Below are 57,671 nucleotides of genomic sequence, written 5' to 3' on the forward strand. Positions count from 1 at the left end.
GGGCAAGTTCCTCGCGGGCTTCCGCCTTGAGCGCCTCGACCTTGTTGGTGATTTCCACCGACCCGTCGAAGATGTCGGCGTAGTCCAGAAGATCGGTTTCATAGGCCATGATCTGCTGCATTCTGAGCGACCATTGCTGGTCGAACGGCCGCGGCAGTCCGAGCGCCTCGTTCCAGGCAGGAAGCTGTACCGCCCGTGCGCGCGCATTCTTGGACAGCACCACGGCGAGCATTTCCACCAGGATGCGATAAACGTTGTTTTCCGGCTGCTGTTCGGTGAGCCCGAGAGAGTTGACCTGAACGCCATAGCGGAACCGCCGGTATTTCTCGTCCTCGACACCATAGCGGTCTCTGCAGATTTCGTCCCAGAGTTCGGTGAAGGCGCGCATCTTGCACATTTCGGTGACAAAGCGCATCCCGGCATTCACGAAAAACGAGATCCGCCCGACGGCCTTGGGAAAATCCTCTTCAGGGATCGCCCCGCTTGCCTTCATGGAATCCAGAATCGCAACCGCGGTGGCGAGCGCGAACGACAGTTCCTGGACCGGCGTAGCGCCTGCTTCCTGCAGGTGATAGGAGCAGACGTTCATCGGGTTCCATTTGGGCATGTTGGAATAGGTCCAGGCGATGACGTCCGTCGTCAGTTTCAGCGACGGTGCCGGCGGGAAAACGTAGGTGCCCCTGGAGAGATATTCCTTGATGATGTCGTTCTGGGTCGTGCCGGAGAGGAGTTTCCGGTCGGCGCCTTGCCCGTCCGCTGCCGCAATATAGAGCGACAGCAGCCAGGGCGCGGTCGCGTTGATCGTCATGGACGTGTTCATGCGCTCGAGCGGGATCTCGTCAAACAGGGTTCGCATGTCGCCGAGATGCGTGACCGGCACACCGACCTTGCCAACCTCGCCCCGCGCCAGCATGTCGTCCGGATCGTAGCCGGTCTGCGTCGGCAGATCGAAGGCAACGGACAATCCGGTCTGACCCTTGGCCAGGTTTCCGCGGTAGAGCTTGTTCGATTCCGCCGCCGTGGAATGGCCTGCATAGGTCCGGAAAATCCACGGGCGGTCCCGCTCTTTGCCTGTTTCACCGGTCTGGCTCATGCCGATAGTCCTCCTAAGACGTTCTTCTGACAGCCTTATTCTTCTTTCCTAATCCCCATTTTATCCGGATCTCCCGGTCCGGTGGAGCGTGCCTGACATTACGCGCATGCGAAATCTGTCTGTGCAATGCAAAATATGCTTGGCATCAAAACGCAAGTTAAGCAATAGTCGTATAGATCGACGCGCGATTTTGAACAATAGTTGCGCAAAATAGGAATTTGAGCCAAACATGCCTTGTGCAGTTGCGAAATCGCGAGCCAAGCAAAGCCCTGGGAGGGGATGAATGACTGCAACCGCTGAAGCCAATGACAACCGAACATTTGAGGATGCTCCGGTGAAAGACCTTTACGAAATCGGTGAAATTCCGCCGCTCGGTCACGTCCCGAAGAACATGTATGCCTGGGCGATCCGGCGTGAGCGCCACGGCGCGCCCGAGGACGCGATGCAGCTCGAGGTCGTGCCGACCTGGGAACTCGACAGCCACGAGGTGCTGGTCCTGGTGATGGCCGCAGGCGTCAACTACAACGGCATCTGGGCCGGCCTCGGCGAACCGATCAGCCCGTTTGACGGGCACGGAGCCCCCTATCACATCGCCGGATCCGACGCGTCCGGGATCGTCTGGGCCGTCGGCGACAAGGTGAAACGCTGGAAAGTCGGCGACGAGGTCGTCATTCACTGTAACCAGGACGACGGCGACGACGAGGAATGCAACGGCGGCGACCCGATGTTCTCCAACACGCAGCGCATCTGGGGTTATGAAACGCCGGATGGCTCCTTCGCGCAGTTCACCCGGGCCCAGGCGCAGCAGCTGATGCCACGGCCCAAGCACCTGACCTGGGAAGAGGCCGCGTGCTACACACTGACGCTCGCCACCGCCTACCGCATGCTGTTCGGACACCATCCGCATGAACTCAAGCCCGGCCAGAACGTGCTCGTCTGGGGCGCCTCCGGCGGTCTGGGGTCTTATGCGATCCAGCTGATCACGGCGGCAGGCGCCAATGCGATCGGCGTGATTTCGGACGAGGACAAGCGCCAGTTCGTCATGGATCTCGGCGCGAAGGGCGTCATCAACCGCAAGGACTTCAACTGCTGGGGCCAGCTGCCGACGGTCGGCTCGCCCGAATATGGCGAGTGGTTCAAGGAAGCCCGCAAGTTCGGCAAGGCGATCTGGGAATTCACCGGCAAGGGCAACAATGTCGATATCGTCTTCGAGCACCCGGGCGAAGCGACATTCCCGATCTCGACCTTCGTTTGCAAGAAAGGCGGCATGGTCGTCATCTGCGCGGGTACGTCGGGCTTCAACTGCACCTTCGATGTCCGCTACATGTGGATGCACCAGAAGCGTCTGCAGGGCTCGCATTTCGCCCATCTGAAACAGGCCGCAGCAGCCAACAAGCTGATGATCGAACGGCGCATCGACCCGTACATGTCCGAAGTGTTCCCCTGGGACCAGATCCCGAGCGCACACACCAAGATGTGGAAGAATCAGCACGCCCCCGGCAACATGTCGGTGCTGGTCTGCGCTCCGACAACCGGGCTCAGGACGTTCGAGGACGTTCTGGATGCCGGAAAACGCTGACAAAGAGCTCCCTGAAAGGCTTGGGCAACAGACCCTGACAAGCCTGATGCAGCCTGACCGGCCCGTGTTTCACGGGCCGGTTTTTTGTTCGGTGCCGATAGACCCGTCATTCCGCAAGGGCTTTACCGAGCATCAGACGCTGAATTGACCACACTCAAATCAGCCGTCCTTGCCAGACTTGCTTCCCCTGATTTGTCGTCCCGGTTTGCCGCAACGGCGGCAAGACCGGGAACCAGTACGCCCGGTGGCCCGAGATTTTAAGAAGAAGGAGAAACGGGGGGTACTGGGTTCCGGCCTTCCGCTACGCTTCAGCCGGAATGACAAGTTCAGTAACTGCGCACCGCCGCACGAGATCAGTTCCGGGTTAAACCGGACAGCAATGGACTCGATCTGGCAATCCAAGCCGTAATGCCAGCGGACGTCTGGGCTTGGAAAGACAGCTATTGGAGCGGAAACGGTCTTGCCGCCGCGACTGTTACCTCTCCCACTGGGAGAGGTCGGCCTGAAGGGCCGGGTGAGGGGACAGGTGTTGGCGTGTCTTTCCGATAAATGCCCCCTCACCCCGGCCCTCTCCCATTGGGAGAGGTGGAAAGCTCCGCTAGTTTTAGCTGCTCAAACAAGGTGGCTTCGACGGAGGCCCTTGGCCGTCCTTAGAATCGGGAGGACGATTGGAATGGCCTCCGGACGAGGTGCGGAACGCTGGCAGCAAATGCGCCAATGCCACCATCGTCACCCCGGGCGAACGACGTGAGACCCGGGGCCGGGGAGCCCGGGCGCATGTAAACGGCCACCGCGAGATCCGACACCTCAGTGCCTCTCCGATCCCGGCACGCGCTGCGTTTGACCGGGATGACGACAGGAAGAGTGCGAGCGCTGTCTCGACAGGCGGAACCTGGGTATTTAATCGAACCCGCGAGATCATACTTGCACCATCGCGCGTCATTGCCAGACGTGATCTGGCAATCCATGCCATTGCCTCTCGCCGATGACAGATATCGTAACCGGAAGCGGAGCGGCATGGATGCCATGGTCAAGCCATGGCATGACCGCTGAATACGGAAACCCGTCATTGACATAGAGAAAGCGGCAAACATCCCGTCCGACTCCAAATCGGGATACAGACTTGCTTCCCCTGATTTGTCGCCCCGGTTTGCCGCACAAGCGGCAAGACCGGGAACCAGTACGCCCGGTGGCCCGAGATTTTAAGAAGAAGGAGAAACGGTGGGTACTGGGTTCCGGCCTTCCGCTACGCTTCAGCCGGAATGACAAGTTCAGTAACTGCGCACCGCCGCACGAGATCAGTTCCGGGTTAAACCGGACAGCAATGGACTCGATCTGGCAATCCAAGCCGTAATGCCAGCGGACGTCTGGGCTTGGAAAGACAGCTATTGGAGCGGAAACTGTCTTGCCGCCGCGACTGTTACCTCTCCCACTGGGAGAGGTCGGCCTGAAGGGCCGGGTGAGGGGACAGGTGTTGGCGTGTCTTTCCGATAAATGCCCCCTCACCCCGGCCCTCTCCCATTGGGAGAGGGAGAAAACTCCGCTAGTTTTAGCTGCTCAAACAAGGTTGCTTCGACGGAGGCCCTTGGCCGTCCTTAGAATCGGGAGGGCGATTGGAATGGCCTCCGGACGAGGTGCGGAACGCTGGCAGCAAATGCGCCAATGCCACCATCGTCACCCCGGGCGAACGACGTGAGACCCGGGGCCGGGGAGCCCGGGCGCATGTAAACGGCCACCGCGAGATCCAAGGTCATTGCCTCTCCGATCCCGTCGCGCGCTGCGCTTGGCCGGGATGACCTTCACTTGCCCCCAACTGATTTTTACCCCGCCGTAATTCTGCTGTGATGTCCTCTTTTGCTAACTGCCGTTCGAATCAGGTCATTTCCGGAGCCGCATCAGGTGATCCAGACAAAATCATGTATCACGTCCGCCAGGCTTGCTGTCGCCGCGCTGGCGGTTCTCGTCCTGGCAAGCTGTCAGAGCGAACGCTTTCAGACACCGCCCTTCTACAAGGACCTGGCGCGCGCCGACGGCGAGGTCTACGCGGCGACCGCCGCGCAGATGATTTCGCAGTACCGGATCAACAACGGCCTGTCGGCCGTCACACCGGACGCCAAGCTCACCGGTATTGCAAAATCGCAGGCCGAGGCAATGGCCAGGGCGGGCAGCGTCCAGGCCTCGCTTGCACCGGACCAGCAACTGGCAACCCGTCTGTCGTCCATCGGCGAGCCGAAAACGGCGGCGGCCGAGAATGTCAGCGCCGGCTACCGGACCTTTGCGGAAGCCTTTTCGGGCTGGCGCGAATCGCCCAAGCACAACCAGGTGCTGCTGACACCGGATGCGACTCGCCTGGGCATCGCGACCGCCTATTCCCAGACGGCGAAACACAAGGTTTTCTGGTCGCTCGTGCTAGCTGCACCGAGGCCGGGCAGCTGACACCGCGGGCTCAGTAGCGCCTGGGATATCTCGGATAGATCGGCTGGACCGGCCGCACGACCGGCGGCGGACGCCGGTAGATGGGGTAGTTGCTGCCGTAACGCGGCACGCCGATATAGACCCCCGCACTCGGGATCGGCCGGCCGTAGTAAGACCCCTGGACACCGTAACTCAGGTACTTGCCCGAAACCCAGCCCTTCACATTGGCAAAGGCGGCATCGCACCAGGAGAAGTTTGCCGTACAACCGAAGACGGTAACGCCGCCGCCCTGCGGCACGGTTGCAAGAACCGGGTATTTGGTTCCCGGACCCGCACGCATGTTCAGGTTGGCGGTCGTGTAGGCAATCGCGGGACCTCCCGACTGCGCCAGCGCCGGCATTGTCATCATGGCCACGGCGCACAGGGCCAGCGGCAAGCGGATCAGCATCTTGTTATTCTCCATTTTATCTCGCTCCCGGGCGATTTCCGCCCGGACCGAATGCCCACACACGGCGAAGATGTGGGAAGACATCATGGCAAAAGTATAGCGCGGCAAGCGTGACGCGGCCGTGATGGCGCCCGCAAACCACTTTGTGCTTGCCCAGCCGCCGCCCGATCGGCTTCACTGTGCGAAGAATTCCAAGGGGGGGAACAAGCCAGGATGAAACGGTTTCAGGAACTTGCAGCGGCGTCCATTGTCTCGGCGGCCTTGCTGCTGGCCTCGCAATCGGCCGCGATCGCCTTCGATGCCCACGCCGGCTACTACTACCCCGAGCCCCAGACCAACGAGGTCTACATATCGGAGCTGCCGGTTGCCAATGACGCCCAGAAACGCTCCAGGGCGGCCTTTGTCATCGGCCTTGCCGCGCAGCATTCAAAGCAGAACCACGCGGCGGGATACCATCTCTTCGCCAAGGGCGGCGACCTTGAGAAACTGATCATCGTCGCAACCGGCGACGGCCAGTACGACACGCTCTACCGGCTGCGCGCGCTGCTCGCCGCGCTGACGTCACTGGCCCGCTCGACCGAGCTTTTCGCGCGGTCCAATCATCCGCACGAGCTGAACTTTCTCGATTTCTGCAAGCTGATCGGCTTCAAGCAGGTCACCATCACCAACGGCAAGGACATCGCCCACCAGATCAAGATCCGGTAAGCGTTCCAGACCGCAATTGGAGCTGTTGACCTGCCCGCGTCAGCGCCGCAGCTTGCCGTTGAGCCAGGCGCGGTACTGGGACTTCGTTCCGAAGAAGACGTTCCTGTCGACATCCCCCTTGATGCCCGGAATCCGGCCTTCCGCGGTATACTGCCAGAACACCCAGTCATCGCGCTGGTCGTAGATGTTCTTCGGATGGGTAGCCACGGAGCGCAGCCAGAATTGTTCGCCCTTCAGGGCACCGACCAGCCTGTCGCGGTGAAAGTCCACGGAGGAATAGATCACAGGGCGCTTGCCGTAATACCGCTCCATCTCGTCGAGGAATTTCTTCATTTCGCTCAGGATCTTTGTGCGCGCAGGGCGTTTTTGGCAGGTCTTGGAGTGTGCGTTCCATTCCATGTCCAGAACGAGCGGGATCGCTTCGGGATCCTTCGGCACGACTTCCTTCACCCAGGAAATCTGTTCCTCGACCGGGCGGCAGAAATAGTAGAAATGGTAAGCGCCTCTGGGTACGCCCGCCTTGCGCGCCGCGATCCAGTTCTGCGCAAAGCGCGGGTCCACGTGGTCACCGCCCTCCGTCGCCTTGATCCAGGCGAATTGAACGCCGGAGCGTTTGACCTCGTCCCAGTCGATTTCGCCCTGCCAGCGGGAGATGTCGATCCCGTGGACGGCATAATCTTCCGGTGTCGGGTCCGGAAAGTCATAGGCCGAGCAGGCAGCCAGCAGGAAAACCAATCCGATGATCGAAGCAAAGACACTAATACGCGGCAACACGGCACCCTCGACAGGTTAACAAACACTTTCTGTCATTGACCAAAATGCGCGGAATTTCCTAACGGAGCGTGGATGTTTCTTCGCTTTTTCCGCAAAAGTGATCGGCAATTGGCAACAAAACCGCCGTGCCGGACACTTTCGGCGAAACAGGGGCGAAGGCGCGCTTTCAAGAAAATCTGCGTCGATATTCACAGAATTGGAGCAGTGGCGGAGCAAGTCAATGTTATTGAGACTAACATTACGCCAAAGCCTTGCCGTCGAACAGTTTTCAGCAAATTTGTCAATGCAATCTCTTGCGTTACAACCAGTAATACGTACGATCCGCCCCGGAAAACATCCGCCAAGACACATAAAATCTGGCAGTCTCCAGAAAAACACACCGCATTAATTGTCCCTCATATGGACTCAACTGCCCGCGGACACTAAAAAGTGAAAAAACAAAAAAATACCGGGGGCATGAATGAACGAGCGTGAAACAAAGATTGTTGAGACAGCTCTTCAACTTTTTTCTCATTATGGCGTCAAGAAAACAACGATGAGCGAAATCGCGACGGCTGCCGGTGTCGCCCGGCAGACGCTCTACAACGCCTATGACTGCAAGGAACAACTGATCTACGACGCGGTTGAGCACCATGTGCGCAAGTCGGCGAATCTGATCTCGGAAGAATGCACCGACGTCGAGGATCTCGGTGCGCGGCTGGACATCGCGTTCATGCACCTCAGCGCGAAACCGTGCGAGATGATGTTGCAGATGCCCCATGGCGAGGAAATTCTTCAGATCCTGGAAGGCATCGACAAGACCAAGAAAAAGAACATCATGCGCATCTGCAACGAGGCCATCGGCACGGCGCTTGAACCTTTCAGGGACAGGCTGTCACTCGGGCAGGTTGATTTCGAGGACCTGTGCGAATTCGTCAGGATGTCCTTCGATCAGATCAGGACCAGGACCGAGGAAAAAGAGCAGATCTGCCGCTCGTATGCGCCGCTCAGAAAGCTTCTTGAAAACAGCGTCGTCGCCTGACACCAGAGTGCATGCCCCGTCGTGACGGCTTGAGCCGGCGCCCGCTTTCGTTCCGAAAGGGGGGCCCGGCAGTTTGGAGTCTGCCGGGCCTGTTGACTGAGAGGAGGTCAATCTTTCTCAGCCAGATTCTAATCCTGGGATTAGAACGTACGCTGCATACGAACACCGAAGAGGAGTTCGTCGAGGTCGTCAACGTTTTCGCCGGTGATGTCGGCGCTGGTGTTGGCGTAACCTACGTCGGCACCGAGGACGAAACCGGAGACCGGCTCCCACTGTACGGAACCGTCGATTGCCCAACGGTCGATATCCGCATCGGTGTTGCCGATGAAGTCTTCCTGGTCGACGTGAGCGTAGGAACCATCAAGTGCCACGCCGATGGTCGGCGTTGCCTGGATGTACACACCTGCGGACAGGGAGTAACCCGTGCTCTTGTCGCCGTTTCCGCCGTAGTCGGAGACGGAACCGAGTGTCGTGCCCGCGTTGTTGACCACGGAAACGCCCGTGATGCCGTTACCGATGTAGGACAGTGCGCCGTCAGCGTAGAAGCCCTGGAAGTAGATGTTGGAACCGGAGTTCGCGAACGGCAGGTTCACGACCGCACCGGCACCGATTGCCCAACCGAGGCTGTCTTCATCGCCCGAAGTGTTCGTGCTGTTGAAGGCTGCGTCCGGGTAGACCTGGTGCAGAGCACCGGACAGCTGTGCAGAACCCCATCCCTGGGAGACGCCGAGAGCAGCGACAACGTCGGGCATGCGCGTTCCGCCGTAATCGCCGACTTCACGGTCAGACCGGTCTTCCAGAGCCAGCGTTGCGGAGAAGCCGTTGCCGAAGGCAGCGGTGTAGGCAAGCTGGTTCGTGGTCACGTCCGACCAGTCACGGGTGACGACACCGATGAAGGCCTGACCGGTGTAGATGTTGAAGTTGGAGCCGAGGTAACCGGCTGTCAGGCCGCCCCACTGGATGTAACCGGCGTCCAGCTTGAAGCCGTTTTCGCCGTTTTCCACCTGCATGCGCAGCGCAACATAGGCACGCAGGGTGCCGAACTCAGTCGCGTTGCGGGCATCAAGGTAAGCGTAACCGCGTGTCAGCCAGTCGTAACCGTCCTGATCACGGTTTTCCCAGTTGCCGTCTTCCAGAACGTTGTTGACGACGAACTGCGTACGCAGACGGCCACCAACGCGCAGGCAGGTTTCGGTGCCCGGGATGTAATAGAAGCGGGAGCCGTAAGCGTCACAGACGCGAACGTAGTCGACCGGCTCCGGAGCAACCGGAAGATCGGCCGCCTGAGCGGTGGTAGCGGTGGCAGCAGCTGCCACGCCGAGCATCAAGCCCTTAAGTTTCATAGTAATCTCCAAGTTTTTTCGATCACAAGCAAACACATCAAAGTGAAAACCCCAAATTTCTTTCACATCTCAGCTTATTGACAGTGCTCATTGAGCCTTGGTTCAATAAATTGCCTGCTCGACACAACTGAAATCATTTTTCTCGATTCACCTCAAGAGCATTTTCGACCTCAGCTTCAGATTGAAAAACAGAGTCACTTTTTTGCAACATATTGAAATTACAGGATAATTAACAACAAAATTAGCTCCGCCGCCGCTTCACCCGACTCGGAGTTTTACTTTGTTACTATTATTTGGCGCTTGGCTATTATTAGCATGTTTTTGGAGAACCACCTTCCGGGGGCCTCTGGGAGAGCATCATCTCGCAAGTGCAAAATGGACTCAAATAACAATTTTGTCAAATTGTCTTTTTGTCCATTTGTCTAGAAAACTAGACGAGGCAGCGTCAAAATCGCGGAATTCCGTGGCTGGCCAGGTGAGCGGCGCGACCAAACCGGCAACATCAGTTTGTGAGGACACGGAGCCGTGAGACGGCATATTGCGCTTGCCGCCCGAATCCGTATGACTGTGCGGACTTCAACTGCTGCGGATACCTGACGATGAAAGATCGGCTCAAGCTCGTAACCTGGAACATCAATTCCGTGCGCTTGCGCATGCCGATCGTCGAAAAGCTGATCGACGAGATCGCACCCGACGTCATCTGCCTTCAGGAGACCAAGTGCCCGGATGCGAACTTCCCGGAAAACGCCATCCGCAAGGCCGGCTACGAGCATATCGCCATCAACGGGCAGAAGGGCTATCACGGTGTGGCAACACTCTCCCGCCGTCCGCTCAGCAACGTCGAGAAGCGGGACTTCTGCAATGTCGGAGACAGCAGGCACGTCGCGGTCGATATTCCCTTCAACGGCGCAAGCCTGCGCCTGCATAATTTCTATGTACCGGCGGGCGGCGACGAACCGGACCGCAAGATCAACCCGAAATTCGGCCACAAGCTCGACTTCATGGACGAAATGAAGGGCTGGCTGAAGGGACCCGAAACGGATCGGCCGGCCGTGCTCGTGGGCGATCTGAACGTTGCGCCCTATGAACATGACGTCTGGTCGCACAAGCAACTTCTGAAGGTGGTGTCACATACGCCGGTCGAAACGGACCTTTTCGAGAAAGTGCGCGAGGCAGGCGGCTGGCTCGACGCCATGCGCCGGTTCACGCCGCTGGAAGAAAAGCTTTACACCTGGTGGAGTTACCGGGCGAAAGACTGGTCGAAAGCCGACAAGGGACGCAGGCTCGATCATGTATGGGTCTCCGGCCCGCTCGCATCACATGTCAAGTCAACATCGGTGATGCGCGAAGCCCGGGGCTGGGAAAAGCCGTCCGACCACGCACCGGTCATCGCGGTGTTCGAAGCTTAGTCTGAACCCGGTCACTCGGACCGATAGTCAATTTCGGTGCGGTATTGCGGGCTGTTGGCCCAGTCAAAATACCTTTCCCTGATCGACAGGGTCACTTCACCCGGCGATCCGTTCGAAAACAGGCGGTCATCGATTTTCGTGACCGGCGCAACCCCCCCGCCGGATGTCGAGATCAGGACCTCGTCGCTCTGAAGCAATTCTTGGAGCGGAAGCGTCCTCGTCTGCGTCACCAATCCCAATTCAGCGCCGATTTCCAGCACCGTCCGCCGGCTGATGCCTTCCAGGACACCATCGTCAGGCGTCAGCAGGCAATTGTCCTTGATCGAAAAGACATTGAAACCGGGGCCCTCCGTGACATTCCCTTCCCCGTCGAGCAGCAACACGGTCTCCGCACCGGCGTCCTTTGCCTCGAAGAGCCCTTTCGTGAAGTCGCCCCAGTGATAGTTCTTCACCCTGGGATCGACACTGGACGCAGGGATGCGGGTTACCGTCCTGGCCACATGAACATAGGCGCCGGACGCCGCGATATCCGGCCGGATGACATGAATATAAGGCACGCACCAGGCAAAGAAGTGGTTCCTGCAATCCCTTGGATCGCGCGATCCCGGGACGGTATTGACCCCGCGGGAGGTCACCATCGCGACATAGGCCCGTTTCAGCCCGGTCGCGGACACAAGATCATGCAGCACGGTTTTGACATCGGTTTCGCTCAGTCCCGGATCCAGGCGGAGACTTTCCATCGACCGGAAAAACCGCTCGACGTAGAGCCCGAGCCGGAAGAACGCGCCCTCCCAGACAGGCACGACATCATAGGTGATGTCGGAATGGATGAGACCCCAGTCGTTGAGCGGGATCGACGCCTCGGCGATCGGCATGATCCTGCCGCGCATCCAGGCAGCACCGGACTGAAGATCTGTAGGACCGCGGTCGGCCTGTTGTTCGCTCGAGACTGTGGTCATGGCAGCGTCCAGTCCTTGTTCGGGTCCCCGGTCAGGTGACACGAGGCTTCAGGATCACCTTGCCGCGTACCTTGCGTGCGGCAATCTCGTCCAGCGCGACGGCGATCTCCTCCAGGGGATAGACCGCGTGGACATGAGGCTTCAAACGCCCCTCTTGCACCCAGTCAAGCAGGCGCGTCATGTTGTTCCGGTGGCCTTCCGGGTCGCGTTCAACGGCGGCGCCCCAGAAGACCCCGAGCACATCCACACCTTTCAGCATGACAATGTTGAGCGGTATCTTCGGAATGTCTCCGGCGGCGAAGCCGATCACCAGGAACCGGCCTTCCCAGGCGGTCGCCCTGAGCGCCTGTTCGGAATGGGTTCCGCCGACGGGATCATAAACCACATCGGCCCCCGTGCCTCCGGTGAACTCCTTGAGCCGTTCTTTCAGCGGTTCTTTCGAATAGTCGATGGTCAGGTCCGCACCGAGTGAACGGGCAAAGGCGAGCTTGTCTTCCGACGAAGCGCAGGCAATGACCTTCGCCCCCATCACGGAGGCGATTTCAACCGCGGCCTGACCGACACCGCCGGAAGCGCCCAGGACAGCCACGGTCTCGCCCGGCTGAAGATCGGCCCGATCTTTGTAGGCATGAAGCGTCGTCCCGTAGGTCACTGCGAGCCCCGCGGCGACCTCGAACGAAACGCCGTCCGGAATCCGGATCACGTCCGCAGATCGCACCAGCACCTTTTCGCGCGCTGCGCCCCATTTCATGTATCCCATCACCCGTTCACCGGCCGCGACGTCCGTGACGCCCGGACCGACGGCATCGACAATGCCGGCGAACTCCGCACTCGGCGAAAACGGGAACTCGGGTTTGAACTGGTACCTGCCCTGGATGATCAGCGTGTCGAAAAAGTTGAGCGCACACGCCTCCACCCTGACCACGACCTCGCCCGGACCGGCAACCGGCTCGTCGATTTGCTCGATCACCAGGCTGGACGCCGGACCGAAGGATTTGCAAAGACAGGCTTTCAAGGGAACCTCTGGACAACACGAGCGGATACGGGTGCGGCATTGCCGCCCGGGTGCAACGTTAGCAAGTCCTGACGAGAGGACCTATAGGCATTCCGGCTAAGCAGGCGGTTCAAAACCGGCCTGCTTTCCGGTATGAGGCTCGCACGAGGACAAACGGGACGAAGAGATGCGCGGATATTTTGCAATTGGAGCGGAAGGTCTTTCAAAACGCATGAATCTGGGCACGTTGATGAGATCGGCTCACGCCTTCGGCGCGAACTTCTTTTTCACCGTCGACGCGGATCAGAAAATCCGGTCCGCGCCTCCGTCGGATACCTCCAAGAGCCCCGGGCACCTGCCGGTGTTCACCTGGGACAACGTCGACACGATGGACCTGCCGCGCGGCTGTCAGCTGGTGGGGATCGAACTGACCGACGAGTCCATTGACCTGCCGAGTTTCGGACACCCCCTTCAGGCGGCCTATGTCCTTGGGCCGGAGCGGGGATCCCTGTCGCCCGAGATGCTGGAACGCTGCGACCACGTGGTCCGGATCCCGACAAAATTCTGCGTGAACGTTGCCATGGCCGGAGCGATTGTCATGTATGACCGCCACCGGGCACTCGGGCGCTACGCGGAACGCCCGGTGTCGTCCGGGGCCCCCACGAGCCAGCGCGCAAAACACGTGAGCGGCGGCCCGGTCATGCGCAAGGGCCGCAAGGTTCCAGGCACCTGACCAGCCGCCCGGGCACCAGCCGCGAATGGACCGGAACCGGAGCCTATGCACCGTGTTCCTTCAGTTTCGTGAGGAGCGAACGGCTCGCAACCCAGGCGAGGACCGCCATCAGCGCAAATGTCAGGAACAGCCACGCGGCGGAGTTCGCCGTCGCTGCGATGTCGTTGCGGGTATTGAAACCCGTTTGATTGGCAACCAGGCCGGCGACCGCCGTTCCGAACGACACGGCGAACATCTGGATCGTCGACAGGGCGGAGGCCGCGTTCTCCTTTTCCGTGACGTCGGTATATTGAAGGGCGAATGTGTTCAGGTGCGGCCAGCTCAGGCCGATGCCGGCCCCCACCACGATGAGCGCGAGCGACAGCACCCCCGCCAGCCCCGCCCCGCTGACATCATGGGCCGGGGTCGCGGCCGCCAGAACCAGCGTGCCCGCAAGCAGCACGGCCGGCCCCGCGAACACCACCCTGTGCATGGCCTTTCCGGTGAAGCGCGCGGAATAGACCTCCGCACATGACCAGCCGATGGAGATCAGGGCCGCGATGTAACCGGCCAGCAGGGGAGACAGGCCGTGCAGGCGCTGCAGATAGAACGGCATGAAAAACTCTGCATTCACGCAGAAAATCAGCAGCGACATCGCCGCGAATGACAGGAACAGCGGGGTTCCGTGCAACATCGCACCCCTCGGGAACAGGCGGATATCGGACGCGTTTTCACGGCGCATAAGCACCAGGACCAGAACGATCGAGACGGCAACGCCGACAGCCGCACCGGCGAACGACTCGGCGAGCGATCCCGCCGACACCGCCAGCACGGCACCCGCAAGCAGCGCCAGTTGGCCGAAGGCGATCGGTCCAGCCGGCGGCAACGTGTCCCCGACTGTCGGAAGGAGCCGCCAGGCAATCAGCGAGTAGACCGCCGTGACCGGGATCAGCGCGGCAAAGCCGCCGCGCCAGATGTCATACTCGGCAAACATGCCACCGACGGCAGGCCCGAACAGCATGGCGATGCCCCAGGTGCCTGAGAGCAGCGCCACGGCGCGAGACCACAGGCGTTCCGGGTAGGCGAAAACAATCATCGCGTAGCACAGCGTGAACATCATGCCGCCCCCAGCGCCCTGCACCGAACGTCCGGCAAGCATCACCGGCATGTCCGGAGCCAGCGCGGTGATCAGGCTGCCCAGCGCGAACACGGCGCCGGACAGGGCAAACGACCGTTTCACGTCCATGCGGTTCAGAATCTTTCCGGTGACCGCCGCGCTCAGGATCGCGGCAAGCGTGAACAAGGTGGCATTCCAGGCGTAAAGGCTCTGGCCACCGATCTCCGCGACGATCGTCGGCAGCATGGTGGCCGAAATATTGATGTTGACCGCATGCAGAATGATACCGCCCGCCAGAACCGCGGAAACGGGTGCATGCGCTCCCCAAAGGACATCGCTCCACCGGGCTTCCCCGGGTTGCTCGAATGTGGCTGTCATGAGTGGTTTATCTCTTTTTGAGAACAGGACTTCGGTCAATGCCGCCCCTACCTAGGGGCTCAACCTAAGTTGAGGTCAAGAGCTCTTTTTGAGCATCAGTCTCGGGCCGCCGGATGCGGGATCTTGCATTTCGCGGCAACGGGCGGTTTTCTTGAAGGGATTGCCGGGGGAAGATCGATGATTGTTCGTTTCAAATATCTCGTGTCGATACTGTGTGTTCTGCTCTTTACCCTGCCGCCCGGCGCGGCCGCGGCGTCGTCCGAAAGAGTTGCGCTTGTCATCGGAAACGGCGCTTACCGGACGATGTCGGCACTGCGCAACCCGCCGAACGACGCCAATCTGATGAGCCGCAAGCTCTCGGGCCTGGGCTTCGACGTGGTTCGCCTCATTGACGGGAACAAGGTCGCCTTTGCCGCGGCCCTCACCGAGTTCGGGCGCAAGGCCCAGGGCGCGGATGTGGCCATCGTCTACTACGCCGGGCACGGTGTTCAGGTGAACGGACGCAACTGGCTGCTTCCGGTCGACGCCGACATCATCGCCTCCACGGATCTCCCCGGCCAGGCGATCAAGGCAAACGACCTGCTGGAGATCATGGAGATTTCCGGCGCACGGCTGAAGCTTGTTTTCTTCGATGCCTGCCGGAACAATCCGCTGCCCCGGTCTCTCTCCAGGGGCACCTCCAACGGGCTCGCGCGTCTGGAAGCCAATGCCGCGGGCATGATGATCGCCTTTGCGACGGCACCGGGAGACGTGGCGCTGGACGGTACCGGAAACAACAGCCCGTTCACCGAGGCGCTCGCCCGCCTGATCGATACGCCCGACCTCGAAGTGCGCCACCTGATGGGCAAGGTGCGCGAGAGCGTCTATGTTTCAACGGGTCAGCGCCAGCTCCCCTGGCTCAACGAGGCCCTGATCGGCGAGTTCTACTTCGGCGGAAAATCGGAACAGGACGCGGCACCGACCACGCCTCCGAAGACCGCGGCGCTTGCGCTCAATCCCCCGCAGACGGCCCACGCGCCGCTGCCCAGATTTGCCGGCAGGCACTGCGCTTCAGCGTCCGGTTCCGGCGGCGCTTTCGATGTCTGCGCGAGCTCCATGCTGGACCCGCAGCTTGGCAACCGCTACGGCCCCAACAATCTGTTCGACGGCAAATTGGCAACCGCGTGGGTGGAAGGCGTGTCGGGAAACGGAGCGGGCGAGCGGATCCTGCTTTCTTTTGACCGGCCCCGGCAACTCGCCGGGTTTGAGATCGTCAACGGCTATGCGAAAAACCGCGACATCTTTAGCAAGAATGCGCGGGTCCGCACGGTCCGGGTGACTCTTTCCAGCGGAGACACCCAGGTCATTTCACTGCCCGACACGATGCGGGCAAGCAGCTTCAGCTTTGCGCAGCCGGTAGAGACCACCTGGCTGGAGCTGCAGATCGAAACCGTTTTTCCCGGATCGAAATACACAGATACCGCCGTTTCGGAATTTGTTCCCCTGTTCGCCGACTGACATGCGGGCAGGGTCATCTGCGATCGATGGCGAAATCGAACGAGCGGCGGGGAAAGGGTTCGTTTGCGAGCGTGAAGTGCCACCATTCACCCGGATAATTTCGAAACCCGCCCTTGCGCATGAGCGCCACGAGATCGCGGCGGTAGGCTTGTGCCGTTTTGGAAACAGCAGCGGAGTCGGTTCGGCTTGCCGGGTCGAAACAATCGAACGGCGTTCCGAAATCGACTGTGCTGCGGTCTGTTCGGGCGCAGACAGTGGCCCTGTCTTCAGCCGGTTGACCGGAGGACAGGTGTTCAAGACCCACATCGACTGTCGAACCGCGCGCATGACTGCTCTTGGCACCGATATATCCTTGCCGAATCAGTTGTGATCTCGAGACATTCGGGAAATAGGCCGGGTCCGTTCCCTTGCCCGATCCGACCCAGGCAACCATCGCGTCCACAGCGCTTTGCGGACGGTAGCAGTCGAAGACCACCAGGGAATATCCCTTGCCGACGGCTGCGTTCTGCACCTTGCCGAGCGCCTTGGCCGCCGCTTCGGTCAGGACACATTCGCCGGCATTGTATCCCGGCAGCCGCTTGCGCATGAAATTGTCCCGGCCCGCGTACCGGATTTCCTGGCGGATATCGGGAACATGGTCCTTCAGATAGACAAACCCGTCCGGAAGCGCACCGGCCTGGCCCGGGGAAACGAGAAGCAGCGAGACGGTCGCAGCCGCGCACGACGGCCTGGGGAACAGCTTCATAAATGACGTCAATTTGGTTAGCATCGTGTTGACCAGCTGCGAGAAGCGAAAGCGCAGGAAATGTGGTTCATTTTCAAGCCTTTCGCGACGTGGCAAATGGCCGAAACGGCCAAATCCGAAGGACGCCAAATCGGCTTCATTTATGCGTCCGTGTCCTAATCCACATCGACCGCTTCGTCGGCTTCGATCAGCTGACGCAGCCGGCCGAAGGCCAGCCGGATACGCGACTTGACGGTGCCGAGCGGCAAGCCGGTTGTCTCCGAAATCTCGCTGTGGGACTGGCCGAGGAAAAACGCGAGCCGGACGACTTCCATCTGCTCTTCCGGCAGCTTGGTGATTGCGGCACGCACCCGTTCTTCCCGCAGCCGCGCATCCATTTCCTCCGAAACATCGGGAAGGGGTGCCGGCTGGAGCGCAGGTTCTTCCGGATCCAGGTCCGCGGTTTTTTGCCGCCGCAGCCGGTCGATGCGGCGATTGCGCGCAACACGGAACAGCCAGGTGCTCGCCGACGACTTTCTGGGATCGAACAGATCGGCCTTGCGCCAGAGCGTGACCATAACGTCTTGCGCGATTTCTTCCGCCACCGCTGCATCCGCGCCTTGTTTCATCAGGTAGCCCTTCAGCCGCGGGGCAAAGTGATCAAACAATTCAACAAATGCGGTCTTGTCGCGGTCAGCCGCGACCTTGACGATCAGATCTGAAAAATACTGCGCTTGCACCAAAAGCTGTCGTGCTCCCTTTCCGACCCTATTCTTTAGCAGGTTCGAAACTTTTCGAAAGAGGGTTCAGCTGTTTCTGCCACACTGTTGCCGCGATTAACCGCAAGAGCCAATAGGGGAAACAGAAATAATAGAGATCAATCGGCAGGAACGTCAAAAACCCGCAATTGCCCGGCCAAGGCTTCAACCCTTTCGTAACCAGCTTTAAGTTATCATTAAAGCTAGGTTTATAAGAACGACGGCAATTGCATCAAATTTGACGAAAACTCATAGCCAGATGGTGTGGAGATGATGAAAGCAAAATCGCTGGTACTGGCCCTCGCAGGCCTGGCCGTTTCAAGTGCAGCAGCTTTCGCGCAGACCCCGACGCTTTTGAAGCAACACAAGGACTGGGCGGCGTACACGACGCCAAGCGGTGGCGGCAAGGTTTGCTACGCGCTGACGAAGCCGACCACAATGCTGCCGGGCGACCGCAATCACGGAGAGGTCTTTTTCTTCGTGACGTCGCGTCCCGCAGAAGGTGTCTCGTCGGAGCCCAGCCTCGTTGTCGGTTACCCGTTCAAGGACAAGTCTTCCGTTTCCGTCGACGTTGACGGCAAGGGATTTACGCTTTTCACCAACAATGACGGAGCCTGGGTCGAAAACGCAGCGACCGAGGCCCAGCTTGTTGCCGCGATGAAAGCGGGCCGTGAAATGACGGTCAACGGCGAATCGAGCCGCGGAACCCGGACGACCTACAAATTTTCGCTGTCCGGCGTGACTGCGGCCATCGACACGGCGGCGCAGGCCTGCCGCTAGCGCAGCTTTCGCCCGCTGTGCGGGACATCCCGGTCGGAACCGTCTGACCGGGAGCGGCATATCCGTGCGGCCGGAAAAGCCCGGCACCTTGATTTTTCGGCTCATCTGTGGTTTTGGAAACGCTTGACAAAGGGCCTGCCGATGCAGGCGCTCCGGGCGCCGCGGCTGCGTGAACCAACGCATCGCAGAGCGCTGGACACGACACGGATCACATCATGGCAATGACGCTCGACATCGCGCGGGACAATCCGAACGCGCCTACGGTGACTGCGGCAGCGGCGCAATCCCTGTCCGGTGAGGAAAAGCCGACGCTCGTGGGTCTTTCGCGCGAGGAACTCGGTGAAGCCCTCGGCACGATCGGCGTACCGCAAAAGCAATGGCGCATGCGCGCCTCCCAACTCTGGCACTGGCTCTATGTCCGCGGCGTCTCCGATTTTGGTGAGATGACGAACATAGCCAAGGATCTGCGCAGACAGCTGGACGAGGCCTTCACGATCGCCCGCCCCGAGATCGTCTCCGAACAGATTTCGGTCGACGGGACCCGCAAGTGGCTGTTTCGCTTTCCGCCGCGCGGCGCTGGCCGCCCCGTTGAAGTCGAGACCGTCTACATCCCGGAAGAAGGCCGCGGCACGCTCTGCGTTTCCTCCCAGGTCGGCTGCACGCTGACCTGCACGTTCTGCCATACGGGCACGCAGAAGCTGGTACGCAATCTCACCGCTGAGGAAATTCTCTCCCAGGTGCTGATGGCACGTGACCGCCTCGGCGACTTTCCCGATGCCGATACGCCACAGGGGGCCATCGTCCCGAGCGAGGGCCGTCTGGTGTCTAACATCGTCATGATGGGCATGGGTGAACCGCTCTACAATTTCGACAACGTCAAGAAGGCGCTGCTGATCGCCTCCGATGGCGATGGCCTGTCGCTGTCCAAACGCCGCATCACCTTGTCGACATCGGGCGTCGTGCCGGAGATTTTCCGCACCGGCGACGAGATCGGCTGCATGCTTGCAATCTCGCTCCATGCCGTGCGCGACGACCTGCGCGACATTCTGGTACCGATCAACAAGAAGTGGAACATCGACGCCCTTCTGGACGCCTGCCGCAACTATCCGGGTCTTTCGAATGCCAAGAGGGTCACGTTCGAATACGTGATGCTGAAAGGCGTCAACGACAGCAACCAGGATGCACTGGACCTTGTGCGCCTGCTCAAGGGCATCCCAGCGAAGATCAACCTCATCCCGTTCAATCCCTGGCCGGGCTCCGAGTACGAATGCTCTGACTGGGAACGGATCGAGGAATTCGCGGACATCGTCAATCGCGCCGGATATGCGTCCCCCATCCGCACACCGCGCGGCCGCGACATTTTCGCAGCCTGCGGCCAGCTCAAGTCGGCATCCGAACGCATGCGCAAGAAGGAACGTGAAGCGCTGACCGCTTCCTGAACATCGCGAAACCTGTTTGTCGTTCAAGGTTGAGCAGCGTTATGGCTCCGCGAGCCGCATCGTCTGCTGATCCTGCGTAGTTTTGCCGACGGCTCCCCGGCCGGGGAGGCAGATCGGCAGCATCCGGCCTGCCTCAATCATGCCGGACACGCGCCCCGACCCGGTAAACACCGCACACAAGGCGGTGAAACCTCTCATTTCTTTCAAGTCTTTGCAGGAAGCTTGTATTACCATGATCGGCAACCACTTCACCTGCACGGGCCTCTGCCGCCGATTTTGCGAAGGAAGTGCATTATGAGCAAAACCGTTTTGATTTTTCTGGCCCTGCTGATTTTGTCTGCAGTACTCGTGGACGCGCTGGCGCAGTCGGAATCGTCCGACAGCCACATCGCGATCGAGGACCCGGCCGAGTTGACCAAAGACGAAGCCCGCGAGATCTACGATAGCCTGAAGGCCCGCATGGCGGGGCTCTACGCCGGATCGGAGCTGGATGAAATCCGGAACTACCAGTCCTGGGAAATCTTCAACGACGCCCCCTTTGTCTCCGCGACACACGGACAGCGCTACGTCAACAACTACGCCAACGCCATCGCGGTCAATTACGCGATCCTGAAGGAAGGTGAAAAACTGCCTGTCGGCTCCGTCCTTGCCAAGGACAGCGTCACCGTCACCGGTGATGGCCGTGTTTTCCCCGGCGCGATGTTCGGGATGGAAAAACTCCCCGAGGGCACAAATCCCGAAACCGCCGACTGGCGCTACTTCATGGTTATCCCGGACGGGTCGATCTTCGGTGACACGACCGGCGACAATCCGCACCTCATGACCTATTGCCATGATTGTCATCTCGGTGTGGCCGAGCGCGATTTCACCTTCTTCGTTCCCGAGGAATTCAGGATCGGTCAATAGACCCTGCACCCCTCAAACGGAAAAAGGCCGCCCTCCAGCGGCCTTTCGTTTCTTGATCGCTTCACGCGGGCGGTCAGACCAGACCGGCTTTCGTCAGCGGCAGGTTGGTGACCCAGTCGCCTTTCCCGGCGGCAATCGCGTTGGCAACCGCCGGTCCGATCGGCGGCGTGCCCGGCTCACCGATACCGGTCGGCGCTTCGTTGGACGCAACGATATGCACCTCGATTTCCGGCATGTCGGAGATCCGGATCGGCTCATAGGTGTCGAAGTTGGTCTCTTCGACAACGCCATCGGCAAGCGTGACCTGGTTGCGCAGGATTGCGCCCAGTCCGTAACCGATACCGCCTTCGACCTGCGCCCGGATATTGTCCGGGTTGATCGGCGTGCCGCAATCGACCGCGGCAACCACCTTCTCGACCTTCACCGTGCCGTCGTCGCGGAAGGAGACTTCCGCCACTTCGGCGACATAGGAGCCGAACGACTTGTGCACGGCGACACCGCGGTGGCGTCCCTCGGCAGCAGGCGTATCCCAGCCGGCCTTCTCCGCGGCCAGTTTCAGGACATTCGCCTTGCGCGGATCGTCCTTGAGCAGTTCCAGGCGATACGCGACCGGGTCCTTGCCCGCCTCCTTGGCGATGCGGTCGACCATGGTCTCCATCACGTAGGCCGTGTGGGTGTGCCCGACGGACCGCCACCACAGAACCGGAACCTGGGTTTCCTGGTAGGACTGATCCATGTTCATGAGCGGGAACGCATAGGTCGTGTCATGCGCGCCCTCGGTCATGTTGTGATCAACACCGTCCTTCATCAGCATCGCCTCGAAAGGCGTGCCCTTGATGATCGACTTGGCCGCAATGTGGTACGTGAACGCGGTGACGTTGTTGTCCGCGTCCAGTCCGACCTTGATCTTGTGCGCCGACATCGGACGGTAGTAGCCGCCGGCCATATCGTCCTCGCGGGTCCACACGATCTTGACCGGAGCCGGGTCCATGCCGGCAGCCAGCATCGCCTTGGCCAGGAAGGCGACTTCCGCAACCGGATGGCTGTCCGCCTGTGCGCGGCGGCCGAACGATCCGCCCGCCCACAAGGTGTTGATCTTCACCTTCTCGAACGGCACCTCGAGAATCGTTGCCGCCACGTTGTGATCGATGGTCTGGATCTGCGAACCGAGCCAGAGTTCCGCTGTTTCACCATCATAAAGAAGCGCCGCATCGAGCGGTTCCATCGCACCATGCGCCAGGAACGGGAATTCGAAATCGGCTTCGATCACCCGCGCCGAGCCCTCAAGGGCCGCGTCGGCATCACCGTCTTCGCGCACTTTCAAGCCCGGTTTTGCGGTCATGTCCTTCAGCTCCGCCATCATGGCGTCGCTGGACCGGATTTCCGCAGCGCTGTCGTCCCATTCGATCTCCAGGAGATCGCGCGCCTTGATCGCCGGCCACGTGGATGTGGCGACGACAGCAACCCCATTCGGGATCTGCAGCACGTTGACGACGCCGGGAACGGCCATGGCTTCGGTCGCATCGAACGACTTCAACTTGCCGCCGAACCGGGGAGCCCGGGCCACGACGGCAACAAGCAGGTCGTCCCGCTGAAAGTCCATCGTGTAGGTATTCGGAGCGCCGATCGTCTTGTTCTTCACATCGACGCGTGGGAAGGACTTGCCGATATAGACCCACTGATCGGGTGTCTTGAGAACCGGTTCCGCCGGGACATCCTGCTGTGCCGCAAGGCCTGCGAGTTCGCCGAGCGTGGCGGACTTGCCGGAGCCGTGGCTGACGACACCGTCGGACACCGTGATTTCACCGGCCGGGACGCCCCATTCCTGGGCGGCGGCGGCGACGATCATCGCCTTCGCGGCGGCACCGGCCTGCCGGTACTGCATGAAGGAATTGGCCATGGCGGTGGATCCGCCGGTGCCCTGAACACCGAACAGGGTATTGGCATAGACCTGCGGATTGGACGGCGCATGCTCGACCGTGACCTGCTCCCAGGACGCGTCAAGTTCGTCGGCGACCAGCGTCGACAGGCCGGTTGCCGTTCCCTGCCCCTTGTCCAGGTGCTTGGACAGGACAACAACGGTGTTGTCGGGCCGGATATGCACGAAGGGCTGGATGAACGCGCCGTCGCCGGCCGCCGCCTGGGCAGCACGCGGCAGGTTCATCGCCAGCACGAGCCCACCGACGGTTCCGGCAGAGATCTTCAGGAACGTGCGCCGTGTCGGCGCAGCCGCTTCAATCGGCTTCTGCAACAGATGCAACATGGATCAACCCTCCATCTTGTCGGCCGCAAGGTGAATCGCCTTGCGGATGCGGGCATAGGTGGCGCAGCGGCAGACATTGCCGTCCATGGCGGCATCGATGTCTTCGTCGGTCGGCTTGGGCGTTTCGCTCAGGAGTGCGGTTGCCGCCATGATCTGGCCGGACTGGCAATAGCCGCATTGCGGCACGTCGAGTTCGTTCCAGGCCGCCTGGATCGCTTCGGCGGCCTTGCCGTTGATGCCCTCGATGGTGGTGATTTCGGCACCGTCCATGTCGCCGACAAAGGTCTGGCAGGACCGGATGGGAACGCCGTCCCAATGCACGGTGCAGGCACCGCAGGACGCAATCCCGCAGCCGAATTTGGTGCCGGTCATTCCCAGCTCGTCGCGCAGAGCCCACAGCAGCGGGCTTTCGGGATCGGCATCGAGCGTGCGCGTTTCCCCGTTGATCTTGAGTGTTATTGACATGAGGCGTCTCCCTTGGCTGGCCTTTTCTGGCTAAGGGGTGTAAACTACACTGTGCAGTGTAATACCGACTTCCGCGTCTGTAAACGCCCTAGTTTACATAGAGCGCATTTTTTGGGAAAAAAGAACGGGGCAAAGAAAACAAGAACAATGCAAACGGGGCTGAACTGAGCACGACATGTCCGTATCCGACCAGAAGAAAAAACAGATCGTGGAAGCCGCGATCGCGGAGTTTCAGGAAAAGGGTTATGCCGGGGCGAGCATGGACCGCATCTCCGAACGCGCCCAGGTTTCCAAGCGGACGGTCTATAATCATTTCGAAAGCAAGGACGTTCTGTTCCGGGCCATCAACCAGTGCCTGGCCGACCAGATCAACTCTGCGCTCGAGCTTCCCTATGATCCGGACCTTCCCATCCGTGATGCGCTTGTAAGGCTCGGCTGGGCCGAAGGCGAATTGATGATCAATCCGTGTTTCATGAGCCTTGCCCGCATGATCATGAGCGAAACCATTCGCGACCCTGAACTCGCCGCCGACATGAACGCCCGCATGACCAAGCTGGTCGTGTTCGCGGAATTTATCGAACGCGCGACGGAGGAAGGCAAGTTGAAGGCCAAGGACCCGGCCGTTGCCGCCGAACAGTTCCTGGGGCTGATAAAGTCCCGCGCCTTCTTCCCGAACATCTATGCCGCCCGTGTTCCGGGCCGCGAGGAAATTGGCAGGATCATCGAGGAAAGCGTCGATCTGTTCCTGGCAAAATACGGCGTTGCGCCGGCTACCCGCGCAGCGGCGGGTTAGCCTCGAGAGGAACGGGCTTTGGATCAAAACACCACGGAATCGCCGATCCTTCAGAGCGTGATCACCTGTCCCGAATGCGGATCGGCCACCGAGGAAACCATGCCGGAAAACGCCTGCCAGTGGTTCTACGACTGCCGGTCCTGCCATGCGGTTCTCAAACCCAAGCCCGGTGATTGCTGCGTCTTTTGCTCCTACGCAACCGTGCCCTGCCCGCCGGTCCAGCGCGGCGACACGTGCTGCGGATGAAACGTCCCGCCGCCATCCGGCACCTGACCGGCGGCCGTCCTTCCCCGTGACATCATCCTGAGGAGGACCATAGGGTTCGTCTCGAAGGATGGGCGGCAGGTTCTGAACGCGCGGCCCATCCTTCGAGACAGCGCTAGAGCGCTTCCTCAGGATGAAGTTGTTCAGGTGTTCGTCGTTCCGGACAAGTGAGGCGGAACCGAACGCTGATCCGGAAACCAGATATCAGCGTGAGCGGAGCGAACTCGAAACAGGAACGGATCAAGAAACCTCACCTTCAGCGCGGAACAGGTCTGGATTCCGAATCGGCGCACAGCTGGCGCTGCCCTTGTCCGGAATGACAGAGTTTTTACCCTTCGCCGTCGTTTGCGCCGAGTGCTGCGCCCCGCAACTCAGGACAAGGTACTCCCCCACTCGTCATCCCGGCCAGGCAACGCGCGAGCCGGGATCGGGGAGGCAAAGCGCCGTGTTTTTTTGATGAGAGATCTTACGAGACCGCAGCTCCCCGGCACCCGATCAGCGGCCGCCCGTCCCCGTGACATCATCCTGAGAGACTGGCCCGAAATTAGTTGAGTGATCCCGGTCGCATGTGATTCCGTTTTTGCGCTAACAGAACGGAGCTTCGCCATGTGGACCGAGACCACCCGCGCCAACTATGACCGTCGCAGCTTGCGTTACGCAAGTGATCTCACGGACGAAGAATGGAGGTTCATCTGTCCCCATCTGCCAGCCCGACGAGATCGAGGTCGTCCGCGCACCACGTCGCTGCGGGAAGTCGTCAATGCCATTCTCTATCTGCTGCGCACAGGCTGTCCCTGGCGGTTTCTGCCTGCCGACTTCCCACCACGTTCCACAGTGCAGAGATACTTTTATGCGTGGCGTGACAATGCGTTATGGCCAGCGCTGAACCGGCGGCTGGTTGAGCGGCATCGCCAATCACAAGCGCGCAATGCTACTCCGACCGCCGGTGTCATTGACAGTCAGAGCGTCGCAACAATCCAAGTCGGCGGTCCTCGGGGACTTGATCCATTCAAACGCATCAAAGGTCGCAAGCGCCACATTGTCACTGATACGGACGGGCTTCTTTTGGACGTTCTGGTTCATCCCGCCAACGTCCAGGACGTCCACGGAGCGGTGCCATTGCTACGCAGCCTGCGGCAGACCTATCCCAACCTTGCTCATATCTTCGCCGATCGGGTCTACCGAGGGCCGAAGCTATTGAAAAAGATCGAGGATTGTGGACCGTGGACGATTGAGATCGTCGAACGGCCAACCGGGGTGAAAGGATTCGCGCTTCTGCCAAGACGATGGGTCATTGAGAGAACATTTGCCTGGTTTGGGCGACGGCGGCGTCTTGCAAAGGACTTTGAAGTCAAACAAGAAACACAGACCGCTTGGCTGTACATCGCTAGCATCGAACTCATCATCAGGCGCTTGGCAAAGGCTCAAGAATGAATTTCGAGTCAGACTCTGAGGAGGACCATAGGGTTCGTCTCGAAGGATGGGCGGCAGGTTCTGAACGCGCGGCCCATCCTTCGAGACAGCGCTAGAGCGCTTCCTCAGGATGAAGTTGTTCAGGTGTTCGTCGTTCCGGACAAGTGAGGCGGAACCGAACGCTGATCCGGAAACCAGATATCAGCGTGAGCGGAGCGAACTCGAAACAGGAACGGATCAAGAAACCTCACCTTCAGCGCGGAACAGGTCTGGATTCCGAATCGGCGCACAGCTGGCGCTGCCCTTGTCCGGAATGACAGAGTTTTTACCCTTCGCCGTCGTTTGCGCCGAGTGCTACGCCCCGCAACTCAGGACAAGGTACTCCCCCTGCTCGTCATCCCGGCCAGGCAACGCGCGAGCCGGGATCGGGAAGGCAAAGTGCTGATTTGGTTGCAGACCATTATTGATCTTGAACGAGTTCCCGTCCTATCAAGTCACTTGACGTCTCGTTTTCCTTTCCTTCCGGTTTTGGTTTTTCAGTGACAGCCGCGAACAAGCTCATTCTCAGACCCGACCTTGCAAAGCTCTATTTGTGGGCGATCGGTGAATCAGCGGTCGCCGGAGCGGCGGTGTCCGGTGTGGTTTACATGTTGCTCGGGCAACTTGAATTGAACTTCTTCGTTTATCTGGCGATCGGGATTGCCGTTGGCGCAATTGTTCTCTTTACCTTGCGCCGGCCCAGGGCTGATACGTTCATTGAACTCAGCCGGGAAGCGATCAGGCTCGTCGAAGGCCATGAGGAACAGGTCCACGCCTGGCAGGATGTCTCCCGCTTCACGCTGCAGGAGGGCATCGTCAAGGACCGCCGGGGCCAGGAACACATCAGGAGGCATTACCTTGCTGCCCGGTTGCTGGACGGCAACAGCACGGACCAGGACAGGGATGCGCCGGTGCAGCCCGGCGAATCGGGTCTCCTGTTTCCGGTAGACAAATACATTTCCAACCACCGGTACTCGGACCGCAATGAAGACGCGGAAGCGGCCTGCAGCTCCCCGGAACGGTTTGCAGAGACCGTCAATGCATGGCGGGACTTCGCACTTGACCTCGAGATTGGAAGTGTTCCGACACCCACGGTGCAGGTTGACGACGACCGCGCGACCGAGTTCATGCAGAAGATCTCGATCAAGCTCGGCACCTGAGGCCGCGCCCGCACCCAAAAGGCGACGATTTGGCCATCCGGAAGGGCTTGCGCCGCGCGGCGAAACGGATAAATTGCCGCAAATTTTCAACGGTGCGGTCAATCCGCCCAAGACATCGAAACGGACTTTCCCAAACATGGCGCATGGAGACATCAAGAAAGTTGTTCTGGCCTATTCCGGCGGCCTCGACACATCGATCATTCTGAAATGGCTGCAGACCGAATTCGGCTGCGAAGTCGTCACCTTCACGGCCGATCTCGGCCAGGGTGAAGAACTGGAGCCTGCGCGCAAGAAAGCCGAGATGCTCGGCATCAAGGAAATCTACATCGACGATCTTCGCGAGGAATTCATCCGGGATTTCGTTTTCCCGATGTTCCGCGCCAATGCCGTTTATGAAGGTGTCTACCTGCTCGGCACGTCCATCGCCCGTCCGCTGATCTCCAAGCGCCTAATCGAGATCGCCGAGGAAACCGGCGCCGACGCGGTTGCCCACGGCGCAACCGGCAAGGGCAACGACCAGGTCCGTTTCGAACTGTCCGCCTATGCCCTCAACCCGGATATCAAGGTGATTGCACCCTGGCGCGACTGGTCGTTCAAGTCCCGCACGGACCTGCTCGATTTCGCCGAGAAGCACCAGATCCCGGTCCCCAAGGACAAGCGCGGCGAGGCGCCGTTCTCCGTCGACGCCAACATGCTGCACTCCTCCTCCGAGGGCAAGGTGCTCGAAGATCCGGCAGAGGAAGCCCCGAATTACGTTTTCCAGCGCACGGTTGATCCGACCGAGGCGCCGGATGTCGTCACCGAGATCGAAATCGGCTTCGAAAGGGGTGACGCGGTTTCGCTCAACGGCGAAAAGATGTCCCCGGCAACGCTGTTCGCCAAGCTCAATGATTATGGCCGCGACAACGGCATCGGCCGCCTCGACATGGTCGAAAACCGGTTCGTCGGCATGAAGAGCCGCGGCATCTACGAGACGCCGGGCGGCACGATCCTTTTGACCGCGCACCGGGCCATGGAATCGATCACGCTCGACCGCGGCGCGGCGCACCTCAAGGACGAGCTCATGCCGCGCTATTCCGAGCTGATCTACAACGGATTCTGGTACTCGCCGGAGCGCGAGATGCTGCAGGCCCTGATCGACAAAAGCCAGGAACACGTCACCGGCTCGGTCCGTCTGAAGCTCTACAAGGGCAATGTCATTCTGGTCGGCCGGTCTTCGCCCTACTCGCTCTATTCGGAAGAACTGGTGACGTTCGAAGACGACCAGGGTGCCTACGACCAGAAGGACGCCGCCGGGTTCATCAAGCTGAACGCGCTGCGCCTGCGCACGCTCGCAAAGCGCGACCGGCTCGGCTGAGGAAGACCATGTCGGCCCCGGCGCTCGCGAAACTGAACGACGATCTCGCGGCCGCCGGTTTTCTGTTGCTCGGCAGCTTTGAGCCATCTGCGGACGACGGTGTTCCGGACATCGCAGATGGCAGACCCGCACGCGCCCTCTCCCTGGTCGGCAGCACCGGCCCGTCCCTGTGGGGGCCGCTCACTTCAGCTCGGGAATACCGGGACGGCGCCCCGCACCCGATGGACCGCTACACGAAACGGGAACTCACCCGGCTGGCCGCCGGTCACGGCCGCAAGGCCCTGTTCCCCTTCGAAGGCCCGCCCTATTTTCCCTTCCAGCAGTGGGCGCTGAAATGCGGTGGTTTTTCCCAAAGTCCCCTGGGCGTGCTTGCCCATGAAACCTACGGAACCTGGACCGGGTTCCGGGCCGCCCTTCTGTCGCCTGACCCGGTCATCTTGCCGGACCGGTCGGGGGAACCCGGACCCTGCGAGGGCTGCCGCGACAGGCCCTGTCTCACCGCATGTCCCGTAGGCGCCATTTCCACGGAAACCGGCTACAATGTATCTGCCTGCAAGGACCATCTTCACAAGGGCCCTGAGATTGCCTGCTGGTCCGGCTGCCTGGCACGGCACGCCTGCCCTTACGGCCAGGACCACAAACCCCATCCGGAAAACGCGCTTTTCCACATGAAGAGTTTTGTCGGGCTCTAGGGTACGGACCCGGCCCCGACCGAGGCGAACTTGTCTACCGATGGGGCATCCAGCGGTTTGAGATGCAACCAGGGAACCTTTCCGGTTTCGAACACATTCCGCCCCCGCCTTGTCCAAACCGGCGGATGATGATCGCCGACGATCAGGATCTCAAGGCCTTTCAAATCCGGGTTCAGGGCGATGTCACGGATGCGAAAAAGCAGATCCATCCACATTTCCGTCAATCTGCAGACGGTCGGGTCCCTGAAGGGGCCACCCGTCTCGCAATCAAGCCGCGGCGTCGCCGCGCCCGCCTCGATCGGTATATGTGTGTTGAGCGTCAGCCAATATGCGAATTTCGGTTTCCCGGTCGGGTGCTCCAGAAAGGCCTCGACCACGTTTGCCACATCGCCGTCGCATAGCCCCTTGAAGGTAAGACCGCAGGTTCTGGCGAGGGTTCCATCCCCAGCTTTGCCAACGCTTTCCCGGAAGTACAGGGTGTCGAAACCCAGTTTTGGATACCAGTCAGCCCTGTTGAAGAAGCTGCCCCAATAGGCATGGAAGGAGGCGGTCTCATACCCGTCCGCCCGGTACCTGGCAGGCAGGCAGTCGTAAGCCGGTTGGTCTCGGAAGTCACGGTGATCACCCCAGTGCGTGCACAATTCACGTGCTTCGGCGGCGGTCGTTGAGCTGTAATAGGGACTGGTACCGCTCGTAACCTTGAAAGACGACCTGACCTGCTCTGTCTCGAAGATCTCCCAGAGCAGATTTTGATGAAGGGGATTCGAAATGGCCCCCAGTCCCTCCACCATGACAATCAGCACGTGCCCTTTCCTGCCATCGCGGCCTGGAACGTCGAGCCCGGTCTGCAAGGTTGCGGACGTGACTTCCTCTGGTTGCGGGAAGAACATTGAGGCAAACAGCTTAGTCGGCGGATTGAAACTGATGTCAATCGAAACAACGGCGCAAAAGGCCAGGAACGCAGGAACAAGACTCGCCTTTTTGAACATGTCGCGTTTCTTGGCAAGAATGGCGATATACAACCAGGCGACGAGAACAAGAAAAGCAGCCAGGATCATGTATCCGGAAAAGGAAAAGAGATTCAAGGTGGGAAGATGCTTTATCGAATCCACAATCAAGGATGGTGGAAGTCCGAATATTCCTGATAAAACAAATATCAAGTCAAAAGAAAACACGGCCAAAGCAAGTATCAAGAATACAAAAAAGTTCAAATGAAAGCTGATAATTGCCAGCAAGAAGTACAATAAGATTGGAAAAAACCTCATTGGACAGACAAATAAAGACAGAAATATATAAGGAATATTTGGTATAACAGCTGCTACGACAGCAAGATACATCGAGTTCCTGGATGTAAAATATGGATTTTGTATTGAATTGATTTCATTTCGGCGAAACGTGCCGGCCATGCCTTGCCCCTAAGCGCAAGGTCCCCCTACAATCAAGGGTTTAATCGGCCAGAATTAAGAGAGCGTTATCAAGGTCAAAACGGATTCAACCGGGAAGCCTGACGACACCGTCCTGGTCCGGGCAGGTTGCAAGTGCGTCCAGCGCCGTGCGGCCATCGCCCAGCGGCGCGTCGGGCCAGATTTCCGCAAGCGGGATGAGAACGAAGGCACGATCCCCCATCCTGGGATGCGGTACGTCGAGATTGTCTTCCTGCACCTTCCGGATACCGTAGATCAGCACATCGACATCGATGATACGCGGCCCCCAGCGAATGTCGCGGACACGGCCGAGTTCCTTTTCGACGCCAAGACAGCGCTGCAGAAGCTCCTGCGGGCTCAGATAGGTATCCACCACGACGCAGATATTGAGGTAATCGTCCTGCGGAACGGGGCCCCAGGGTGGCGTCCGGTAGTCCGACGACCGCGCAACCAGCGTGACGCCCGGGGTTTGCTCGATCAGCCTTACCGCGGCATCGAGATTGGCCCTGGGGTCTCCAAGGTTGGAACCAAGCCCGAGCGCGCAGCGTGTCGGGGCATCGGCGTGAGTATCGGCGTGAGTATCGGAAAGTGTCATTTCAGGAAGCGGTCCGTTCAAGTCGCGTTGCTTGCAGCATACGCACGCAATCCGCATGTGGACCGACATCATGTGCACGCACGATGGCCGCCCCTTTCAAAAGAGCTGTCATGTGGACGGCCATCGATCCATGAAGCCTGTCGTCGGTCTCCACATTGAGGACAGCGCCGATCATCCGTTTGCGCGAGGCGCCCGCCAGGATCGGCTGACCGTGTTTCTTGAGGTCTTCGAAGCGGTTGAGGATGAGAAAGTTCTGATCGATCGTTTTGCCGAACCCGAACCCGGGATCGAGGATCTGTTTCTCTCGCGGAATGCCCGCGCTCTGCGCGAGCTGTAGCGACGTCTCGAAGAACCGGTCGATATCGCCCATGATGTCGATGGCGCCGTCCGCCTTTTCCCGGTTGTGCATCATCACAACATGCACACCTGCCTCGGCAACAGTGTCGGCCATCTGCGGGTCCCGTTGAAGGCCCCAGACATCGTTGACGATCACGGCACCGGCGGCACAGGCGCGCCGGGCGATTTCAGCCTTGTAGGTGTCGATGGAAACCGCAATGCCGAGGTCGCAGACAGGTTCGAGCACCGGTGCAAGCCGTTTCCATTCGTCCTCCAGCACAACGGGCTCGGAGCCCGGCCGCGTGCTTTCCGCGCCGACATCAAGAATGTCGGCCCTTTCGGCGATCATCGCCTTGGCATGCGCCAGCGCGGCCTGTTCTTCATTGTGCCTGCCGCCGTCCGAAAAGGAGTCGGGCGTCACGTTCAGGATGCCCATCACGTGCGCACGGTCTTTGGGTAGAACGTAGCTTGCGGCTTTCGCCATCGGGAAGTCCCTTTTCTGTCTCGATGGACAGATGCCTGCTCCAGCGGACAGCGTCAAGCGCGCGGGAGCGCGCCTGCAAAAAATACCACCGCGTGCGGGGCAGGCCGGCTATTCGGCCGGTGCGAAGCGCACCGCCCTGTTCCTGAAGTGAAGGAATAGCCCGATACCGACGATCGGCATGAGAGGCAGGACCGTCGCCAGGCCGACAAGTGGGTCACCGAGAGTTGCGACGATCAGACCGGCAAGAATGCCGCCGCCGAATTGCATGAACCCGGTCATGGCCGAAGCAGCCCCGGCAATGTTGGGGAACGGTGCCATGGAATCGGTGAAGCTCGCCGGCAGGACGAAAGCAAGCGCAAACACGAACAGGGCAACCGGCCCCATCACGGTCAGAACGGTCGGCTCCATCGTCAGGCTCAGAACGCACATCAGCGTCGAGGAGACCACCCACAGCATCATGCCGAAAGGAACAAGCCGGCGCGCTTCCACCACCTTGAGCAGCCTGCCCGTGACAATCGTACCGACAATGAACGAGCCGGACTGGATGATCATGGCCATGCCGAATTGCGACGGTGACAGACCGACATCGTTCATCAGGACGAAGGGCAGGACATTTGCGAGCGCATAAAGCCCGCCGAGACCGCATCCGATGAGTATGCTCGGCGCGAGAAAGCGGGGATCCTTCAAAAGCGTCAGGTAGTTCGTGACAAGCTGCCCGGGATTGAGATGATGCAGCCCGGGATTGGGATTGGTCTCCACCTGAAAGACGGCGACGCACACCATCAGCACCGCACCGTAGATCACCATGCACCAGAACACTTCCCGCCAGCTGAAAAGCTCCAGGACGAAACCGCCGATGGTCGGCGAAATAGCGGGACCCAGGGCCAGCATCATCGCGATTGCGTTCATGATGCGCGCCGAGGCCTGCCCTGTGAACTGATCGCGGACGATCGCGCGCGAAACCGAGATGCCGACCGCTGCCCCGATACCCTGCAACGTGCGCGCAACGACCATGAACTCGACGGTCGGCGCGAAGGTCGCCAGGAAACTTGAGGCAAGATAGAGACTGAGGAAGGCCAGCGTCGCGCGCTTGCGCCCGAACGCGTCCGAAAGCGGGCCGCATATCAGCTGGGCGACCGCGAAGCCGGCGAAATAGGCGATCAGCGTCAGCTTGATCGCCGCCTCATTGGTTCCGAAAACAGCCACGAGCACAGGCATCGCCGGCGTGTAGAGCGCCATCGATATCGGCCCGATGGCGACCAGCGCCGCGCCGAGAAGCGACGTGCGCCGCGCACTCATGATGGCTGTCTGCGCGGTCACTTGCGGCGCCCCGGAAGTTCGTCGGAGATCAGGCTGTCCTTCATCACCTGAAGCAGCGATTCCAGAACGTCCCTGTCCTTCTCGGCAATGTTCTCCAGCGCGGTCGCGCGCACCGACTGCAAGGCTGTTCCGATCCGTTCCAGGAGCGGGTCGGCTTCCGCCGTCAGTTCAACAAGTTTCGCGCGCTTGTCGCGCGGGTCAGGGCAGCGCCGGATCAGCCCGGCCCGTTCCAGCGAATCCAGGTAGCCGACCAGCGTCATCGGTTCGACGAACATGATATCGGCGAGCGCCGCCTGACGATGTCCCGGATTGCGCCACACGTAAAAGAGGGTCCGCGCCTCACCGACGGTCAGTCCGGTCTCGACATCCGCAAGCGCCGCCTCGAAGCGCCGTCTGAGCATACGCGCGAGATCGACGACCAGCATTGTGACGCTTACATTCGGGTAGGCGATCGTCATGGGGACCAGCAGCTTTTATTAATAAGGTTTCCTTACGAATTAGAGCCTCACGGCCGTACTGTCAATGGCAGGCGGCAAGACACGCGGCACATGTGATCCGCCGCTTGACTGCATTGCATTGCACAATTGCCGCTATCCACGTATAAAGGCGCCAAATTCGGCGCATATGCCGATCCCAGTTCAAATTGTCCAGACAGACTGCGGGTCCCAACCGGGCCCGCTCTGTCTTTTGGAGCCACACATGAAACTTCGCAACATTGCCATCATCGCGCACGTTGACCATGGCAAGACCACCCTGATTGACGTCCTGCTCAAGCAATCCGGCGCGTTCCGCGACAACCAGCGCACGGAAGAGCGAATGATGGATTCCAACGACATCGAACGCGAGCGCGGCATTACCATCCTCGCCAAGGTCACCTCGCTGGTCTGGAAGGACACGCGCATCAACATCGTCGACACCCCGGGCCACGCGGATTTCGGCGGCGAGGTTGAGCGCATCCTGCATATGGTCGACGGTGTGATCCTGCTCGTTGACGCCGCTGAGGGGCCGATGCCGCAGACCAAGTTCGTGCTCGGCAAGGCGCTGAAACTTGGCCTGAAGCCGATCGTCGCGATCAACAAGATCGACAAGCCGGAACAGCGCGCCGACGAGGTACTGGACGAAGTGTTCGACCTCTTCGCCGCGCTTGACGCCAACGAGGACCAGCTCGACTTTCCGGTTCTCTACGGGTCTGCGAAACAGGAATGGATGGCCGAAGAACCGGACGGGCCGCAGGACAACATGGATCCGCTGTTCGACATGGTTCTGGACAAGGTTGCGCCGCCGGAAGCCGATCCGGGCGAATTCCGCATGCTGGCCACCACGATCGAGTCCGATCCCTTCCTCGGCCGCATCCTGACCGGACGCGTCGTTTCCGGAACGGCCGTGCCGAACATGCCGATCAAGGCGCTGGCGCGCGACGGCAGCCAGGTCGAAGCCGGCCGTGTCTCCAAGATCCTCGCCTTCCGCGGCCTGGAACGCCAGCCGATCGAACAGGGCGAGGCGGGCGACATCGTCGCGATCGCCGGCATGGCCAAGGCCACTGTTGCCGATACCCTGTGCGCACCCGGCATCGACGAACCGCTTCAGGCCCAGCCGATCGATCCGCCGACGCTGTCCATGACCTTCCGCGTCAATGACAGTCCGCTGGCCGGAACCGAGGGCTCCAAGGTGCAGTCCCGCGTAATCCGCGAAAGGCTGATGAAGGAAGCCGAAGGCAACGTTGCCCTGAAAGTGGAAGACACGGACGAGCCCGACGCGTTCATCGTGTCCGGTCGCGGCGAACTGCTGCTGGCGATCCTGATCGAGAACATGCGCCGCGAGGGCTTCGAGCTCGGTGTCGGCCGCCCGCGCGTCGTCTACCAGTTCGATTCGGCCGGCAACCGCCTGGAGCCGATCGAGGAAGTCATCATCGACGTCGACGAGGAGCACTCCGGCATCGTCGTGCAGAAACTTCAGGAGCGCAAAGCCGATCTTCTGGAAATGAAGCCGTCCGGCGGCGGGCGCACGCGCCTGGTGTTCAACGCACCGACGCGCGGCCTGATCGGCTACCAGGCCGAGCTTCTGTCAGACACCCGCGGCACCGCCATCTTCAACCGCATCTTCCACGGCTATGAAGCCTACAAGGGACCGATCCAGGGGCGTCACACCGGCGTGCTCCTGTCCAATGGCACGGGCGAGGCGGTTGCCTACGCGCTCTTCAACCTGGAGGACCGCGGCCCGATGATGATCGATCCGGGCACGAAGGTGTATCCGGGCATGATCGTCGGCGAGCACACGCGCGGCAACGATCTTGAGGTCAACGTCCTCAAGGGCAAGCAGCTCACCAACATCCGCTCGGCCGGCAAGGACGATGCCGTCAAGCTGACGACGCCGATGAAGCTGACGCTGGAAGCGGCGCTCTCCTACATTTCCGACGACGAACTGGTGGAAGTCACGCCGACATCCATCCGCCTGCGCAAGGCGGAACTCGACCCGCACGCCCGCAAGCGCGCCGAACGCGCCGCCAACAAGGCATCGGCGTGACGCCGGAAGGTCCTGACCCAATCAAAAGCCCGGGCAGTCGCCCGGGCTTTTTTGTGCGCTCACATACCCCGATTGCCCGTCCCGGTTTGCCGCGCGGTCTGCAGTCTCCCTCGGGGTAAGGCCGAAGACCGGCGGAAGCGGTTTGGCCAGGCGCCGGATTTCGGGAAACACCTCAACACTCTCCATCGTCACCCCGGGCGAACATCGTGAGACCCGGGGCCGGGGTGCCGGATTTCCTGTTCGATTGTCGTCCCGGCCGAGCGCAGCGCGAGCCGGGACCCACTCATTTCCGCAGCAGCGGAAAAGGAATGACGAGCCGGTTTGAACTGTCTTGCCCGAACGTGCCGAAAGGTGAATAGGCCCCGGATCTTCGCTCCGCTTCGTCCGGGGTGACATACGGCGATCGCGTCCAGGCATGTCTCCGCCCTTCCAGGTCAGGCCTTGGCTTGCCAAACTGCTGTTGAATGTATGTCATTGAAAAAGCAATAGTATCCGCCCGGCGCTAAATCTGGATACGGAATGAACCTCCGGATTTGTCATCCCGGTTTGACGCGTCAGTGGCAAGACCGGGACCCAGTATTCGTTGCACCTGGCGACGACAAACGTCACGCGGGCTGAAGATTACTGGTTCCCTGCCTTCGCAGGGATGACAAGAACGAAACCTGGTCTGTTCAAGCCACCCGAATCCACCTCGCCTTCGTCTCCCCGGGCGCAGCAAAGCGCAGATCCAGGACCGGAGGGCCACCGCGTTTGCGCGTGACGGGACATAGCTGCTCCCCGATCCTGGCTCGCGCTTCGCTTGGCCGGGATGACGCTTCGCAGACAGGGGTTGGCTAAATTGCAAAAGCCCCTCAGCCGTCATTGCCGGACTTGATCCGGCAATCCATGCCGTTTCGTTCCGGCGACCAAAAGCCGTGCAATGGGAAACGCCACGGAATGGATGCCATGGTCGAGCCATGGCATGACCCGGGAAAGAACATAGGCCTGAACTGTTTTCCGGCCTGGATGAAACAATATCATCCGGATTTGTCGTCCCGGTTTGACGCGCAAGCGGCAAGACCGGGAACCAGTACCCGTTGGGGCGGGAGACTGAAATAAAACGGAAAATCCGGTGGTTACTGGCTCCCTGCCTTCCGCTGCGCTTCAGCAGGGAGGACAAGTCTCTATATATGAACCCGCCGCACGGAACCCGTTTCGTGATGAAACCGGTCATGCCATGGCTTGACCATGGCATCCATGCCGTTCCGTTTCCCATTGCACGGCCGGGCATCACCGACGGTTCACGCTATGGATTGCCAGATCAGTCTGGCAATGACGGTGGTGAGGTGCCGCGTTGCGGCCGGGCACCGCAGCCGCGACATCTGTCTTGATCACAGATAGGGCCAAACCCATCAGCCTCATCCTGAGGAAGCGCGCAGCGCTTGGCCGGAATGACCCTCCGGATTTGTCATCCCGGTTTGACGCGCAAGCGGCAAGACCGGGACCCAGGACGTCGTGCGGCCGGGGGTTAGAACAGGCCACAAAACAAGGGGTTATTGGGTCCCTGTCTTCCGCTGCGCTTCAGCAGGGAGGACAAGTCTGCAAACATGAACTCGCCCCACGGGACCTATTTCGTAATGATACCGTCATGCCATGGCTTGACCATGGCATCCATGCCGTTCCGTTTCCGATTGCACGGCCGGCATCACCGATGGTTCACGGCATGGATTGCCAGATCAAGTCTGGCAATGACGGTGGTGAGGCGTCCCATTGCGGCCGGGCACCGCAGCCGCGACTTCTGTCTTGATCACAGATAGGGTCAAACCCATCAGCCTCATCCTGAGGAAGCGCGCAGCGCTGTCTCGAAGGACAGGCGGCTCACGCCAACTCAGGTGGCCCGTCGGTTTACGCCCTACCCCCAACGTCTGACTTGCCTGTGTGCGCTGCAATAGGCTCTAATCGCGCCCAACAAACCGGATCTGGGAGGGATCGTTGAGCAAGACCAATCGCGGCAATTTTTTCGAGGACTTCGAGATCGGCCAGGTGATCCGCCACGCGACGCCGCGCACGGTAACAGGTGGTGATCAGGCGCTTTACACCGCGCTTTACGGGTCCCGTTTCGCGGTTCAGTCTTCCGATGCCTTCGCCCGGGCGCTCGGCTACGCCCATGCGCCGCTGGACGATCTCCTGACCTTCCATATCGTCTTCGGCAAGACGGTGCCGGACATTTCGCTGAACGCCGTCGCCAATCTCGGCTATGCAGGTGGCCGCTTCCTTGCGCCCGTGTATCCCGGCGACACCTTGTCGACGATTTCCGAAGTGATCGGCAAGAAGGAAAACTCCAACGGCAGGACCGGTGTCGTCTATGTCCGGTCCACCGGCTACACGGCCACCGGAACGGAAGTCCTGGACTATGTCCGCTGGGTGATGGTCAACAAGCGCGATCCGGAGTCTCCTGCACCGGAGCCGGTTGTGCCGGACCTTCCGGCCGCAATCGACCCGCATGCGCTCGGCACAGCGGCACCGCTGCTCGACACGGCAAACTGGGACAACGCCCTTTCCGGATCCGAGTTCCGCTTCGGCGACTATGCGGTCGGCGAGAGGATCAATCATGTCGACGGCATGACCGTCGAGGAAGCCGAACACCAGATGGCCACCCGGCTATACCAGAACACAGCCAAGGTGCATTTCAACCAGCACACGGAGGCAAAGGGCCGCTTCGGGAAGCGCCTGATCTATGGCGGTCACGTGATTTCGCTGGCCCGCGCGCTGTCCTTCAACGGTCTCGGCAACGCCTTCCACATCGCCGGCATCAACGGCGGCCGCCACGTTGCCCCACTGTTTTCCGGCGACACGGTCTATGCCTGGTCGGAAGTTCTCGACGCGTCCGAGATCGACGGACGCCACGATGTCGGCGCGCTGCGCTTGCGGCTCGTGGCCACCAAGAACCGCCCGTGCCAGGATTTCCCCTTGAAGGGCGAAGATGGCAAGTATCTCGACGACGTGATCCTCGACTTCGACTACTGGGCGCTGATGCCGAAATAGCGTTTGGGCCCGTAAGGCGCTTGAAGGTGACGGAGCCCCGGTTCCCGGTTACCATGGGTGCGAAGGAGGCCGGTCATGCTGACGACTCTCTCGGCACGGGAAACGAACCTGGTATTCGCCATCATGCAGGACATGGTCGCAATCCGGGAGGCGCACGAGTTGCGGCTGCAGCTGGGCGAACGCCTGCTTGATCTCTTCCAGGCTGACCATTTCGCGTCCTACACGTGGCAGAAGGATGCGGGCGACACCGGAGGCGTTTTCCTCAACATGGACGAGGACAACCTCGCCGCCTACGAAAGCCACTTCCAGTATTGCGACCCGATCACGCCGCGATTCCGCATGTGCCGGCGTGCCACCCATCTGAACCAGGTGATTGCGCGCGAAGACTTCCTGCGCACCGAGTTCTTCAACGATTTCCTGGCGCGCGACGGCCTGCGGCACGGGATGAACTTCCACGCATATTCCGGTGTGAACCATCTCGGTGACCTGCGCATCTGGCGCGGACAAGGCCGCGAGACCTTTCAGCAGCGGGACCTGGATCTGCTCGATGCCATCGGCACGGCCTTCGGCAATGCCCTTGCCAACTTGCGTGTGGAAGAAAACCGGCTGCGCGAAGCCGATCCGCAGCGGCGCTTCCTGGCCTGGGCGGAAAAACACGGACTGACGGCAAGGGAAAAGGACGTGCTTGCGCTGCTCTGCAAGGGCAAACGGGACCGCGAGATGGCGGAGGATCTCGGGGTCTCGGCAACTACGATCCGGTCCCACCTGAAGTCAATCTACCAGAAATCGGGCACCGGGAGCCGGGCGGAACTTCTGGCCAGCCTGAACGGGCCTCACGCCCTGCAATAAATGGTTTCCCTCCTCATTTTGGAGGATGCGGACATTCAGAATTCGGCGTTTGCTGTGTTCGCTTCCAAAAGAAGGGGAACACAAATGATCAGGCTTATGCTATCGGGCCTTCTGGCAGCCGCAGCGCTTCTCACCGCGCCCGCCGTAACCGCCCAGGACATCACCGATCTGACCGCCGCAGAGGCGGCAAAGGCGATCGCCGACAAGAAACTGACCGCGACGGAACTGGTGAACGCGCTGATCGCAAGGACCGGTGACGACCCAGGCAACGTCTATATCAGCTTCGACAGCGGAGGCGCAGCCGCTGCTGCTGCGGCGGCTGACGAACGCGTTGCCGCCGGGGAGGAACTCGGCCCGCTGCATGGTGTGCCGATTGTCGTGAAGGACAACATTGCTTCGCAGGGACTGCCCACGACAGGCGGCACGCCAGCGCTGAAGGACTGGGTCCCCGCTGCAGACGCTCCGGTCCTAGCGAAACTGCGGGACGCCGGTGCGATCCTGATCGGCAAGACCAACCTGCATGAACTCGCTTTCGGCATCACGTCCAACAATGCCGCCTTCGGCGCGGTCGCCAACGCTTATGATCCCGGCCGCTTTGCCGGCGGGTCCAGCGGCGGCACCGGCGCTGCCGTCGGCGCACGGCTGGCACCGGCCGGCCTCGGCACCGACACCGGCGGCTCCGTTCGCATTCCCGCTGCCCTCAACGGTGTATCCGGCCTGCGTCCGACGGTCGGACGCTATCCGGCAGGCGGCATCATCCCGATCTCGGCAACCCGTGACACGGCCGGACCGATTGCCCGGTCAGTGGCCGATCTGGTTCTGTTCGACACGGTCATCACGGGCACTGACAAGACTATTGCGCCCGCCGATCTGAGCTTCGTGCGCCTTGGCGTTCCGTCAGGTCTGACCGAAAATCTCTCGCCGGAAACGGAACGGCTGTTCCGGGAAGCGCTCGCCACGCTGGAAAAGGCCGGTGTCACCCTGGTTGAGGTCGATATCAGCAGCGAACTGGACCTTGCGGCCAAGGCCGGGTTCCCGATCGCACTCTGGGAGGTCAGGCGCGACCTTGCCGCATTCCTGGAAAAAAGCGGCAGCGGGCTTACTCTGGAGGACGTTGCCGCCGGGGTGGCAAGCCCGGATGTCAAATTCGTCTTCGAAAACCTCGTGCTCGGTGATCAGGCCATTCCGGATGAGGTCTACGCGGCGGCCATGACCGATCTCAGGCCCCTGGTGCAGTCGGGCTATGCGGAAGTCTTCGCCGAAAACAGGCTGGATGCCCTCGTCTTTCCGACGACGCCGCTCGCGGCCCAGCCGATTTCAGGATCGGACATGACGGTCTCGCTGAACGGGGAAGATGTGCCGACCTTCCAGACATTCATCCGAAACACGGACCCGGGCTCGATCGCCGGCATACCGGGCCTGTCGCTGCCCATCGGCCTGACGGCGGACGGACTGCCGGTCGGACTTGAACTCGACGGACCGGCTTACAGCGACCGGCATCTGCTCGCAGTCGGCCTCGCCGTTGAAAGCGCATTGCCAGGCATGCAGGCCCCTAGATAGGGCAACCTTGCAAACGATCCGATGTCAGTTGATATCTTGCGAAATCCGCGAACCCTGGCCGCTCAGGTCAGGGTTTGGCACCCGGAACAACGTCCGTCGCAATCGGACCGACACTGGCCTCGGCCTCTGTCGTCTTCGAACCGAAGGGAACCCAACGCTTCAGGAAACGTCCCGCAGCACTGCCGCTGGACTGTTCCTGCGGGGCAAAAGCCGTTTCGACCGCTGTCTCGCCGGTTTCCCCATTTGTTTCAACCGGAGCGCTTGCAGCGGCGACGGCACTTGCATCTCCGGCAGTGGATGCCGGCTGGCCGGCGGACGGGATCGTGGCCGTCGTGATTTCAGCCTCGTCGCCACTGTTGCCAAAGACTTCAGCAATACGCTTGTTGCGTTCTTCGCGGCGCTGCTGGCGCTCCTCGCGGGCATCGAAGCGTGCCGCAAGCTGCTGGAACTTTTCGTCGTCCTTGCTCTGCTTGGACGCAACGGCTGACGAGATGCTCGGATGCACCTGGTACTCCGGGCATTTGGCGCTGGCGCGGAACGGCACACCTTCGACAAGCGTCGTGGCGTCAAAGACATATTTCTTTTCGCAAACCGAGACTTTCGGCGGCTTCTGGGTCACTTCGAAATGATCGTAACCGGTCTTCAGCATGTTCCAGTAGTCGAGATGCTCGCTGTCGCGGTGACGCGCCATGTTTTCCGGTGTCATGCGGAACGGGAACGCCTGGACCTGGAAGGACTTCTGGCCGCCCTTGAAGCTGTCGCGGGCAAGCGCATAGATGTCCTCGACCTGCTCGTCCGTCATGGCGTAACAGCCGCGCGAGGAGCACGCCCCATGCACCATCAGATGCGAGCCGGTGCGGCCATGCGCGCGGTCGTACCTGTTCGGATAGCCGAGGTTGAAGGCCAGGTGATAGCTGGAATTCGGGTTCATCAGCGCAGGCGTAATTTCGTAGAAACCTTCGGGCGCCTGCCGGTCGCCTTCCTTGAACTTCGGACCCAGCTTGCCGGACCATTTGCAGATCTCGAATTCTTCAAGCTTCTTGTATTTGCCGGTCCGCGTCTGCTTCCAGACCTCAAGCTCCGACTCTTCCTTGAAGATGCGGATCATGATCGGAGACGTCGAACTCATGTTGAGGTCGGTCATCTTGCGCTTGATGGAATCGCTGACCGGACGCAGGTGCTTCGGCCCGGCGCCGAACTCGTCGGCCTGGCAGGCCGCCAGCACGCCGGCGGCAATCACCAGCGATCCGAGCCTTGCCGCTTTTCCGGCACCGTTTCCGGTGACCCGCTTCTGCAGCGCGGCTGGCGTTTTCAATCGGCGCCCAAAGACCATCTTACTATCCCGAACTGAGTGAAACCGGAAACGCGGAAGTCTCTTCCCGTAAAATCGTTTCTGGTTCCCTGCGTCTCGCCCCCGCGCAAAGGCTAGGGAATGTTAGTTGACGATAAGTTACTGAAACCCGCCTGCCCCTGCGAAGCAAATTCCGGTGATGCAAACAAAAACCGGGGCAATTGACCCTTCAATTGCCCTAACTGTGCCTGAATGCAGGCAGAATCTGGCCACACAATGGCAAAAATGCCCGCTTTTTCAATTGCGGAGCCGAATCCGTTGCTGACTTTCTCGTGAAGATACGAAATTTACCTTAGGTCAGCGTCCGGCCGATCGCGATGAATTTGTCGCGTCTCTGCTTGCGGATCTCGTCGGGGCTCAGACCGGCCAGCTCTTCCAGAGCCGCTTCGATGGACTTGCCCGCGGTGTCGATAACGATCTCGCGCGCCCGGTGCGCGCCGCCGACGGGCTCGACGATGATGTCGTCGATGACGCCCAGCTGCTTCAGGTCCTGAGCCGTGATCTTGAGTGCGGTCGCCGCGTCCTGCGCCTTGGCGCTGTCGCGCCAGAGGATGGACGCTGCCCCTTCCGGCGAAATGACGGAATAGATCGCGTGCTCCATCATGAGCACCTTGTTTGCCGTGGCAATCGCGATCGCACCGCCCGATCCGCCCTCGCCGATCACGACGGCGACGGAAGGAACCCCGAGTCCGAGGCCGACATCCGTCGAGCGTGCAATCGCTTCCGACTGGCCGCGTTCCTCGGCACCGCGTCCCGGATAGGCGCCGGACGTATCGACGAAACTGATCAGGGGAATATCAAAACGCTCGGCCAGTTCCATGATGCGCACGGCCTTGCGGTACCCTTCCGGGCGCACCATTCCGAAATTATGTTTCAGGCGCGTGTCGGTGTCATGTCCCTTTTCCTGCGCGAGAATGGCAACCGACTGACCCCGGAAACGGCCGATCCCGGCCAGCAGCGCATGGTCTTCGGCAAACTTCCGGTCTCCGGCCAGCGGCGTGAAGTCTTCCACGAGGCCGGCCACGTAATCGACCGCATGCGGCCGGTCGGGATGCCTGGCGACCAGCGTCTTCTGCCAGGGCGTGAGCTTGGAGTAGAGGTCCTGGAGTGTCTGGGCGGATTTCGCGTTGAGCCGCTCGATCTCGCCGTCGACATTGACCTCCTCGCCATCCTCGGCTGCGATGGCCCGCAGTTCCTGGATCTTGCCTTCAATATCCGCGACGGGCTTTTCGAACTCCAGATAGCTGTGCATGTACTTGTTTACCCGAAACAACCCGGCAGGCCGGCATGTGACGGGCCGGTCCGGAAAACTGACTGTAAGGTGCTTGCGCGCCCCGATGGCGTAATGTGGAGCGCTGTAACAAGAGACGCAAGGGGGCGCAAGTCTCCGCCCCGGTCAAGCGCGGCAAATGTGGTTGGCGTTGTTAACGCCGCGCGGCCTGGTCGCTGCCTGCGCCGTCAATTGTCAGCTTGGTCGCCTCCACCAACAGGCGCCCGTTCTTGGTGTCGATGGCAATGCGGTAGGGAATGAGGACATTGTCCCGGCCCATCGGCGCGATCCAGACTTCCATGTTCGCCTTTGCCATGTATTTCACCGACTCCTTGGAAGGACGGTGTCCGGCGACCGGCACCCAACGCGCCTTGCAGACGACCACCGTACCGTCGTAGCCGCGCCCGGAGACCTCTTTGGTGCCTTCGTAGCTCAGCTTGATGTCGAACCGGGTCCATCCGTCGAAAATGGGCAGTTTGCGGGAGCAGGCTTTCGGTCCGAAACTGTCCTTCGACCGCTTGACCGGCATCAGTGCGGCGCTGAGCGGATCGATCGCGTTCCGCTTGTGGCGGTTGGTGATCTTGATCCGTTCCTGGTTCGGCTTGAACTGGGGCGCGACCTCCATGGAGCGGATATTGCGCGAGCCCTGGTTGAGATTGACGTAGAAATCGAGATTGGCCGCTTGCGAGGCCATCCGGTACTTGGAAGGCACCACCTTCGACCCGACCAGCCAGCCGGACGCTTCCGCGCCGCCTTTCCCCGTCGAGAACAATGTTCCGATACCGGCGGGCGCAACCGTGACCTTGGCCGAATAGGCGTTGCCCTGCATCACGAGCGAGAGTGTTCCGCGCCCGATCTTGAAACCGGCGAGCGAGATTGCGTAGACACCGCCGACGCTGTTCTTTTTCGCCTGGGCGGGCGAAACCAGCAGCGCTCCGGCCAGCAATGGAAGGACGACGAGGCGTCCGAGTGACGACAGACCAAACACTTCAACAAACCTCCACGCTGCCCAACCGGCAACGATCCGCGCCCCGTGCCAATATGTTCCGTACAGTCAACACTAGCATGAAAATCGTCTTGGGAACCGCATCAATCATTCTAAATTATGGTAACTCAGTGGTTAACGCCGTGTACCTGTGCGAATAAAACCACAGAATCGGCTCCTCGGGCAGGACATGTCTTGACGTTCAAGCGCACTGCCATTATAGCGGGGCAACTTTTTCCGAGAAATGCCGGAGACGATGTCGCCGGACCTAAGGTCCGCGCCGGTTCCGGTTTGGACTTGCTGGGTTCCATGTAACGGCCCAGCCACGAAAACAAAAGGTGATATGATGGCACGCCGTTGCGAACTCTCCGGCAAAGATGTGATGACGGGCAACAACGTCTCGCACGCAAACAACAAGTCCCGCCGCCGGTTCCTGCCGAACCTGTGCAACGTGTCTCTCCTGAGCGACACGCTCGGCGAGACCTTCAAGTTGCGCGTCAGCGCCCATGCCCTGCGCTCGGTCGAGCATCGCGGCGGCCTGGATGCCTACCTTCTGAAAGCCGCTGACAGCGAGCTGTCCGATGCGGCCCGCAAGATCAAGGTCAGCATCAAGCGCAAGCAGGCCGAAGCGGCAGCTGCCTGATCCAACCCTTTCGGGACAAATGAAATGACGGATACCCGGAGCTTCTCCGCGGGACATCACGCCATCGCGATCCTCGCGATGGCGCTTGTCGTTGCGGCCTCCAATTACCTGGTTCAGTTTCCGGTCGAGCATGTCGTCGGCGGCGTCAATCTGGCCGACACGCTGACCTGGGGCGCGTTCACCTATCCGATTGCCTTCCTGGTCACCGATCTGACCAACCGCCGCTTCGGTCCGTCTGCGGCGCGCAAGGTCGTCATAACGGGTTTTCTGCTGGCAATCGTTGTTCCGATGATCTTCTGGGTCTTCAATGAAGCCTTCACCACGCCGCGTATCCTGATCGCTTCGGGCACCGCCTTCCTGGTCGCCCAACTGCTGGACGTCACCATTTTCGACAAGCTGCGCCGGATGACCTGGTGGAAGGCACCCATGGCGTCCTCCCTGATCGGTTCGGTGATCGATACGCTGCTTTTCTTCGGCATCGCCTTCTCGGCAAGCTTCGCTTTCGTGGACGCGCTTTTCGGCATGGAAGACGGCTCGCTGGCCTTCCCGGTGCCCTTCCTTGGTATTGGCGGCGAAACGGAGACTCTGCTCTGGGTCTCGCTCGCAGCCGGCGATCTCGTGGTCAAGATCCTGGTCGCCCTGGCCCTTCTCGCGCCTTACCGCATCATTTTGAACGTGTTTCAACCCACGCCCAACGGGTCTACGGCATAAAGTCAGACGCACCGGTTCGAAAGCCTGTTCTCCGTTTCGCAGCATATGTGCTACGCACCCGATGTTCGCAAAACGGAGTGCAGACATGGAAGTGACGTCTGGTGGTTGCCTGTGCGGTAAAGTCAGATTCGCCGTGCACGGACAACCTTATCGTGTCGGCCTTTGCCACTGTCTGGACTGCCGCAAACAGCACGGTGCCCTTTTCCACGCATCCGCTGTCTTTCCGGAGAGCGCGATCAGGGTTGAAGGCGAAACGCACAGCTATCAGGGGCGCCACTTCTGCCCTAAGTGCGGATCATCCGTCTTTTCGCGCACCTCAGACGAAATCGAAATCAATCTGGGCTCGCTTGATGATACGGACCGGTTCGTGCCGACATATGAACTTTGGACCGAACGCAGGGAAAACTGGTTGCCGGAGTTTCCGCTGAAGGCGCGCTACGCGCGAGACCGGCGCTCTGACCGCCGCCGCGAGGATTAGGGAACCCCGCTCCAAACGGTGACGATCAGCTTGAGACAGTATTGCTCAATCGCTCAACCGGAACCGCAGGAAAACCGTCCGCTGCAGTATGGAGCGGTTGTCATCCGACAGGAGCGTGAGGATCGTTTCTCCATCCGTGTTCTGATGCACGGCCAGGGCTTCCATGTTGTCGATCTGGTGTTCGAAGCCGGCCTCCAGGATCACCTCTCCCGTCAGATGCGCGCCCGGCTTGATCGAACTGCCTTCGAACCTGCGCAGTCTCAGACCGATCAGATCGCGCAGGTTGAACCTGCGTTCCATCAGCAAAAGGTCGCCATCGGGAAGGAAGGCGGCGTCGGTCGCATCGAACCGGTCCCGGCGATCGATTGCAAAGCGTTCGACACCGCCGGGACCGATGATGAACCCGGAAAAATCATGTGCATCGCTTTTGCTGGATTCGGAGACCGTAATCAGCTTTCCTGCGAGCGGGCTTCCGTCAGGGGCTGCGGCCAGGGATTCAAGACCGGCATTCCGCGGCAGGGCCGCAATGTCGTCCGGCAGATCGAGCTGTCCGATCATCCGCTCCCTGCCCGTCGCAAGCGGCCAGGGATAATGGTAGATCGCGTTCTGATACTCCGCGGTCACATAAAGACCGGATGGAGCAAGGGTCAGGGCCTCCGTATCGTGCCCCCAGCGGGCGCGAAGCGTTTTTCCGTCTGCGCCCAGGAGCGGCGCGAAACGGACATCCTTGATTTCGAGCGGCGTGCCGTCGTCTTCCTGTTCGACGGTGGCCCGCACCCAGTGGCCGTTGTCCGTGACGGCAAGAAAGGCATTGCCGCCGTCAAGCGACAGAAGCCCGGACAGGCCGCCAACCTTCCTGTCGGACGCAAGCAGCTCAAGCCCGCCCAGAAACGTGAGCTTGCCGAAAACCGGATCGTCATGACCGATGTGAAAGCTGTCGATTGTCCGGGTGCGCGCTTTGACGGACAGACCTTCACTCAGGACATCCTGCGCCCGCGCGATGGGTGCGTCGGGGAAGGAAACGGTCAGGACCAGAAACAAAGCGCCTGCGAAACTGGAACCGAACCGCTTCAAATGCCTCTGCCCCTCAATTCCCGTCCCTAACGGCGGCCGCCGCGCCGTCTGCCGTGGCCCTGTTGAGCCTGCTGGACCTCGTCATCAAACAGATCTGCCAGCTGATCGGTCATCGCGCCGGCCAGTTCTTCCGCGTCCACGATGGTCACGGCGCGGCGATAGTAACGCGTCACGTCATGACCGATCCCGATCGCGATCAATTCGACGGGCGACCGCGTTTCTATTTCCTCGATCACGTATCTGAGGTGGCGCTCGAGGTAATTCCCGGGATTGACCGACAAGGTGGTGTCGTCAACGGGTGCACCGTCCGAAATCATCATCAGGATCCGGCGCTGCTCGGGCCGCCCGAGCAGGCGCTCGTGTGCCCAAAGAAGCGCTTCGCCGTCGATATTCTCCTTGAGAAGCCCCTCCCGCATCATCAGCCCGAGATTGCGGCGCGCCCGCCGCCAGGGCGCATCGGCGGACTTGTAGATGATGTGGCGCAGATCGTTCAGCCGGCCCGGTGTCGGCGGCTTGCCCGCCCCGATCCAGCTTTCGCGCGACTGGCCACCCTTCCACGCCTTCGTTGTAAAGCCGAGGATCTCGACCTTCACCCCGCAGCGCTCCAGCGTGCGCGCCAGAATATCCGCGCAGGTGGCGGCGACCGTGATCGGGCGACCGCGCATCGAACCGGAATTGTCGAGCAGAAGGGTCACGACCGTGTCGCGGAAATTGGTGTCCCGCTCCTGTTTGAAGGCAAGCGGCGACATCGGATCGGTCACGGCGCGCGTCAGTCTCGCTGTATCCAGCAGGCCTTCTTCCAGATCGAAATCCCAGGCCCGGTTCTGCTGGGCCATGAGCTTGCGCTGCAGACGGTTGGCAAGCCGCGCGACGGCGCCCTGCAGATGCGTCAGCTGCTTGTCGAGAAACCCGCGCAGTCGGTCGAGCTCGGCCGTGTCGCAAAGCTCTTCGGCGGTGACGGTCTCGTCGAACTGGTTCGTGAAGACGCGGTAATCGGTTTCGGGCCGGTTGGAAAAGGGCGTGTCCTGCCGGTCGCTTTCTCCCGGTTCTTCGGAGTCCTGCGCCATGTCCTCTTCGGCGAAGTCCTCCATATCCATATCCGCGGCTTCTGTATCGCCCGCGTCCTGTTCCTCGCCGGACAGCTCCATTTCCTGCGGCGAGGCTTCCTGCTCACCGCTGTCGTTCTCATCTTCCCCGGTTTCGGCTTCGTCGTTGTTCCCCTGATCCTCGTTCTCTTCCGGATCGGTGTCCTGGTCCTGGTCACCAAGATCATCGCCCATATCGAGCGACTTGAGTACATCCCGGAACCGGCTCGCGAAGGAATCCTGGTCCTCGACTTCGGTTTGCAGCAGGTCGAGTTCGGAACCGGCCTTCTCCTCGACCCAGCCGCGCCACATGTCGACGAGGTTCTTCGCGCTTTCCGGCGGCTGCTCGCCGGTCAGGCGCTCGCGCACGATCAGGGAGAGCGCATCCTGAAGCGGCGCTTCATCGCGGCTTGCGATATCCGGCGCACCCGATTTTCTGAACCGGTCGTCCAGCATGACGGCCAGGTTTTCGGCAACGCCCTGCATACGCCGTGCACCGACGGCTTCGCAGCGCGCCTGTTCCACCGCCTCGAAGATGGCCCTTGCTTCCGATCCCTGAGGCAGGTTTTTCGAATGCACCGCCTTGTCGTGGCAGGCAATGCGCAGCGCCATGGAATCGGACAGGCCGCGCGTCACCGCGATATCGTGGGCATTGACCTTGCGCGACGGCTCGGGCAGGCGCGCCGTCATGCCGCTGAGGCCGGGGCGGTCTCCGGAAAACAGCACTTCCAGTTCCGCCTCGCCTGCGATCGCACGCATCGTGCCGCTGACCGACTGCTTGAACGGTTCGGTCGACGGTGCAGGCTTGTTGCCTGGAAGGGTGTTGTGACCCGGACGCGGTGCCATCGGATCCTCAACTCATCACGACGTTGACGGAGGATTCCGGCAGGTCTTCGCCAAAGCAGCGCTGATAGAATTCAGCCACGAGCGACTGTTCCATGTCGTCGCACTTGTTGAGGAAGGTCAGACGGAAGGCAAAGCCGACATCGCCGAAGATTTCCGCGTTTTCGGCCCAGGTGATCACCGTACGCGGGCTCATGACCGTCGAAAGATCACCGTTGATGAACGCATTCCGGGTCATGTCGGCCAGACGCACCATCTTGGAGACCGTGTTCCGGCCTTCCTCGGTCTGGAAGTTCTTGGCCTTGGACAGAACGATATCGACCTCGTTGTCATGCGGCAGGTAGTTCAGTGTCGTCACGATCGACCAGCGGTCCATTTGGGCCTGGTTGATCTGCTGCGTGCCGTGGTAAAGCCCGGACGTGTCGCCAAGACCGACGGTGTTCGCCGTTGCGAACAGCCGGAAGGCGGCATGAGGCCGGATGACCCGGCTCTGGTCGAGCAAGGTCAGACGGCCCGACGATTCCAGGATGCGCTGGATCACGAACATTACGTCCGGCCGGCCGGCATCGTATTCGTCGAACACCAGGGCGACATTGTGCTGATAGGCCCAGGGCAGGATGCCGTCCTTGAACTCGGTGACCTGCTGTCCTTCCTTGATCACGATCGCGTCCTTGCCGACAAGGTCGATACGCGAGATGTGGCTGTCCAGGTTGACGCGGATACACGGCCAGTTCAGCCGCGCGGCGACCTGCTCGATATGCGTCGACTTGCCGGTGCCGTGATAGCCGGTGACCATGACGCGGCGGTTGTGCGCGAAGCCCGCAAGGATCGCAAGGGTAGTCGCCCGGTCGAACAGGTAGTCGTCGTCACGCTCCGGCACGTGTTCTGACGGCGTGGAGAATGCAGGCACCTTGAGGCTGGATTTGAATCCGAACACCTCTTCAACAGAAACCTCGGTGTCCGGCGTTGCCATAGCCGCAGTCGTCGTCTCAGTCATCAGTCCTCCGAAGTCCCGGATACCGGGATGGATCAATTGGAAATGGCCGGCAGGGAGCTACCGGCTTAAAGGAAACCAGCCTTTTTCAGAACGTTGTAGGCCTGGATGATCTCCCTCAATCGGTCTTCGGAAGATCGGTCACCGCCATTTGCGTCCGGATGATTCAGTTTTACAAGCTCCTTATAGCGCGCTTTTATTTCCGCGCCACGGGCTGTGTAAGGCAGATTGAGCACATCCAGGGACCGTTTTTCAAGCGTTAGTAGCTTTCTCTGGCGAGGTTGTCGCACCTGTTCGGCCCGCTGGCGGGCGCGGCCGCGCATCTGTGCCCGCGGATCGTAGCCGTCCGGCCCGTCTGCCGCCTGCTTGTTCACTCCCATTTTCCAGGTCGGCCGATGACCGGTCAGGCTGTCTTTCTGGTAGGAGCGGACATCCTCGTCACCCATCCCGACGAAATAATTGTAGGACTTGTTGTACTCTCTGACGTGATCGACGCAGAAGTTGAAATACTGCCCCTCCCGGTCACGCCCTTTCGGCGCCCGGTGCGGGCCGGGGCGCTTGCAGCCCGGATGGTCGCACACCGGATGCGTATCCTCCGCGGCGCGCTCCTTGTCCGGCTTCACCCGGATGCTGTCGAAAAGTTTTGAGTCAAGTTTCATGCGGTCGAATATCGAACTCTATCTGTTGGCGGGCAACCCGTCGGCTGTTGCATTTCCCCGGTGTCCAAAGCTAATTTCCGGCACCTTGAACTGGCCGAAGCTAGGGTCAGGACTCATTAACTTGGATGAATTGGTAGGGATGAATTTGTTCGGATACGAGGCGCAAAGCTGCTGGAAACCGTCCGGTTTCCAAAGATTTGCAACGATGTTGCCGGGCAAATTCACCCTATCCCTGCGGGACGCAAAAACGGCTTCGGTCTGCTGCGTCAAACCGCTCAACCGGGCAGGAAGCCCGCTTGTCGCGCTTTTCCTTGCAACTCATCGCCGTTTGCTGCGCCAATTCATCCAAATTAATGGGTCCTGACCCTAGACAGCCCGTAACTTTATCAGGCCTCGCGGAACCAGCAAAGACTTGACATTTCAAACTCTGACCACACGTTGAGCGACATGAGCACCAAAGACACGATCACCGCCAAGCTGACCCGCGCCTTTGCACCGGAATCCTTGAATGTAATCGACGAATCCGAACAACACCGGGGCCATGGCGGCTGGCGTGAAGGCGGCGAAACCCATTTCCGGGTTCAAATTGCCGCGAAGTCCTTCGACGGCATGAACCGTGTCGCCCAGCACAGGGCCATCAATGAGGCCCTGGCCGAAGAATTCGAAAACGGCGTTCACGCGCTCGCCATCGAGGTCCGCTGAGACGCTGTGCGGCACGCGCCGGCATCTCCTCCGGGTGGCTCATCACCTCAGTATCCCGACAAGATGAAAACCGGCTGCTACTGAACCGGCACCGTCGCCGGACGCTGCGGTTCAGCCGCCGTCATGCCCCTCGAAGCGCCGAGCGGCATGATGCGCAACCGCGTGATCCGGTTTTTCTCCCGCCTCAGGACGGTGAACCGGAACCCGTGGAAGGTGAAGATCTGGCGCTCTTCCGGGATCATCCTCGCTTCATGGATGACAAGCCCGGCAATGGTTGTTGCTTCGTCATCCGGCAGGCTCCAGTCAGCGGCACGGTTCAGGTCGCGGATCGGCACCGATCCGTCGACGATGACCGAACCGTCGGCCTGCGGGCGGAGCCCTTCCAGCTCAAGATCATGCTCGTCCGCAATCTCGCCGACAATCTCCTCCAGGATGTCTTCCAGCGTGACCAATCCCATCACCTCGCCATATTCGTCGACAACAAGCGCAAAGTGCGACTTGTGCCGCAGGAAGGCATTGAGCTGATCCTGAAGGCTTGTGGTGTCGGGAACAAACCAGGCCGGCGCCGCAATCTCGAGTATGTCGATCTTGGTTGTGTCGCCATCGGCCGCGTGCAGGGCGCGCAGCAGATCCTTCGCATGCAGGACGCCGACGAAATTGTCGCTTTCGCCGCGCCAGAGCGGCAGGCGTGTATAGGGCGCGGCCAGCGCCGCGTCGACCAGCTTCACCGGGTCCTCGTCCGCATTCAGTGCCAGCATGTTGGTCCGGTGCACCATGACGTCGGAAACCTCGAGTTCGGCAAGGTCGAGCAGACCGCCCAGGCGATCGCGCTCGCCCTTTTCCAGTCCGCCCTCGATATGCTGCAGGTCGACCGCGCCGCGCAGTTCGTCATGGGCCGACAGGATGAAGGCATCCGCGCCGACCTGAACGCCGAGAAACCGCAGGATGTGTCGGACGATCCATTCCACGCCGGCCACAACGGGACCGAACACGGCCACCACGACCCGCACGATCGGCGATACCGTGAGCGCGAAACGCTCCGGGTTCGAAATCGCCCAGGTCTTCGGCAGGACTTCCGCGAAAATGAGAACCAGCGCCGTCATGACCAGCGTCGCGATCGCAACACCGGCCTCCCCGAACAGCGTCAGGAACACGCTTGTCGCCAGGGCCGACGCAAGGATGTTGACCAGATTGTTTCCCAGTAGAAGCGCTCCGATGAGGCGTTCCCGGGATGCGATCAGCCGGCTGGCGACGCGCGCGCGCCAGTCGCCGGTCTTTTCCAGTTGATGAACGCGTGCCCTGGACGCCGCTGTCAACGCCGTCTCCGAGCCGGAAAAGAACCCCGACAGGAACAAGAGCACGAACACGGCTCCGATCGCGAGCCAAAGAGCTGTTTCCGTCATTGATCGAGTTTCTCCTTGAGAAATTCAGTGACGACAGCGGGATCAACGCCTTTTTCGACAAAGGCTTCTCCGATACCGCGTGTCAGAATGAAGGTCAGCGCACCTCGGCTGACCTTCTTGTCCTGGGCAATGATGTCCATGAATGTGTCCGCGCCCGGCAGCTGACCCGGAATATCCTGGATCCGGACCGGCAAGCCGACATCGCTCAGATGCGCGCGCACCCTTGTGACCGTTGCATCGTCAATGAGACCCAGCCGCGCTGAGAATTCGTGTGCCAGCATCATGCCGATCGAAACCCCTTCGCCGTGGACAAGCCGTTCGGTCTCATAGGCAACGGCAGCTTCCAGCGCATGGCCAAACGTGTGCCCCAGGTTGAGCAGCGCGCGCTTGCCGGCTTCGAACTCGTCCGCGGCAACGATATCGGCCTTGGCCTGGCAGGACCGGGCAACGGCTTCCTCCCGTTCCGGACCGCCTTCGAAGACACCCTTCCAGCTGGTTTCGAGCCAGTCGAAGAAGTCGGCGTCACCGAGCAGGCCGTATTTCGCAACCTCCGCATATCCGGCGCGGAAATCGCGCAGCGGCAACGTATCCAGCACCGCCGTGTCGGCCAGCACGAGTGAAGGCTGGTAAAAGGCCCCGATCAGGTTCTTGCCGTGCCGGGAATTGATGCCGGTCTTGCCGCCGACCGAACTGTCGACCTGCGCAAGCAGGGTCGTCGGCACCTGAACGAACGCCATGCCCCGCCGGGTCGCGGAGGCAACAAAGCCCGCGAGATCACCGGCAACACCGCCGCCCAGCGCGACGACGGCGTCCCCGCGTTCGAACCGTCCTGCCAGCACCTCGTCACAAAGCCGTTCGAACTGAGCGAAACACTTGGTGCTTTCTCCAGAGGGAACCGTATAGGCGCTATGGTCAAGTCCCGACGCACCCAGGCTTTGCGAGAAAGATGCCAGGTGGAGCCCTGCCACGGTTTCATCGGCAATGATCGCCAGCCTTGCCTTCGGCAGGATCGAGGCGATTTCCGAACCGGCCTCTTCGATCAGGCCGCGCCCGATCAGAATATCATAACTGCGTTCGCCGAGATCTACCCGCACCGTTGTCCGCTCGGATGGGGCCGTGGCCGCAATCGTGTCTGCCATTACGTTCTAAATCCAGATTTCAGGTGTTCGAGGTCTGCGGAGCCGAACCGTCCCCGCCTTGAAACAGGTAGTCGGCCATCGTGAGGATGATCTGGTCGACAACAGTATCATGCGGCACATCCTTGGATGTGACCGTCAGCGCGGCCTTTGCGTAGACGGGTTCACGTTCGGCGAGAAGATTGCGCATGGTTCCTTCGGGATCCGGTGTTTGCAGGAGCGGACGGGTCGCACGCCGCCGCACACGTGCCATCACGGTTTCAAAGTCGACCTTCAACCAGATTGAAAGCCCGTTCGCCGCGATCTCAGCGCGCGTCGTTTCGCTCATGAACGCGCCGCCGCCGGTCGCCAGAACCTGAGGTCCCTCGCTCAACAGCCTTGCGATCACCCTTTCTTCCCCGCTGCGAAAATAGGGCTCGCCATGTTCCGCGAATATTTCCGACACGGTCATGTTGGCTGCACGCTCGATTTCGGCATCGGCATCGACGAATTCAAGACCCAGGCGCGCGGCAAGCCGTTTTCCCACTGTCGACTTGCCACACCCCATGATGCCGACAAGCACGATCGAGCGGGTCCCGAGTGCGCCAAGGAGCCGGTCGATATCGATGGAGCTGATCGTGTCGTCTGCGGTCAACGCGGGCTGGCCTGCTGTCTGGTCTTTGTCATTCATGCAGCGTTGTACCACATTCGTTCGAAAAGACACGTGGCGGAACGCAGCCAGCGAATTTCTTTGTTTGGCTTGCGCAAATCGCTACGTTTTCGGAACATTCAGGTATTCGATTCGTCCCGGGAGACTGATGTGCCGACATTGACCCGCCTGCTGCTTGTGCTTGCCCTGCTCGGCGCGCTTGGCTATGGCGCGGTCTACGCCCTGGCAAACTTCGTGGATCCCCGCGAACGGGAGATCACGGTCAGGGTCAAGAAGGATGGCTTCGGACGCTGATGGCACAGGGCTTCGACATCGAGACCTTCCTGGAAATGCTCGCCGCCGAAAGGGGAGCTGCCGAAAACACGCTCGAAGGGTATCGGCGGGACCTGGAGGACTTTTCCGGTTTTCTCGGCCGCAGGGAGGTGACGGACGCTCAGGCGGACGACATCTCCGCCTACATGAGCGACCTCACCCGGCGGGGCTTCGCCGAGACATCACAGGCCCGGCGGTTGTCGGCGTTGAAACAGTTTTTCAAGTTTCTCTATGCCGAGGGCACACGCAAGGATGATCCGACCCGTACCCTGTCCTCGCCGAAGAAACGCGGCAGCCTTCCCAAGGTCTTGTCGGTTGAGCATGTCGACCGGCTCATAGAAACGGCCCGGTCTGAGACACTGAAACCCCAGCGCAGTGCCGCCGCCCGTCTCCGCGTGCACCGGATGTACACCCTGATAGAGGTGCTCTACGCCACGGGCTTGCGCGTTTCCGAACTGGTTGCCCTGCCCGTGAGCGCGGCGATGCGTGACGCGCGACTGATCGAGATCAGGGGCAAGGGGGGAAAGGAAAGACTGGTGCCGCTTTCTCACGCGGCCCAGCTGGCCATGAAGGACTATGTGGCGCTGCGCGCCGCGGAGGGCTCTTACGCAAACAGCCCGTGGCTGTTCCCTTCGCACGGGGACACAGGTCATCTGACCCGACAGCACTTCGCCCGGGAACTGAAGGCGCTTGCCCAAACGGCGGGACTCGATGTGGCGAAAATTTCACCGCACGTTTTGCGTCATGCTTTTGCATCGCACCTTCTTCAAAACGGTGCGGATCTGCGTGTCGTCCAGCAGCTTCTGGGTCATGCGGACATCTCTACAACACAGATTTATACACATGTTCTCGATGAGCGCCTGCGCGAGCTCTTGGAACACGCGCACCCGCTGGCGCAGCGTTGATCGCAGATCCTATTGCACTGCAACAAAGAGCGCCCTACACTCCGCTGCCTAAATTTTTTGCATCGGACGCAGACAATGCTTCAACCTGCCAGCGACTTTGAAGCGCTGAAATCCGGCTTCCGCTGGTCGCTGCCGGACACCTACAACATGGCGCACGCCGTGAGCGATGCCTGGGCGGCGCATGACCCGCAACGGCTGGCCATTCGTCACGTTCTGCCAACCGGCGAGGTTGAAGACTGGACACACCTGGAGCTGAACCGGTCGGCCAACCGCTTTGCCAACGCGCTACGCGGCCTTGGTGTTGAGCGGGGCGACCGGATCGCGTTGCTTCTGCCACAGGGTCCGGCAACCGCCATCGCGCATGTCGCCGCCTACAAGCTGGGCGCCATTGCCGTTCCTCTTGCCTCGCTCTTCGGGCGGGACGCGCTGGCCTACCGCCTCACCAATTCAGGCGCCAAGGTGATCGTGACCAACGGCAGCGGACTTAAAAAGCTCTCTCTCATCCGCGATGAGCTGACCGCGCTTCAACATGTCATATCCGTCGATGAACCGGCCCTGGACGCCAGATCCTTTGAGGCTCTCATGGGCGCGGCGCGTGACAGCTTCGACACCCTGCTCACGAAACCGGACGACCCGGCGCTCATGATCTACACGTCCGGCACAACCGGCCAGCCCAAGGGCGTTCTTCACGGTCACCGGGTGCTGCTTGGCCACATGCCGGGTATCGAGCTGTCGCAGAATTTTCTCGGGCAGGCGGGAGATCTCCTTTGGACGCCAGCCGACTGGGCCTGGGCCGGCGGATTGCTCAACGCCCTGTTTCCCGCATTGAAACTCGGTGTTCCGGTCGTGTCGCACGCCG

At 60.6% G+C, this 57,671-nt stretch carries 54 protein-coding genes (2 of these 54 cut by a window edge); 28 read left to right on the top strand and 26 right to left on the bottom strand.

Going from position 1 to position 57,671, the window contains the following annotated elements:
* Window positions 1–1,093: the 5' portion of a methylmalonyl-CoA mutase family protein gene (locus ACO07N_RS05465; protein WP_421980053.1), read on the bottom strand. It extends 905 nt beyond the left edge of the window; only the first 1,093 of its 1,998 coding nucleotides appear in the window; the start codon lies at window positions 1,091–1,093; its stop codon lies beyond the left edge, outside the window.
* A 283-nt stretch (window positions 1,094–1,376) separates the two neighbouring features.
* Between ACO07N_RS05465 and ccrA the strand changes: the two genes are divergently transcribed.
* Complete coding sequence (gene ccrA, locus ACO07N_RS05470) at window positions 1,377–2,672, top strand: crotonyl-CoA carboxylase/reductase (RefSeq protein WP_421980054.1); 1,296 nt, start codon at window positions 1,377–1,379, stop codon at window positions 2,670–2,672.
* Between the two features lie 1,899 nt (window positions 2,673–4,571).
* The gene (locus ACO07N_RS05475) at window positions 4,572–5,108 is read left to right on the top strand and encodes a CAP domain-containing protein (protein ID WP_421980055.1); all 537 of its coding nucleotides are present in this window, start codon (window positions 4,572–4,574) and stop codon (window positions 5,106–5,108) included.
* 10 nt (window positions 5,109–5,118) lie between these two features.
* Here the strand turns inward: ACO07N_RS05475 and ACO07N_RS05480 are convergent, their stop codons facing one another.
* Window positions 5,119–5,550 carry an SH3 domain-containing protein gene (locus tag ACO07N_RS05480; protein WP_421980056.1) on the bottom strand — a complete coding sequence of 144 codons (432 nt, stop codon included), beginning with the start codon at window positions 5,548–5,550 and terminating at the stop codon, window positions 5,119–5,121.
* Window positions 5,551–5,748: 198 nt separating this feature from the next.
* On the opposite strand from ACO07N_RS05480, the gene ACO07N_RS05485 reads away from it, so the two are divergent.
* Complete coding sequence (locus ACO07N_RS05485; protein WP_421980057.1) at window positions 5,749–6,240, top strand: hypothetical protein; 492 nt, start codon at window positions 5,749–5,751, stop codon at window positions 6,238–6,240.
* Window positions 6,241–6,279: 39 nt separating this feature from the next.
* Here the strand turns inward: ACO07N_RS05485 and ACO07N_RS05490 are convergent, their stop codons facing one another.
* Window positions 6,280–7,014: a GH25 family lysozyme gene (locus ACO07N_RS05490; RefSeq protein ID WP_421980058.1), complete on the bottom strand. Its 735-nt coding sequence runs from the start codon at window positions 7,012–7,014 to the stop codon at window positions 6,280–6,282.
* 460 nt (window positions 7,015–7,474) lie between these two features.
* Here ACO07N_RS05490 and ACO07N_RS05495 point away from each other — a divergent pair, with 460 nt between their 5' ends.
* Window positions 7,475–8,035, top strand: coding sequence for a TetR/AcrR family transcriptional regulator (locus ACO07N_RS05495; protein ID WP_421980059.1), 561 nt, complete (start codon window positions 7,475–7,477; stop codon window positions 8,033–8,035).
* A gap of 140 nt (window positions 8,036–8,175) precedes the next feature.
* Here ACO07N_RS05495 and ACO07N_RS05500 read toward each other — a convergent pair whose 3' ends face one another.
* Complete coding sequence (locus ACO07N_RS05500) at window positions 8,176–9,378, bottom strand: porin (RefSeq protein WP_421980060.1); 1,203 nt, start codon at window positions 9,376–9,378, stop codon at window positions 8,176–8,178.
* A 599-nt stretch (window positions 9,379–9,977) separates the two neighbouring features.
* Here ACO07N_RS05500 and xth point away from each other — a divergent pair.
* Window positions 9,978–10,787: an exodeoxyribonuclease III gene (gene xth, locus ACO07N_RS05505; protein WP_421980061.1), complete on the top strand. Its 810-nt coding sequence runs from the start codon at window positions 9,978–9,980 to the stop codon at window positions 10,785–10,787.
* Between the two features lie 11 nt (window positions 10,788–10,798).
* On the opposite strand, the gene ACO07N_RS05510 is transcribed toward xth, so the two are convergent.
* Complete coding sequence (locus ACO07N_RS05510; protein WP_421980062.1) at window positions 10,799–11,746, bottom strand: aminotransferase class IV; 948 nt, start codon at window positions 11,744–11,746, stop codon at window positions 10,799–10,801.
* A 31-nt stretch (window positions 11,747–11,777) separates the two neighbouring features.
* Entirely contained in the window at window positions 11,778–12,761 is a 984-nt protein-coding gene (locus ACO07N_RS05515; RefSeq protein ID WP_421980063.1) for an NADPH:quinone oxidoreductase family protein, read from the bottom strand.
* Between the two features lie 229 nt (window positions 12,762–12,990).
* Between ACO07N_RS05515 and ACO07N_RS05520 the strand changes: the two genes are divergently transcribed.
* Window positions 12,991–13,473 (top strand): RNA methyltransferase, encoded by a 483-nt coding sequence (locus ACO07N_RS05520; RefSeq protein WP_421980064.1) that lies wholly within the window; start codon window positions 12,991–12,993, stop codon window positions 13,471–13,473.
* Window positions 13,474–13,516: 43 nt separating this feature from the next.
* Here ACO07N_RS05520 and ACO07N_RS05525 read toward each other — a convergent pair whose 3' ends face one another.
* On the bottom strand, window positions 13,517–14,947 hold the full coding sequence (locus ACO07N_RS05525) for an MFS transporter (RefSeq protein WP_421980065.1): 1,431 nt from the start codon (window positions 14,945–14,947) through the stop codon (window positions 13,517–13,519).
* Window positions 14,948–15,124: 177 nt separating this feature from the next.
* Here ACO07N_RS05525 and ACO07N_RS05530 point away from each other — a divergent pair, with 177 nt between their 5' ends.
* Entirely contained in the window at window positions 15,125–16,444 is a 1,320-nt protein-coding gene (locus ACO07N_RS05530; RefSeq protein WP_421980066.1) for an NADase-type glycan-binding domain-containing protein, read from the top strand.
* 13 nt (window positions 16,445–16,457) lie between these two features.
* On the opposite strand, the gene ACO07N_RS05535 is transcribed toward ACO07N_RS05530, so the two are convergent.
* The gene (locus tag ACO07N_RS05535) at window positions 16,458–17,189 is read right to left on the bottom strand and encodes a M15 family metallopeptidase (protein WP_421980067.1); all 732 of its coding nucleotides are present in this window, start codon (window positions 17,187–17,189) and stop codon (window positions 16,458–16,460) included.
* Between the two features lie 155 nt (window positions 17,190–17,344).
* Window positions 17,345–17,911: a sigma-70 family RNA polymerase sigma factor gene (locus ACO07N_RS05540; protein ID WP_421980068.1), complete on the bottom strand. Its 567-nt coding sequence runs from the start codon at window positions 17,909–17,911 to the stop codon at window positions 17,345–17,347.
* Window positions 17,912–18,196: 285 nt separating this feature from the next.
* On the opposite strand from ACO07N_RS05540, the gene ACO07N_RS05545 reads away from it, so the two are divergent.
* From ACO07N_RS05545 to ACO07N_RS05555, 3 genes are all read left to right on the top strand, one after another.
* Complete coding sequence (locus tag ACO07N_RS05545) at window positions 18,197–18,706, top strand: invasion associated locus B family protein (RefSeq protein ID WP_421980069.1); 510 nt, start codon at window positions 18,197–18,199, stop codon at window positions 18,704–18,706.
* Between the two features lie 215 nt (window positions 18,707–18,921).
* The gene (gene rlmN / locus ACO07N_RS05550; protein WP_421980070.1) at window positions 18,922–20,145 is read left to right on the top strand and encodes a 23S rRNA (adenine(2503)-C(2))-methyltransferase RlmN; all 1,224 of its coding nucleotides are present in this window, start codon (window positions 18,922–18,924) and stop codon (window positions 20,143–20,145) included.
* A 294-nt stretch (window positions 20,146–20,439) separates the two neighbouring features.
* Window positions 20,440–21,051: a cytochrome P460 family protein gene (locus ACO07N_RS05555; RefSeq protein ID WP_421980071.1), complete on the top strand. Its 612-nt coding sequence runs from the start codon at window positions 20,440–20,442 to the stop codon at window positions 21,049–21,051.
* Window positions 21,052–21,124: 73 nt separating this feature from the next.
* Here ACO07N_RS05555 and ACO07N_RS05560 read toward each other — a convergent pair whose 3' ends face one another.
* Window positions 21,125–23,314, bottom strand: a complete 2,190-nt coding sequence (locus ACO07N_RS05560; protein ID WP_421980072.1) for a molybdopterin cofactor-binding domain-containing protein — start codon at window positions 23,312–23,314, stop codon at window positions 21,125–21,127.
* 3 nt (window positions 23,315–23,317) lie between these two features.
* Window positions 23,318–23,779, bottom strand: coding sequence for a (2Fe-2S)-binding protein (locus ACO07N_RS05565; RefSeq protein WP_319384459.1), 462 nt, complete (start codon window positions 23,777–23,779; stop codon window positions 23,318–23,320).
* A gap of 175 nt (window positions 23,780–23,954) precedes the next feature.
* Between ACO07N_RS05565 and ACO07N_RS05570 the strand changes: the two genes are divergently transcribed.
* The 6 genes from ACO07N_RS05570 to ACO07N_RS05595 all read left to right on the top strand — a co-directional run bounded on the left by ACO07N_RS05570 (window position 23,955) and on the right by ACO07N_RS05595 (window position 29,497).
* On the top strand, window positions 23,955–24,572 hold the full coding sequence (locus ACO07N_RS05570; RefSeq protein WP_421980073.1) for a TetR/AcrR family transcriptional regulator: 618 nt from the start codon (window positions 23,955–23,957) through the stop codon (window positions 24,570–24,572).
* A gap of 18 nt (window positions 24,573–24,590) precedes the next feature.
* A complete protein-coding gene (locus ACO07N_RS05575; RefSeq protein ID WP_421980074.1) occupies window positions 24,591–24,818 on the top strand; it encodes a GDCCVxC domain-containing (seleno)protein in 228 nt (75 codons plus the stop codon).
* Window positions 24,819–25,442: 624 nt separating this feature from the next.
* The gene (locus ACO07N_RS05580; RefSeq protein WP_421979445.1) at window positions 25,443–26,270 is read left to right on the top strand and encodes an IS5 family transposase; all 828 of its coding nucleotides are present in this window, start codon (window positions 25,443–25,445) and stop codon (window positions 26,268–26,270) included.
* Between the two features lie 518 nt (window positions 26,271–26,788).
* Window positions 26,789–27,448, top strand: coding sequence for a hypothetical protein (locus tag ACO07N_RS05585; RefSeq protein WP_421980075.1), 660 nt, complete (start codon window positions 26,789–26,791; stop codon window positions 27,446–27,448).
* A 136-nt stretch (window positions 27,449–27,584) separates the two neighbouring features.
* Complete coding sequence (locus ACO07N_RS05590) at window positions 27,585–28,805, top strand: argininosuccinate synthase (protein ID WP_421980076.1); 1,221 nt, start codon at window positions 27,585–27,587, stop codon at window positions 28,803–28,805.
* 8 nt (window positions 28,806–28,813) lie between these two features.
* Window positions 28,814–29,497, top strand: coding sequence for a hypothetical protein (locus ACO07N_RS05595; RefSeq protein ID WP_421980077.1), 684 nt, complete (start codon window positions 28,814–28,816; stop codon window positions 29,495–29,497).
* On the opposite strand, the gene ACO07N_RS05600 is transcribed toward ACO07N_RS05595, so the two are convergent.
* The 5 genes from ACO07N_RS05600 to ACO07N_RS05620 form a co-directional block, all read right to left on the bottom strand.
* Complete coding sequence (locus ACO07N_RS05600; protein WP_421980078.1) at window positions 29,494–30,903, bottom strand: sulfatase-like hydrolase/transferase; 1,410 nt, start codon at window positions 30,901–30,903, stop codon at window positions 29,494–29,496. The genes ACO07N_RS05595 and ACO07N_RS05600 overlap by 4 nt on opposite strands.
* Before the next feature lie 85 nt (window positions 30,904–30,988).
* Window positions 30,989–31,516 carry a 2-amino-4-hydroxy-6-hydroxymethyldihydropteridine diphosphokinase gene (gene folK / locus ACO07N_RS05605; protein ID WP_421980079.1) on the bottom strand — a complete coding sequence of 176 codons (528 nt, stop codon included), beginning with the start codon at window positions 31,514–31,516 and terminating at the stop codon, window positions 30,989–30,991.
* A 1-nt stretch (window position 31,517) separates the two neighbouring features.
* On the bottom strand, window positions 31,518–32,336 hold the full coding sequence (folP, locus tag ACO07N_RS05610; protein ID WP_421980080.1) for a dihydropteroate synthase: 819 nt from the start codon (window positions 32,334–32,336) through the stop codon (window positions 31,518–31,520).
* A gap of 108 nt (window positions 32,337–32,444) precedes the next feature.
* A complete protein-coding gene (locus ACO07N_RS05615; protein ID WP_421980081.1) occupies window positions 32,445–33,656 on the bottom strand; it encodes a multidrug effflux MFS transporter in 1,212 nt (403 codons plus the stop codon).
* The gene (locus tag ACO07N_RS05620; protein WP_421980082.1) at window positions 33,653–34,114 is read right to left on the bottom strand and encodes a MarR family winged helix-turn-helix transcriptional regulator; all 462 of its coding nucleotides are present in this window, start codon (window positions 34,112–34,114) and stop codon (window positions 33,653–33,655) included. The genes ACO07N_RS05615 and ACO07N_RS05620 overlap by 4 nt, the downstream gene beginning before the upstream one ends.
* 241 nt (window positions 34,115–34,355) lie before the next feature.
* On the opposite strand from ACO07N_RS05620, the gene typA reads away from it, so the two are divergent.
* From typA to iaaH, 4 genes are all read left to right on the top strand, one after another.
* Window positions 34,356–36,179: a translational GTPase TypA gene (gene typA, locus ACO07N_RS05625; protein WP_421980083.1), complete on the top strand. Its 1,824-nt coding sequence runs from the start codon at window positions 34,356–34,358 to the stop codon at window positions 36,177–36,179.
* Between the two features lie 1,971 nt (window positions 36,180–38,150).
* Window positions 38,151–39,203, top strand: a complete 1,053-nt coding sequence (locus tag ACO07N_RS05630) for a MaoC family dehydratase (protein ID WP_421980084.1) — start codon at window positions 38,151–38,153, stop codon at window positions 39,201–39,203.
* Window positions 39,204–39,278: 75 nt separating this feature from the next.
* Window positions 39,279–40,052, top strand: a complete 774-nt coding sequence (locus tag ACO07N_RS05635) for a helix-turn-helix transcriptional regulator (protein ID WP_421980085.1) — start codon at window positions 39,279–39,281, stop codon at window positions 40,050–40,052.
* 84 nt (window positions 40,053–40,136) lie between these two features.
* The gene (iaaH, locus tag ACO07N_RS05640; protein WP_421980086.1) at window positions 40,137–41,612 is read left to right on the top strand and encodes an indoleacetamide hydrolase; all 1,476 of its coding nucleotides are present in this window, start codon (window positions 40,137–40,139) and stop codon (window positions 41,610–41,612) included.
* 67 nt (window positions 41,613–41,679) lie between these two features.
* On the opposite strand, the gene ACO07N_RS05645 is transcribed toward iaaH, so the two are convergent.
* The 3 genes from ACO07N_RS05645 to ACO07N_RS05655 form a co-directional block, all read right to left on the bottom strand.
* Window positions 41,680–42,945: a L,D-transpeptidase family protein gene (locus ACO07N_RS05645; protein ID WP_421980087.1), complete on the bottom strand. Its 1,266-nt coding sequence runs from the start codon at window positions 42,943–42,945 to the stop codon at window positions 41,680–41,682.
* Between the two features lie 310 nt (window positions 42,946–43,255).
* A complete protein-coding gene (locus ACO07N_RS05650; RefSeq protein ID WP_421980088.1) occupies window positions 43,256–44,215 on the bottom strand; it encodes an acetyl-CoA carboxylase carboxyltransferase subunit alpha in 960 nt (319 codons plus the stop codon).
* A gap of 172 nt (window positions 44,216–44,387) precedes the next feature.
* Complete coding sequence (locus ACO07N_RS05655) at window positions 44,388–45,221, bottom strand: DUF3108 domain-containing protein (RefSeq protein WP_421980089.1); 834 nt, start codon at window positions 45,219–45,221, stop codon at window positions 44,388–44,390.
* Window positions 45,222–45,564: 343 nt separating this feature from the next.
* Between ACO07N_RS05655 and rpmB the strand changes: the two genes are divergently transcribed.
* The 3 genes from rpmB (at window position 45,565) to ACO07N_RS05670 (ending at window position 47,050) form a co-directional block, all read left to right on the top strand.
* The gene (gene rpmB, locus ACO07N_RS05660; protein ID WP_421980090.1) at window positions 45,565–45,861 is read left to right on the top strand and encodes a 50S ribosomal protein L28; all 297 of its coding nucleotides are present in this window, start codon (window positions 45,565–45,567) and stop codon (window positions 45,859–45,861) included.
* A 24-nt stretch (window positions 45,862–45,885) separates the two neighbouring features.
* Entirely contained in the window at window positions 45,886–46,572 is a 687-nt protein-coding gene (locus tag ACO07N_RS05665; RefSeq protein WP_421980091.1) for a queuosine precursor transporter, read from the top strand.
* Between the two features lie 85 nt (window positions 46,573–46,657).
* A complete protein-coding gene (locus ACO07N_RS05670) occupies window positions 46,658–47,050 on the top strand; it encodes a GFA family protein (protein ID WP_421980092.1) in 393 nt (130 codons plus the stop codon).
* A gap of 45 nt (window positions 47,051–47,095) precedes the next feature.
* Here the strand turns inward: ACO07N_RS05670 and ACO07N_RS05675 are convergent, their stop codons facing one another.
* The 4 genes from ACO07N_RS05675 to ACO07N_RS05690 form a co-directional block, all read right to left on the bottom strand.
* Window positions 47,096–48,124: an esterase-like activity of phytase family protein gene (locus tag ACO07N_RS05675; RefSeq protein WP_421980093.1), complete on the bottom strand. Its 1,029-nt coding sequence runs from the start codon at window positions 48,122–48,124 to the stop codon at window positions 47,096–47,098.
* 26 nt (window positions 48,125–48,150) lie between these two features.
* Window positions 48,151–50,055 (bottom strand): cobaltochelatase subunit CobT, encoded by a 1,905-nt coding sequence (gene cobT, locus ACO07N_RS05680; RefSeq protein ID WP_421980094.1) that lies wholly within the window; start codon window positions 50,053–50,055, stop codon window positions 48,151–48,153.
* Between the two features lie 7 nt (window positions 50,056–50,062).
* Complete coding sequence (gene cobS, locus ACO07N_RS05685; RefSeq protein WP_421980095.1) at window positions 50,063–51,049, bottom strand: cobaltochelatase subunit CobS; 987 nt, start codon at window positions 51,047–51,049, stop codon at window positions 50,063–50,065.
* Between the two features lie 65 nt (window positions 51,050–51,114).
* On the bottom strand, window positions 51,115–51,705 hold the full coding sequence (locus tag ACO07N_RS05690) for a DnaJ domain-containing protein (protein WP_421980096.1): 591 nt from the start codon (window positions 51,703–51,705) through the stop codon (window positions 51,115–51,117).
* Window positions 51,706–51,826: 121 nt separating this feature from the next.
* On the opposite strand from ACO07N_RS05690, the gene ACO07N_RS05695 reads away from it, so the two are divergent.
* Window positions 51,827–52,069, top strand: a complete 243-nt coding sequence (locus ACO07N_RS05695) for a hypothetical protein (protein ID WP_421980097.1) — start codon at window positions 51,827–51,829, stop codon at window positions 52,067–52,069.
* Window positions 52,070–52,152: 83 nt separating this feature from the next.
* Entirely contained in the window at window positions 52,153–52,407 is a 255-nt protein-coding gene (locus ACO07N_RS05700; RefSeq protein ID WP_421980098.1) for a BolA family protein, read from the top strand.
* A 77-nt stretch (window positions 52,408–52,484) separates the two neighbouring features.
* Here the strand turns inward: ACO07N_RS05700 and ACO07N_RS05705 are convergent, their stop codons facing one another.
* Genes ACO07N_RS05705 through ACO07N_RS05715 form a run of 3 tightly spaced genes read right to left on the bottom strand, consistent with a single transcriptional unit; the run spans window position 52,485 to window position 55,616 of the window.
* On the bottom strand, window positions 52,485–53,810 hold the full coding sequence (locus ACO07N_RS05705) for an HlyC/CorC family transporter (protein WP_421980099.1): 1,326 nt from the start codon (window positions 53,808–53,810) through the stop codon (window positions 52,485–52,487).
* A complete protein-coding gene (gene aroB, locus ACO07N_RS05710; protein ID WP_421980100.1) occupies window positions 53,807–54,949 on the bottom strand; it encodes a 3-dehydroquinate synthase in 1,143 nt (380 codons plus the stop codon). The genes ACO07N_RS05705 and aroB overlap by 4 nt, the downstream gene beginning before the upstream one ends.
* 19 nt (window positions 54,950–54,968) lie before the next feature.
* Window positions 54,969–55,616 (bottom strand): shikimate kinase, encoded by a 648-nt coding sequence (locus tag ACO07N_RS05715; RefSeq protein ID WP_421980101.1) that lies wholly within the window; start codon window positions 55,614–55,616, stop codon window positions 54,969–54,971.
* Window positions 55,617–55,745: 129 nt separating this feature from the next.
* Here ACO07N_RS05715 and ACO07N_RS05720 point away from each other — a divergent pair, with 129 nt between their 5' ends.
* The 3 genes from ACO07N_RS05720 to ACO07N_RS05730 form a co-directional block, all read left to right on the top strand.
* A complete protein-coding gene (locus tag ACO07N_RS05720) occupies window positions 55,746–55,889 on the top strand; it encodes a hypothetical protein (RefSeq protein ID WP_319384484.1) in 144 nt (47 codons plus the stop codon).
* A complete protein-coding gene (gene xerD, locus ACO07N_RS05725) occupies window positions 55,889–56,812 on the top strand; it encodes a site-specific tyrosine recombinase XerD (protein WP_421980102.1) in 924 nt (307 codons plus the stop codon). Before ACO07N_RS05720 ends, xerD begins: the two co-directional genes overlap by 1 nt.
* Before the next feature lie 75 nt (window positions 56,813–56,887).
* Window positions 56,888–57,671, top strand: the beginning of a protein-coding gene (locus ACO07N_RS05730; RefSeq protein WP_421980103.1) for an AMP-binding protein. Its footprint extends 848 nt past the window's final position; only the first 784 of its 1,632 coding nucleotides appear in the window; its start codon is at window positions 56,888–56,890; the stop codon falls past the right edge of the window.

This window comes from Roseibium sp., from assembly GCF_965229775.1.
Taxonomy (GTDB): domain Bacteria; phylum Pseudomonadota; class Alphaproteobacteria; order Rhizobiales; family Stappiaceae; genus Roseibium.

Coding starts and splice junctions, on each gene's coding strand:
- ccrA (WP_421980054.1), top strand. CDS start 1,377: ATGACTGCAACCGCTGAAGCCAATGACAACCGAACATTTGAGGATGCT.
- ACO07N_RS05480 (WP_421980056.1), bottom strand. CDS start 5,550: ATGGAGAATAACAAGATGCTGATCCGCTTGCCGCTGGCCCTGTGCGCC.
- ACO07N_RS05485 (WP_421980057.1), top strand. CDS start 5,749: ATGAAACGGTTTCAGGAACTTGCAGCGGCGTCCATTGTCTCGGCGGCC.
- ACO07N_RS05495 (WP_421980059.1), top strand. CDS start 7,475: ATGAACGAGCGTGAAACAAAGATTGTTGAGACAGCTCTTCAACTTTTT.
- ACO07N_RS05500 (WP_421980060.1), bottom strand. CDS start 9,378: ATGAAACTTAAGGGCTTGATGCTCGGCGTGGCAGCTGCTGCCACCGCT.
- xth (WP_421980061.1), top strand. CDS start 9,978: ATGAAAGATCGGCTCAAGCTCGTAACCTGGAACATCAATTCCGTGCGC.
- ACO07N_RS05510 (WP_421980062.1), bottom strand. CDS start 11,746: ATGACCACAGTCTCGAGCGAACAACAGGCCGACCGCGGTCCTACAGAT.
- ACO07N_RS05520 (WP_421980064.1), top strand. CDS start 12,991: ATGAGATCGGCTCACGCCTTCGGCGCGAACTTCTTTTTCACCGTCGAC.
- ACO07N_RS05525 (WP_421980065.1), bottom strand. CDS start 14,947: ATGACAGCCACATTCGAGCAACCCGGGGAAGCCCGGTGGAGCGATGTC.
- ACO07N_RS05530 (WP_421980066.1), top strand. CDS start 15,125: ATGATTGTTCGTTTCAAATATCTCGTGTCGATACTGTGTGTTCTGCTC.
- ACO07N_RS05535 (WP_421980067.1), bottom strand. CDS start 17,189: ATGAAGCTGTTCCCCAGGCCGTCGTGCGCGGCTGCGACCGTCTCGCTG.
- ACO07N_RS05545 (WP_421980069.1), top strand. CDS start 18,197: ATGATGAAAGCAAAATCGCTGGTACTGGCCCTCGCAGGCCTGGCCGTT.
- rlmN (WP_421980070.1), top strand. CDS start 18,922: ATGGCAATGACGCTCGACATCGCGCGGGACAATCCGAACGCGCCTACG.
- ACO07N_RS05555 (WP_421980071.1), top strand. CDS start 20,440: ATGAGCAAAACCGTTTTGATTTTTCTGGCCCTGCTGATTTTGTCTGCA.
- ACO07N_RS05560 (WP_421980072.1), bottom strand. CDS start 23,314: ATGTTGCATCTGTTGCAGAAGCCGATTGAAGCGGCTGCGCCGACACGG.
- ACO07N_RS05565 (WP_319384459.1), bottom strand. CDS start 23,779: ATGTCAATAACACTCAAGATCAACGGGGAAACGCGCACGCTCGATGCC.
- ACO07N_RS05570 (WP_421980073.1), top strand. CDS start 23,955: ATGTCCGTATCCGACCAGAAGAAAAAACAGATCGTGGAAGCCGCGATC.
- ACO07N_RS05580 (WP_421979445.1), top strand. CDS start 25,443: ATGTGGACCGAGACCACCCGCGCCAACTATGACCGTCGCAGCTTGCGT.
- ACO07N_RS05590 (WP_421980076.1), top strand. CDS start 27,585: ATGGCGCATGGAGACATCAAGAAAGTTGTTCTGGCCTATTCCGGCGGC.
- ACO07N_RS05595 (WP_421980077.1), top strand. CDS start 28,814: ATGTCGGCCCCGGCGCTCGCGAAACTGAACGACGATCTCGCGGCCGCC.
- ACO07N_RS05600 (WP_421980078.1), bottom strand. CDS start 30,903: ATGGCCGGCACGTTTCGCCGAAATGAAATCAATTCAATACAAAATCCA.
- folK (WP_421980079.1), bottom strand. CDS start 31,516: ATGACACTTTCCGATACTCACGCCGATACTCACGCCGATGCCCCGACA.
- folP (WP_421980080.1), bottom strand. CDS start 32,336: ATGGCGAAAGCCGCAAGCTACGTTCTACCCAAAGACCGTGCGCACGTG.
- ACO07N_RS05620 (WP_421980082.1), bottom strand. CDS start 34,114: ATGACGATCGCCTACCCGAATGTAAGCGTCACAATGCTGGTCGTCGAT.
- typA (WP_421980083.1), top strand. CDS start 34,356: ATGAAACTTCGCAACATTGCCATCATCGCGCACGTTGACCATGGCAAG.
- ACO07N_RS05635 (WP_421980085.1), top strand. CDS start 39,279: ATGCTGACGACTCTCTCGGCACGGGAAACGAACCTGGTATTCGCCATC.
- iaaH (WP_421980086.1), top strand. CDS start 40,137: ATGATCAGGCTTATGCTATCGGGCCTTCTGGCAGCCGCAGCGCTTCTC.
- ACO07N_RS05645 (WP_421980087.1), bottom strand. CDS start 42,945: ATGGTCTTTGGGCGCCGATTGAAAACGCCAGCCGCGCTGCAGAAGCGG.
- ACO07N_RS05650 (WP_421980088.1), bottom strand. CDS start 44,215: ATGCACAGCTATCTGGAGTTCGAAAAGCCCGTCGCGGATATTGAAGGC.
- rpmB (WP_421980090.1), top strand. CDS start 45,565: ATGGCACGCCGTTGCGAACTCTCCGGCAAAGATGTGATGACGGGCAAC.
- ACO07N_RS05665 (WP_421980091.1), top strand. CDS start 45,886: ATGACGGATACCCGGAGCTTCTCCGCGGGACATCACGCCATCGCGATC.
- ACO07N_RS05670 (WP_421980092.1), top strand. CDS start 46,658: ATGGAAGTGACGTCTGGTGGTTGCCTGTGCGGTAAAGTCAGATTCGCC.
- cobT (WP_421980094.1), bottom strand. CDS start 50,055: ATGGCACCGCGTCCGGGTCACAACACCCTTCCAGGCAACAAGCCTGCA.
- cobS (WP_421980095.1), bottom strand. CDS start 51,049: ATGACTGAGACGACGACTGCGGCTATGGCAACGCCGGACACCGAGGTT.
- ACO07N_RS05690 (WP_421980096.1), bottom strand. CDS start 51,705: ATGAAACTTGACTCAAAACTTTTCGACAGCATCCGGGTGAAGCCGGAC.
- ACO07N_RS05700 (WP_421980098.1), top strand. CDS start 52,153: ATGAGCACCAAAGACACGATCACCGCCAAGCTGACCCGCGCCTTTGCA.
- ACO07N_RS05705 (WP_421980099.1), bottom strand. CDS start 53,810: ATGACGGAAACAGCTCTTTGGCTCGCGATCGGAGCCGTGTTCGTGCTC.
- aroB (WP_421980100.1), bottom strand. CDS start 54,949: ATGGCAGACACGATTGCGGCCACGGCCCCATCCGAGCGGACAACGGTG.
- ACO07N_RS05715 (WP_421980101.1), bottom strand. CDS start 55,616: ATGAATGACAAAGACCAGACAGCAGGCCAGCCCGCGTTGACCGCAGAC.
- xerD (WP_421980102.1), top strand. CDS start 55,889: ATGGCACAGGGCTTCGACATCGAGACCTTCCTGGAAATGCTCGCCGCC.